The sequence below is a fragment of the Halalkalibacter akibai JCM 9157 genome, assembly GCF_000513135.1.
In the GTDB taxonomy this organism is placed as follows: Bacteria; Bacillota; Bacilli; order Bacillales; family Bacillaceae_D; genus Halalkalibacter; species Halalkalibacter akibai.
The window spans coordinates 1-57,671 of record NZ_BAUV01000019.1 but is presented as its reverse complement, the minus strand read 5'-3'; the positions used below and the strand labels follow the sequence as shown (position 1 = coordinate 57,671).

Below are 57,671 nucleotides of genomic sequence, written 5' to 3'. Positions count from 1 at the left end.
TGTTCCCCCCTATAATAGCTAAGCATAGTAGAACAACTCCAGCACTTAACAAGCGAATAACCGTTAACCACTCGGCATTAAAGGCTTGTTGCTCAAATAAATATTGCCCCACAGTTCCTGATATCCCCCATAGCACTGCTCCCAACAGGACGAGGCAGATTCCAATTAACCTAGCTTTTTTTTGATTTTTTTCTAGATTCATTTATTTTCCCTCACTCATTTGTCAGATACATACATATTACCATGAACAGCATCAGAGACAATTCTCAAACCCCATAAATCAACTTCCAAGACTAAATAATTCATTGCAAAAATAATTATTATAAAACACTATTGATTTTTAATAACTGTTATAATACAATGAAACTAACAAAAGACAATGGAGGGATTTACCAATGACACCTACACCTGAACAATTCAGAAATATCGAACCGAAAATCTGTACTGATTGCGGAAAAAAGATTGTAGAAATGCATGAATCCTATTTAACCCAGTGCGATAAATGTTTAAGTCACGTTGAACACCTCTAAAATAAAATAAACTGTTATAAAACATAAATTCCCTTAAAAAGGCTGATTCTATTAATCTAAATAGAATCAGCCTTTCATCAGTATTTATTTAAACCAGCCTTTTTCCTTGAATCTCGAGATAGCTTCGATTCTGTTGCCAACATCCAGCTTATCTAAAATAACAGATATATAATTTCGCACCGTACCATTTGTCAAGAAAAGTTCTTTTGCGATTTCACTCGTGCTTTTTCCATCTGCGATCAATTCCATTACTTGTTTTTCTCGGTTTGTGAGGGGATTTTTATTTTCAAATGCGAGATCAACTAATTCAGGTGCGTAAATACGCCTTCCGTCCATAATTGTGCGAATTGAATTAGCTAGTTCTTCACTGGGGCTATCCTTTAATAAGTATCCACTTACCTCTGCATCTCGCGCACGTTCAAAATAACCTGCACGAGCAAATGTCGTTAGTATAATAACCTTACAAGGCTCGTTAATTAGTTCCTCTGCAGCCTCAAGTCCACTTTTCACCGGCATTTCAATATCCATAATGCAAACATCCGGCTTGTGTTCATGTACTAGTGCTATTGCTTCTTCACCATTTCTAGCTCTACCGACAACTTCCATATCATCTTCTAAATCAAGTAAAGAACTAAGTGCTCCGAGTAACATGCGCTGATCTTCGGCAATGACAATTCGAATCAAATCAATCCCTCCTTGGCCTTTTGTTTTATAGCATTTGGTACTTTAATAACAACAATAGTTCCATTTGCTTGTGAAATTTCTAAACTCCCGTTTACAAATTCTAATCTTTCTCTAATTCCCCTTAAACCATTTCCTAAAGAAGTGCCTGAAAATCCCACTCCATCATCTTGTACAATAATTCGCAATTCATCAGGTGATTCTTTAATACTCACCTTGCATAATTTAGCTTGACTATGCTTAACAACATTAGTGACCGTCTCTTTTAAACACATACTGACGACATTTTCAACTAATAGTGGAGTACTCTTTAATTGAGCGTTGCCATCGAATTGAAATTCCATTTCGGCAGCTTTTAAAATCTGCTGAATGTGGATCATTTCCTCTTCCAGTTTAGCTCCGCGCATATCAGATACCATCTCACGAACTTCTTTTAAAGCCGTTCTAGCTGTTTGATTTATGTCACTGAGTTCAGCTTTGGCTGAGTCAGGATTTTTTTCAATTAACTTCCTAGCTAAATCACTTTTCAACCCGATCAATGACAATTTTTGGCCAAGTGTATCATGTAAATCACGTGCAATCCGCTGACGTTCTTCAATTACCATTAATTGAGAGATTCGCTTATTCGCATCTTCTAATTGTCCTTCTAATTTTTCACGCTTGTTTCGATTATACGTATTAAAAGGCAAGAGGATAACTCCTATTATGGAAATTATGATAAAAGGGAATTGCGCAAAAAATAATTCGTTTTGCGTAAAAAAGCTCAAACTCACTGCAATAATGGTCGTTAATAAATGAACAATGTACAACGTAAAGAAGCCAATTTTACTTTGAACGTTTCCAATGAAAAACGCTAAGAAAAGTGCAAAATACACATACCCATAAAACAGGGTCATTATAATACTGATGGCCATTTCAACCCTACCCACAGATAAACTGGCCAGCTTTTGGATATGAACGATAACCTGTATGAAAGAAAAAAGAGCAAAATCATTATAATTCCGAATATAATTTCTGTCGAAGACGAAGATCGGAAAATAAAATAAAAAGGTAATAAACAAAAAATTATCCAGACGTAAATACTTAGTCCAGTATTCTTCGGAAAAATGTTATACCAATTTTGCATAGTAGCCTCCTCTCTTTTTTGGGTGTTTGATACTATCATACAATATTTGACATAAAATTGTATGGATTTAAGCAAAGAAAAACCATTCAATGAAACGTTGAACGGTTTTTTCGCTTATTTTTTATTTTCCTTGAAGACTTGCTCTTCTATTCTTTATCTCTAATTTTTCCTTAGCTTTTGGAAGAAGGTGCTTTACTTCTTTGAAGCTTACAAATGTCTTTTTACTTTCATCATAAAGACGAAAGCGAATAGACTCTAAACTAGTACCCATTGTGATTGTCGTAGCTTTTTGTAATGGAATCGTTGTTTCATGAACCTCTTCCAATTTATAATTTGGAACTCTTGGACTTAGATGATGAACATGGTGATAACCAATGTTCCCAGTTACCCATTGCAAAATTTTCGGTAACTTGTAATAAGAACTTCCATCAACAGCCGCTTTTACATAGTCCCACTCTGTTTCATCTTCAAAATAAGAATCTTCAAACTGATGTTGTACATAGAACAACCAAATTCCTAGCATTCCTGACACAAATAAAATTGGTGCTTGAATAAGAAGAAATGCTTGCCAACCAATCATCCAAATGATTAGTGAATAAAGTGCTACAACTGAGATTGTGATTGCATGTGTATTTATTCTTTCCTTTTTTCTTGCGTCACTTCGATTAATTCGATTTGTAATGAAAAACAAGAAAAGCGGTCCAAGTCCAAACATAACAAGTGGATTTCGATACAATCTATACTGTAGTCTTTCTTTAAATGATGCAGCTACATATTCTTCAACAGTCATTACCCAAATATCACCTGTACCACGTTTATCTAAATTGCCGCTTGTTGCATGATGAATGGAATGCTCACGTTTCCATTTTTCAAAAGGAAACATCGTGATTACTCCAGTAATATTACCGAGAATCTGATTAGCCTTCTTATTTTTAAAGAAAGAACCATGACAACAATCATGAAAAATAATAAAGATCCTGACAACAAACCCCGATGCTACCACTGCAAACGCAAACGTTAACCACATCGATACCGCTAAGCTTTGGTAAGCTAAAAACCACAATAAGAAAAACGGTGGAATCGTATTTATAATTTGTTTAATACTCGATTTAACGTCTGATTTTTCAAAAGGGGCAATACTTTTTCTAAGTTGAGCTAATTTCTGTTTTTGTGTACTCATAATTTCCTCCTTGAAAGGAACGATTTGTGTAGTTGGAGATTTCATTAACCTAATCATAAAAGATAAACACGTGACAAAGAAGTCATGAACGTCAACTATGGAGTATGACAAGTGTCATGTATATTATAAAAAAGGTGCCTGACCCCCAGCGCTTTAAAGCGCTGGGGGTCAGGCACCTCGCTCATAGTCATCTTTCAGATTCAAAAAACTCAATCCACTCTCCATCTGGACCATGAAAGAAAAAGTATCTAGCTCCGTTTGGCAGTACTGTTATTACTTTATCAATTAATGGTACTTCAAGCTCCCTAATACGCTTCACTTCCTCATCTAGGTTATTGACCTTAATGGCAAAATGATGGACTTTCCCCTCATTTGGTAGCTCGTCATTATATCCTTGAATTAATTCAAGCTCTGTTTCCCCTTTTTGATTAAATCCTAGAAAAGCCAATTTAATATGACCATTCGTATGTGTAAGAGTGTTTTTTAGTTGCATACCTATTATGTTTTGATAAAAGCTGATTGACTTCTCAATGTCTGTTACCATAACACCTACATGTTCAATTCGTTTTATAGACATATTACACCCCTCTCTACCTGTTTTGTAACATTAGCAATCATAACTTCAATTTCTATGTGGTACAACCTCAAAAAGTGATTGGGCTAAGAAAAAGAGAGCCGACAGCAATTTGTCAGCTCTCCACCTAAATTATTGGAGCTTGTTCTGCGAATTAATAACAGATTGAGCTTTTTGGACCACTTGTTGTGCTTGCTGAACTTGTTGAGCTTCTTGTTGCACTTGTTGTTGTGCTTGCTGCAAGTTTTGTTGTGCTTGTTGAAATTGCTGTGTTTCTTGATTCAATTGCTGTTGAGCTAGTTGAACTAACTGCTGCGCCTGTTGAATTTCTTGTGCATTTCCACTAGCTTGCTTTTGTTGCACAACTTGCATTGCTTGCTGAACGGCTTGCTCAGCACGTTGTATCGCTTGTAATTGGTCCTGTTGATTCATCATAGTAAGCCTCCAATAATTTTTGTAGGGGTTTTTACTCCCCTAAATATTTTGCTTACTATCAAGGGAACTATACAATCACTTCTGAGAATAAATTTTTTTAATTTATTTAGCTTTCAGAATAAATTTAGCAATTGATAAAAATTAAAAAACAAACGTCACCGCTACGTACAACACGGTCGTGATGCCTGCAGCAATTAAGGCAGGTCTTAATTTATACTTTGCATACTCAATTACAGAAAGCCCCAATATTTTTGCTATTGTGTTCGTATCATCACTTAGCGGAGAGGCAAATGCCCCAAATGAACCACTAGCAAATACGGCTCCGACCACTAATGGCAATGACACATCACCTACAGTGGCAAGAGAAATTCCTAAAGGCATTAAGATTCCCCATGTCCCCCAAGCAGAACCGATAAAATACGAAACCGCTGCCCCAAAAACAAAAATCAATGGAGCAATAAACATCTGAGGAATCCATCCTGTATGTGCTGTTACGAAAGCGGAGAAGCTAGGTCATCAGTTATAGATGACAAGCCCCAAACAATTGACAACAGCAAAATGACAGACATTAATTCATTTCCTCCATCAATAAAGCCAGAAATTAATTGTTCGAGCTTAAAACGTTGAATTAAATAAAAACCGATGGAAATCAATACAGTAATTAATAAAGCAACCACCATTGCATCGAGAACATCTGCTTGAATGAATGCTTCAAAGAAGCCAAATCCTTTGACATGCCCATCCCACCATGTTAAAAATAGCGTTAAGCTAATGACCAAAATTAAAGGTAACAATAAATTCATTGGCTTAATTGGGAGTTCTTTAGATACAACTGGATGACAATCATGCCAATCATCTTCCTTCTCGACAGTCTCTTCGTCAATTTGCATAGGTGCATCAGATTTCTCCTTTGAATGATGAAAGAAACTTAAATAGACACCTAATAAGATCGTGACGATTGAAAAGAAATTAAATGGGATGCTCTGGATAAAAAGCGAGTAAGGGTCAACTTCAATACCTTGATTTTCCGTTGCAATTTGAATAATTGAAACCATATATCCTACAAAAGCTGTTGCAACCGGAATTAAAACTATGATTGGTGTTGCTGTTGTCTCAATAACGAAACCAAGTTCTGCTGTCGTCATTCGAACTTTCTTAAGCAATGCTCTCATAATTGGAGCTATTGTAACAAATCGAAACGTTGGCGCAGCAAATGTTCCAATCGTTGAAACATACGTTAAAACTAAAGCTTGTTTTCTTGTTTGAATTCTCTCAGCTGCTTTCTCTACGAATCCTCTTATGCCTCCTGTCATTTTAATCATGCCTACAAGACCTGAAAATGCATACAGAAAGACAATAATCTTAATATTATTCGTATCAATTAGCGCTTGTACGACATAAACAAACATGGCTTGAATTCCACCTAGAATGGTCGGTTCCATCAAATAAGCTCCTACAAGCAAACCAAGAAACAAAGCTGGTAACACTTGTTTTGTATAGATTGCAACCGGTATTACCACAAGAAACGGAATGATTGACAACCAACTAGATTCCATCTAACATCACCTATCTTAGATACTCTTATTAAAATTCTCTATTAGCATGTGATAGCGATGAGATGTTATACAAAAAAACCTGACCTTAGCGCTTTAAAGCACTGGGGGTCAGGCACCAATTATCTTGTACTTTTTACATAATGTTCAAACTCATTAGCTGTTACTGGTTTTAAAAATAAATACCCTTGCCCATAGGTGCAATTGTATTTAGTGATTGCTTGTAATTGGTGTTCGTGTTCTATCCCTTCGGCTACGACTTGAAGATTAAGATTAATCCCCATATCAATAATGCTTTTGACGATTGAACGATCTGCATTGATGGAAATGTCATCAATAAAAGTTTTGTCTATTTTTATCGTGTCTATCGGGAGCTCTTTTAGAATATGAAGAGAAGAGTAGCCTGTACCAAAATCATCAATCGCTACTTTTACTCCCATTAGACGCAATTCTTTCAGTAATTCCACAGATTCATCAATGTTTTGCATAATACTCTCTGTAATTTCTAATTCTAAATATTCAGGAGACAGCTTTATTTCATTCAATGTTTCTTTTACGGTCTTTATAAAGTCACTATTTCTAAACTGATTAACAGACACATTAACAGATATGCACAAACCTGGTAACCCATGATCTTGCCAATCTTTATTTTGCCTAACTGCCGTCTTGAGTACCCATTCCCCAATTGCCACAATTAAGCCTGTATCCTCTGCCACTGGGATAAATTCAACTGGTGAAACAAAGCCAAGTTTTGAATTATTCCAGCGTAACAATGCCTCCATACCAATAACCCTTCTAGTTGCTACATCAACTTTAGGCTGGTAATAAAGAATAAGCTCATTATTTTCGATCGCTAACCTTAGTTCATTTTCAATCAACATTTTTCTTGTCATCATCTGATTTAATTCATCATTATAAAACCTAAATTGATTTCTTCCGCTTGCTTTTGCCTGATACATAGCTGCATCAGCAGCCTTTAATAAAGATTCACTTTCCTCACCATTTGCTGGATATGAACTAATCCCAATACTTGGAGTCACCGTCATTGAATGGCTTGCTATTGAAAAAGGAACAGAAAATGCTTCAATGATCTTATTGGCAGTTTGTATGGATAGCTCTTCAAATTTCAAATCAAGGACAATAATAAATTCATCCCCACCTAACCTGTAAACCGAAGCATTTAATTTAACAGATCGCGTTAACCTTTTAGCAGCTTCTTGTAATAACTCATCTCCAGCTTGATGACCTAATGTATCATTCACTACTTTAAAGCGATCAAGATCTAGTAATAATAAGGCAATAACACGATTGTTCAATTTTGCATTTTTAAGTTTACAAGTTAACTCTTCTTTGAAACTAGCCCTATTTCGAAGTCCCGTTAGTGGATCATGATAAGCAAGTTTTTTGTATTCCTTCATTAAAACTTTGTTTTTTCTTTTTATATAGCGGTTACGACCAAGAATTAATAAAAAAATAACAATAATCCCTACACTAAATGCATTCAATTGCCCCCAATAGCTGTAAGTAACTAAGATCAGAATGACGAACATACTAACATACGGGATATAAGATTCTGCTTTTTCTGCTTCAATGTGTGTAGGCTTCATTACTTTTTCATCAGTAGATTTAGCAAAAAATGCTGCAAAACCTATGAGCAATTTAGAGCCAAACCATATTGGTTCCATTAAACTTCCTGGAATATAACCATTGCTCATTTCTAAATAGATAAAACTCAAATCGGCAAAGACCTGAAAAAAGAACGCAAGTGTGATAAACAGCATCGCCGTCCTTTCCTTGTTTTCCCTTGATAAATAAAATAGGTATATAGTAACAAACAAAATACTTAGGTCAATAATGATATACAATAGAAACAAAATCATTTCTTCTACTCTATAGTTTGCTCTATGTAGTATTGGCTCAATTAAAAAATGACTACAAATAGCTGTCACAACTATCATGAAAATGGCAATATTAAAAAGATAAGGACTCCCCCAAAAAGAAGAACTAAGACGATTTGTTTTATAAATTAGAGCAATAAAATAAAATAAATAGGCAAAGAACCAAAGCATGAAAGAGCTTTCTGGTGTCAGTAGATCCTTCTGAGTTAAAAGCGTAAGAAACCAATTTACATTTCCAAGTAAGTTAAATAAAATCCCAATACTTAACAACAACCAAAAAAACTTACTTTTCCCAACTACTGTTCTATATGCGCGAATAAGCCAACTTAAAATGAAAATACCGCCAACGATTGGAAAAAAATTCCCACCAATTGTCAACATCCATTCATTATCTCTAAAAAAATAAAGCCAACAATAAAACAGGCTAATACTTATTACGATCACTAAGGCGGCTATTTTTTTATTATCGCCCATAACTTTTCCCCTCACATCTCTACCTTGACAAGTCATTATTAAATATTATCTAACTAGGACTTTGTCTTTACATTTAAATCGGATTAAAATGCATTTATATGAATAGGTCTTTTTACATAGTTATATTCTATCACAAAAGTTGTTGAATTGAGTCAATTCCTTTAAAAATTAACATGGCCCCTAAATAAGAATAAATCATTCATTTCAACTAATCCTATAATGAACTTTCTGTTCAGTCTTAAAATCAATCAAATCAAAGGGAGAGGTTCACTTGGCAACTCAAACCAATCAAGAAACACTCACGGTCCAAGAAGCAATCGAGGCCCGACAAAGCATTCGTAAATTCAAAGAAGAGCAAATTCCTAGAACAGTCATTGATCAGTTATTTAAAATGGTTCGCCTTGCTCCAAGTGCATGGAACCTCCAGCCTTGGCGTTATCACGTCATAACTGACCCTGCACTAAAAGTAAAATTACAAGAAGCCGCATATGGACAAACACAAGTAACCTCTGCACCAGCGGTTATTGTGCTAGCTAGCGATATGGAAGATGTCCTTCATCATTTACCAGAAACCATTCATCCTGGAATGACAGAAGAACAGAAACAAACAGAAGTAGCAAATCTATCAGGAATTTTTAATGCGATGACTGTTGAAGAAAGAGGGCAATGGGGACTTACTCAAACGAATATAGCACTTGGGTTTCTCCTTATAGCAATCAAAGGATTAGGGTATTCAAGTGTACCCATGTTAGGATTTGATCAAGCAAAAATTAAAGAATTATTAGGTATTTCAGAACATGCAAAAATTGCAGCAATGATCCCTTTCGGTAAGCAAGACAGTGATGGCTATCCACATCACCGTTTTGAATTAGATAGAATTGTAACGTTCCATTAAAAAGGTGCCTGACCCCCACCGCTTTAAAGCAGTGGGGGTCAGGCACCCAGAATTATATTTTCTTCCTAAACGCCTTTACAATCACACCATCATTTGCAGGTTCAAAATCATACTGAGGCAAGCGTTCAAATCCCATTCTATTATAAAGAGTGATCGCACTTTCCATAAAATCAGCTGTATGTAGGCCAATTGCATCAAGCTTTTTTGCTTTTGTTCGTGCAATACATTCATCTATTAAAGCTCGTGCAACTCCTTTTCCCCGCGCTTCCGGTTTAACTGCAAGTAAGCGTATCTCGGAATAATCTATATCGTCAACAAGTCCTTCGTAAGCATTTGAATGCGGTGGAAATAATGCAACTGACCCAACGATTTCACCATCAATCTCAGCGACAATTCGTTCTACCCCGGCTTGAACATCAGCTTCAGAGGAAATTGCTTTTTTTAATGCAAGCCAGTGTTCATCCGAAATGGCCTGTGCATGCTCACTGTATGCAGCTACTCGCTGCGTACGAATCACTTCTAATTCATGAATTTGCGCATCTCTGATAAGCAAGTTTACCCCTCCCTTAAAAATTTATCGGTCTGCTGACTTAATTTTTCACGACCGTGCTCGCTTTTAAGTTTCTCTAAATCAGGTCCTTTAGGCAAAATTTTCACGTCTCCATTATTTTGGAAAATCGTAATTGACAAATGATAATGCATCTTAATTGCATCAAAATCAGTTGTTTCCCCAAAGCCCTCTGTTTGATATAAATCACGAAGATATCCCCATAAATGAGTGTATTCTCGAATAAGATTTCTATTTGTATTAAAGCCATTATAGTAGGCAACATCAAAGCGAATTAATGTTGCATAAAGGCGTATATCAGAGTCTGTTATAAAATCTCCGAATAAAAATCGCTTCGTTGAAAGCCTTCTTTCAATTTCATCAAGTCTTGCAAATAACGTGTCATATGCTTCTTCATACGCTTCTTGCGACCTGGCAAATCCACATTTATACACGCCATTATTCACTTCATGAAAAATCACATCATTCAATGCATCAATCTCTTCTCTTAAATGTTCTGGATAAAGATTTGGTGCATGATTTTTGTGCAATGGTGCCCACGCAGTCTCTAAATAATTCGTTAATTTGAAATAATCGTTGTTTACTGCTTTTTTCGTCTGAAGATCAACCATTACAGGTACTGTCGGACGTCCTTCATAATTTGGATCTGCATTTAAGTACACTTCACTTATGTATTGAATTCCTAGTATTGAATCAACACCGTCCTGATCCAAGGAGAACTCCCAATCTACCCGGTCAATCTGTGGGCGCATCGGACTTGCAGTTCCTAAACTAATGACATCTTCTAGGCCAAGTATTTTTCTAACAATTACAGAACGGTGAGCCCACGGACAAGCTGGTGACCAGAGTAAACGGTAACGATTTTTTTCAACAGGTAAGTCCCCTAATTGATTTCCAAATGGGGTTGTAAAGCGATTGATTTGACGGTTGAATGAACCATCCTTTTTGAATTCATTCGTCATGTTTGCTGCATTAGAGCCAATGTCACAACTAGCTTGTTGATCTGTCATGATAACACCCTCTTTTTTTGTAATTACGTTGAGTATATATGAATCTCCTTAAGCTGGAAAATAAAAAGCCTCTTGGTTACAGATTCTCCACGCCTGCCTAGTTTTACGATAATCGAGACATTCGCCCACCCGAATCTTCGCTACTTACATAGGTATATGGTGTAGTCAATTAACAAGGAGGAATTCATTATGACTCACGTTACTGGAAACAGCTTCACTTTACTTGTTGTGTTATTTATTTTGCTTATCATTGTAGGATCTGCATATACATTTTAATAGAACGATGGCAAGGGGACCTGGTCTCCTTGCCATCAGTGCTTTTTAAGATCAACAATTTATCAAAGAATCTAAAATTCCGCTCCAAATAATTGAAGCAAATCTGATTAATTTATTGAATTTTCCTTTTTATTCATTACTCTAATTGTCGCAATAATGGACCTACATACTAAAAATTTAATCAACATACCAATAGCTGAATGTTTCCAACTCCAACCTTTTTTCCAAGTAATTAAATCTGTTCGTTTTTCAGCAATCGTCTCAATAATCGTTTGTGGGATTATAAAAGGAAACAGTTTAAAAAATAAACCAATTGGCTTACTATTCAATGTCCATTGGTTATAATAAAGCAAGAGCAACGGATAATGCACGTAGTCAAATGGTAAATGTATGGAAAATCTTTTTGACATAGGTCTAACTTTATATTTCAGATATCCCTTTGAAACAAGATAATGATCTGCCATACTGTTCCCCACACAACTAACTATGTAAACGATAATCCAGTCTTTTAGTGGCCGCTTAATAATAGCAAAAGGAAGTAAAATGGTTGCTACGATCGTAAGTATTCGCAATATAAATCTATCTGATATCCGGTTCAAGAAAAAAGCACCTCCTATATAATATAAGGTGCCATTTTCAATCCTAGCTAATACGCCTAACATAATTCAAGTAGTAGGGAATTACTACCTACATACCTTTACCACTTTTTACTTTGGCCTTCACTTCTTGAATGATCCTCATTTTATTATCCCAGCATCTTTGGCTTAGATCGACTGGATACTCCTCTGGGTTTAACGTACGTTGATATTCTTCCCATAGCAATTTCAGATTCTCCGAAACAAATTGTTGAATCGCAAAAATATCTGGATTCTCATAAACAAGTTTGCCTTCAACAAAAATGTCTGTATGGAGGTCTCTAGCTTCAAAATCAGTTACAACTTTACTAATAAAAGTGTGAGTCGGGTGAAACATTTTTAAACTGTCTTCTTCTTCCGGCTTTTCATTATGAAGAGTGATATAATCACCTTCTGATTTTCCATTTTGTGTATTGATAATGCGGTATAATTTCTTTAAACCTGGTGTAGTTACTTTTTCCGGATTTGATGAGATCTTAATAGTATCAACCATTACCCCGTTTTCGTCCTCAATCGCAACAATCTTATAAACTGCCCCTAATGCTGGCTGATCAAAGGCAGTGATTAGTTTTGTCCCAATGCCCCAAACATCAATTTTTGCTCCTTGCGCCTTTAAACTCAAAATGGTTTCTTCATCTAAATCACTAGAAGCAACAATTTGAGTTGCCTGAAAACCTGCATCATCAAGAAGTTCTCTAGTTTTCTTCGATAAATAAGCCATGTCTCCACCATCTAATCGAACACCTAAGAAGTTTACTTTTCCTTCGAATTCCTTTGCAACCCGAATCGCGGCTGGTACACCTGAGCGAAGGACATCATACGTATCCACAAGCGGGATGAACACTTTATTCTTGCGTCTAACACAACTTTCAGCGTATTTCTTCATGGCGACATAATCACTTTTATACACTTGAATCATCGAATGAGCATGTGTCCCAGAAACAGGGATCCCAAATTTTTTGCCTGCACGAACGTTACTTGTTGAATCAAAACCTGCGATGAAAGCCGCTCGTGTTCCCCAGATCGCGGCATCCATTTCTTGAGCTCGTCTAGTACCAAACTCCAACACCTTTTCATTACCAATTACCTGTTTAATTCGAGATGCTTTTGTAGCAATTAACGTTTGATAATTAACAATATTTAACAATGCCGTCTCAATTAGTTGAGCCTCCGCTAGCGTTGATTCCACTTGAAGAATCGGCTCGTTCCCAAACACTAACTCTCCTTCTCTCATAGAGCGAATTTTTCCGGTAAATTTGATGGAACTTAAGTACTCTAGAAATTCCTCTTCATATCCCATTGCATCACGAAGGTAGTCGATGTCACTTTTAGTAAAACGAAATTCTCTTATAAATTCAATTATGCGTTCCAACCCTGCAAAAACACCATAGCCATTATTAAATGGTAAATTTCTAAAATATAATTCAAACACAGCTTTTTTGTTGTGCATATTGTCATGCCAATACGTTTCCGTCATATTGATCTGGTAAGCATCCGTGTGTAACGTTAAACTGTCATCCTCGTATTCTTTAACCATGATATTTCCTCCCAATCATCGTTCTGTTATTATAAGTATCTCCTTACTTGGTATAATCTAATAAAAATATGATATATGAATGATTCGTAAAAAGAAGGAGATTACCATGAAGAAAGCAAAAACGAATGCGATGCGAATGTTAGATAAAAAACAAGTACCTTATAATATGTTATCCTACAGCTCAGACGACGGCAAGATAGACGGTGTCTCCGTCTCAGCTAAAATCAATAAAGACGTTAAGTTAGTTTATAAAACACTTGTTGCACAAGGAGCAAGCAAAACTCATTACGTTTTTGTCGTTCCAGTTGAAACTGAACTCAACTTAAAAAAAGCTGCAAAAGCAGCAGTTGAAAAGAAGATAGAAATGATTCCTGTCAAAGACATTACAAAAATAACTGGATATATCCGTGGAGGATGTTCTCCGATTGGCATGAAAAAAGCATATGCTACTTTCATTGATCACAGTGCAGAACTTTTAGAGCAAATCATTGTCAGTGGAGGAATGATCGGCATTCAACTTGAACTGAAGTCGCATGATTTAGCGAATGTTACAAACGCCCATTTTGCTGATTTAGTATAGAAAGGTGCCTGACCCCCAGTGCTTTAAAGCAGTGGGGGTCAGGCACCTCATTAATAGAGCTTTCCTTGTCGGTACAAGACCGTACATAATTTCATAACCGAGTGAATGTAACAATTTTGACGCAATGGAAACGGGTCCCCGAAATATTGTGGGAGAATTGTATCCATTGTAGCTTTCATTTTTTCAACTAATAGTTTAAATACTTCATCTTCACTGTAAAATTGCGTTTCACGCCCTTGAAGCCATTCGAAATACGAAACAATTACTCCTCCTGCATTTGCAAGAATATCAGGAATAATAATAACACCCTGCTCACTTAAATACTGATCTGCTTCCCCCGATACTGGCGCATTGGCCCCTTCAACGATTATTTTGGCTTTAATGTCTTTCATGTTCCCTTTATGAATTTGGTCTTCTAAAGCCGCTAACACTAAAACATCAACATCAACATCTAATATACTGTCTCTCTCATGAATCTCTGCTTTAATTCCGGCACTTGCTAACTGTTCGATGGTAGTTGGTAAATCACCCCGATTACTTGCTGTAAAACTGATTAAAGCCGGAACATCTAATCCTTCTTCATGGTACAACATTACATTTCGATCACTGACGGATACGACTTTATTTTGAAGCATTGAACAGCGATGCGCCTCAAGAGCTGCAACCGAGCCAACATTTCCGAATCCTTGCACCGCAATTGTCATCGGTTTATCTTTAAAACTTAAAGCTGTCTTAGCAAATTGATTTTCCGTATTGGATAAAAAGGTATGTTGCTCTTTAAGAAAATCATGTAGCATGTACCGTAACGTAAAGTAAACTCCTTTTCCGGTTGCTTCTCTTCTTCCTAGTGAACCACCGTTGATGACACTTTTACCTGTGAAACTCCCTCTATAAGGTTCACCTGGACGAATGCTTTTATATTCAGCCATCATCCAATCCATCTCACGATCACCCGAACCCATATCGGGTGCAGGAATGTCCTTGTCAGGTCCCAAAATATCACTAAAATAATGAACATATTTCTGACATATCAAATTGATTTCTTTTTCTGACATTTCTCTTGGATTGACAACCACGCCTCCCTTTCCACCACCGAACGGAACATCGTGTAAAGCATTTTTCAGTGTCATTAAGGAAGCTAGATTGATCACTTCTTCCTCATTTACTAATTCGTGAAACCGTATGCCCCCCTTATAAGGACCAAGTGCATTATTATGCTGAACTCTATAAGCAGGAATTCTAACGACTTTGCCATTTTCAAGTGAAATTCGTAAAAAGGCTTTATGTACTTTGTTAGGTGTAGATAAAATAGCAGCTAAAGACGCAAAGGCCTGCTCTCTCGTTTTATTTTGCAACTCTGGTAAGAAACTTGAATCCTCTAATAAAGCATGTAATGATTCTTGAACAATTGCACCAGTTTGACTCGCCATTTCATTAAAACCTCCTAGTTACGTTAAAGATGATAATTACAATAAATGGTTCAACCTCTAACAATCACTTACCCTCTCATTTTAAAAATAAAACTTGAGCGAATTATCATCTATTAACACCCTTTCCTATTTCAGTAAAAAAATAACACTAACTAAAGGACTATCGTACTTTAACACTTTAAACCGCTGGGGGTCAGGCACCCAAAAAGAGACTAGTCCATGAATATTCATTAACTAGATACATAGGCTTAACTCTATAAGCAAAAATCAAGCCAATTGGAGTTGATCATGCCATGCAAAACTTTAAAGTCGCGTTTATAGGCGCTGGAGCATGGCAGAAGCCATTTTTTCAGGTTTTATTAAAAAACAAAAGCTAACACCAGATCAAATTTCAGTGACAAACCGGCAAAATACTAAACGACTTCTTGAACTTAAAGAAAGATATGGAATCAATACTTACTCAAATCATGAAATAGTGTTACAAGATGCAGATGTTGTTATTCTTGCTATGAAACCAACTAGCGTCACTCAGGCGCTCGCGTCGATCCGTCCCTTTACATCGGAAAATCAGCTATTCATTTCTGTGCTTGCAGGAATCACAACCGAATATATCTCTTACATTCTTGGTCACAACGCACCTGTTATTAGGGTAATGCCAAACACTTCGGCTGCAGTTGGGTCCTCCACTACAGTAATAGCGGCCGGTGATCATGCAAACGAAAAACAGCTTAAGTTAACTGAATCACTGTTTCAATCCATTGGGATCGTTAAGCTAGTTAAAGAAATAGATATGGATAGCATTACAGCTATAGCTGGAAGTGGGCCTGCTTTTATCTATTATTTAGTTGAAGCTATGACAGATTCATTGGAAGAACTTGAGCTTGATCCTCAGTTAGGAGAAGAGTTAATTCTACAGATGATTCAAGGTTCGGTTGACCTCTTAAAAACAACAAATCTGCCACCGCGGGAGTTATATGAACAAGTTAAGAGTCCTGGAGGAACAACAGAAGCCGGATTACATGTTTTAGCAAATCACGATGTTCAGAGAAGTATAATGAACTGCTTAGAAAAAGCCGCCAATCGCTCAAAACAGATTTCAAAGGAGATGTCTACCATACCCGAGGATACAATTAGATAAATAGAAAATTAGGGGTGGAACGATGGGAAATCTTCAAGAAAAAAAACGTATTGTTGTAAAAATAGGAAGCAGTTCATTAACGAGTAGAAACGGTGAGATAAGTTATCGAAAACTCGTTCGTCTAGTAGATGAAATTGCAGTCATAAAAGATGAAGGTCATGAACTCATTTTGGTCTCTTCTGGAGCAGTTTCAGCTGGCTACCGAAAGCTTGGATGCATTAAACGTCCAGATAATCTTTCTGAAAAGCAAGCTGCCGCTTCAATTGGTCAATGTTTGTTAATGGAAGCTTATTCAGAAAGATTTGGTTCCCACGGGTATATCGCTTCTCAAATCTTAATTACTCGCAGCGATTTCTCTGATCAAAAGCGATATATGAATGCTCGTAATACGCTACAAGTACTGTTAGAGAGAGGCGTTGTTCCGATTGTAAACGAAAATGACACCATCACAATCAATCAACTTAAATTTGGTGACAATGACACATTATCCGCAAAAGTTGCTGGTCTAGTCGAAGCAGACCAACTAGTCATTCTCTCAGATATTGAAGGGCTCTATGACGATAATCCAAAGTCAAATCCCGAAGCTAAGCTTTTGGAGGTTATTCATGATATAACCCCAGAGATTGAAGCTGCCGCTGGTGATTCTAATAGTGAGGTTGGAACCGGGGGGATGACTTCTAAAATGAAGCAGTCAAAATTTCACTCGCTGCCGGCATTGAAACTTTTATCGGGGATGCTAACAAACCAAATATCCTCTTTGATGTCGTCAGTCACCAAGCACGAGGTACCTATTTCAAACCTAATACGGAACAAGATGACCTCGATGTCAAACAGCACTGGATTGCTTTTAACTCCGGTTCTAACGGAGAAGTGGTCATTGACGATGGAGCGCGGATTGCCATTACAAAAGAACATAGTCACTTGCTACCCCAAGGTGTCTGGGAAGTAACTGGTACATTCAATTCAGGTGATGTTGTCGTGATCAAGCATTTAAATGGAGATGAAGTCGGCCGAGGGCTTATTAATTACTCTTCAGACCAACTTCGTGAAATAAAAAGACTTAAACTGCACGACATTCCTGATCATATAAAAGTGACAAAATTTGAAGCCATCATCCAAGACGATTTTGTCCCACATGAAATCACAACACATTAATAAATGAATAAATGGGGTCTGTCCCCCACTACATTAAAGCGTCTAAGCACTGGGGGTCAGACCCCACAAAAAAAGGAGAGATTCGTTGAATACACAACCTCAACTTAAAACAAATGTCAAAAAACAAGCTAAATGCGCCCAACAAGCAAGTAAGTTATTAGGTCTCTTATCCGCAACAGAAAAAAATGAGGCTCTACACTTGATCGCAGATAGATTAAAAGAGGAGTATGCTTTTATTTTAAACGAAAACAAAAAGGACTTACTAAAAGGTCAAGAAAAAAACTATACTAGCGCCTTTATGGATCGACTCCGCTTAACGGAAGAACGAGTCAACCATTTTGCTGATGGTTTAATAGAAATTACTAAATTAAAAGATCCCGTTGGTAATGTTGAATCAGAATGGACATTAGAAAACGGTTTGAATGTTAAAACTATACGTGTCCCACTTGGGGTCATTGGCATGATTTATGAAGCTAGACCAAACGTAACTGTTGATGCAACAGGACTAGCTCTAAAATCAGGAAATGCCATCATACTAAAAGGTGGATCCTCTGCCCTTCATTCAAATATGGCTATTATTTCAGTTATCCATCGAGCTCTAAAACAGACTAAAATTCCTGTGGCAGCAGTTCAATTCATAGCAGATACCGATCGTGCAGTTACTGAGCAATTATTTACATTAAAAAAATATATTGATGTCCTTATCCCAAGAGGTGGCAGCTCACTAATTGAAACCGTCATACAGAAATCAACCATACCAGTACTTGAAACTGGAGTCGGGAATGTCCATATGTATATTGATAAACATGCAAATGTTCAAAAAGCTCTATCCATTCTTGTTAATGCCAAGACTGATCGTCCTGCAGTCTGTAATGCATTAGAAACCGTGCTGATCCATAGAGAATGGTTCACAAAAAATAAAGACGTTTTAACTTCGACGTTTAAAAAACATAACATTAACATTCATGGCGATTCAGAGGTTGTACAAAATATACCAGGTGCGGTTCAAGCCGAAGAGGTAGACTGGTCAGAAGAATACTTAAGCCTAGATCTAGCTATAAAAATAGTAGATCATACCGATGAAGCTATTTATCATATAGAAAACTATGGAACTAAACATTCAGAGGCTATTATTACAGAAGATGAGCAAACAGCACAGCTATTTTTACAAACAGTCGATGCAGCTGCTGTGTACCACAATGCTTCTACCCGTTTTACAGACGGAAGTGTACTAGGATTCGGTGCTGAAATTGGAATCTCCACTCAAAAGCTCCATGCCCGGGGTCCTATGGGCTTGCCAGCTTTGACAACGACAAAACTTTGCCTTAGCGGAGCTGGTCAGATCAGGTGACTCTGTTTCCATCTTAGCCTTAAACATTTTTTAAAAGAACGAGACGACTTGAAATGACTACGTTCACTAGTCGCCTAGAGAGGGAGGAACTATCCTATTCTCTCTAGGCTTTAAGAGATTCAGCAACTATTAAACTTTCTCTGAAGGATTGAGGAGCTATTTTTATGGTATATCCCGATTCTATAAAGTAGTTGTTACATACTAAATCAACAAGTAAAATTGTCAACAGTAATTAGAACAAGTGAATGTTCCTAAAATCGTCCCAATCTTATCTTCAAATACATGATAAAATAGAAGGTATACGATAAAAGGAGGGACAAGATGGGTAAACGATTACTGTTTTTAATTTTAACAAATATTTTAGTTATGACTACGATTGGTATAGTCTGGTCACTAATTACTACATTTACTGGCGTCAACGGTTCTTTTGAGACAGGTGGTCCTGGACTTGGGATTAACTATACATCGCTTATGGTCTTCAGCTTACTAGTAGGTTTTGCAGGTTCCTTTATTTCATTAGCTATGTCTAGATGGATGGCTAAAAAAATGATGAAGGTAAAAGTTCTTAAGCCAGAAAGTCCATTAACCGCTCAGGAACGAGCAGTTGTTGAGAAGGTTCATCGCCTATCTCGTGCAGCTGGATTAACTCATATGCCTGAAGTTGGTATTTATCAGTCTGCTGAAGTCAACGCTTTTGCAACAGGTCCTTCAAAGAAAAGATCTTTAGTTGCCGTTTCAAGCGGATTGTTAAATTCGATGGATGATGCTGCTGTTGAAGGTGTTATTGCTCACGAAGTTGCCCACGTAGCCAATGGTGATATGGTTACGATGACTCTTCTACAAGGTGTTGTAAATACATTCGTTGTATTTTTCTCAAGAATTGCTGCGATTCTCGTCGCTCGCTTAGTACGTGCAGAACTGCAAGGAATTGTTCGTTTTGCAGCCATTATTATTTTCCAAATTTTATTTTCAATCCTTGGAAGCTTAGTTGTTATGGCTTATTCTCGCCACCGTGAGTTTCATGCCGACCAAGGCGGTGCGGATCTAGCTGGTCGTGATAAAATGGCCCATGCATTACGTTCTTTAAAACAACATGTAAATCGAGCGAAGGTAGACGACCGTACTGATGATTCAGCTATTCAAACGATGAAGATTAACGGAAAAGGCGGCGTCATGCAACTTTTCTCTTCTCACCCAGATTTAGATGAAAGGATTGCCCGATTAGAACAACGATAATAACGAAGGTGCCTGACCCCATCGCTTTAAAGCAGTGGGGGTCAGGCACCTTTTATATATCCTACGATTCAATAGCCTTTATACTTCCTCTGCACGGTCAGTCGCAAGAGGAGGTGCGGAAGATAGACTCGATATCTCATCACGCCATTCTTTAGTCATATTTAGCTTTAGTGCAGCAAGAGCTGGCTCTAATTGTTCTAAATTTCTCGCACCTATAATGGGAGCTGTAACAGCTGGATGTGCCATGGCCCATGCAACCGCTAGAGTGGCTGGATGAACTTCTTTTTCTTTTGCATATGCAGTAAACTTTTCTGCGACCTCAAAGTTTTTTTCATCAGCGTAGCGCTTCGTATACATCTGTTCTTCCACTAACCTTCCTTGAGAAGGTTTTTTATTCGCTCCGTATTTTCCAGACAATAACCCTCCGCCAAGAGGGCTGTATGTAATAACCCCTACTTGTTCAGATTCAGCAAAAGGCAAGATTTCCACTTCTGCTTGACGTTTAGCTAAGTTGTACATCGGTTGCATTAACTCAAAGCGCGCAAGGCTTTCTTTTTCTGAAATGCCAAGTGCTTTCGCCATTTGCCAAGCTGCCCAGTTACTGACGGCAGGGTATAAAATCTTTCCTTGAGATTTAAGGTCATCCAAGGCTCTTAACGTCTCTTCAATCGGGGTTTCCGGATCAAACTTATGCACAAAATAAAAATCAATTCGATCCGTTTTTAGACGTCTTAAACTGTTTTCCACTTCAAGCATGATGTGGCGACGTGAAAGTCCTCTAGCATTAATGTCGTCACTCATTGGATTATATACCTTTGTCGTTAAGACAATTTCATCGCGGCAATCAGCTATGCATTCTCCTAAAATTTCTTCAGCTGCTCCTCTACTGTATGCATTAGCACAATCATAAAAGTTAATTCCTACCTCACGTGTACGCTGAAACATTTTCTTCGATGTCTCTTTATCCGCATTCCCACCAAAAGACATCGTTCCAAAACACAAGCTAGAAACCTTTACTCCTGTTTTCCCAACCGTACGGTACTCCATCCCTTCAAATCCCTCCTTAGTAAGAACAGTTTCTACTTCGCTATCAAACTATATTTGTCCTGCTTCTCTTTCAACACAAAAAAAGCCCACTATCCGCTTATATTGAACTTCATTTTACGATTTAATTTACCTCAAACTCCAACAACTCAGAAACTGTAACAAATATATAGCCTTGTTCTTGTAAAGAAGCAATAATACCTCTAATTGAATTCATAGACTCGGTTCTGCTTTCATACATAACATGTAATAGGATGATTGAACCAGGTTCGATTTTTTCAATTACATGTTCCACGATCTTATTAGCATCATTTGCTACTTCAGGATATGTTTCCGGCTCAATATTCCATAAAATTGTCTTTCTTTCTTCTTTATTTAGAAAATACGGAAGCAAAAACAATCTCTTTCCATAAGGTGGACGGAAGTGAATATCGCCCTCATAGCCTGTTTGTCGAATTAGTTCATCTGTTCTCTCAAGCTCTTCTTTTATAAAAGTCGATGATTTAAGCACCATTCGTTGATGCGAGTAAGAGTGATTACCAATTTCATGTCCCTCTTCAACAATCTGAACGGCGTCTTCAAAGTTTGTTTCAAGTTCCTTTCCAGTAAGATAAAACGTTCCTTTTACCCCTTCATCTCTTAAAATAGCAAGGATTTCCTCTGTTTTTTCAGTTGGGCCATCATCAAATGTCAGAGCCACAACTTTTTCTTGTGTCTCAACCTTCCCTACTAAACCACCCCAGAATTGAAACGTTCTTGAACCTGAAATTTCAAATAAAACATAACCCACAACTAATAATAAAATGACAACTACACTCGCTTTTACAAAAAAATGCCTCATACGTCCTCCCATAAATCCCTGTCTATCTCTATCAAATAACAAAAAATACTAAATGACAATGTTTATTTTTATTCGTTAGAGGTTATGTAAAAAGTAGATCACATTAAAGGAGGAGATCATTATCTTATACAAATCTACTTTACTAGAGTCTTGTAACGTTCGTGCAACAGACGGAGAATTAGGAAAGGTGAAAGATTTATACTTTGATAGTGACAAATGGGCAATACGTTATTTAGTAGTTGATACTCAAAAATGGTTGCCCGGACGGAAGGTGGTAGTTTCTCCTGTTTCATTTGACTATGTTGATCTTGTTGAAAATAAGGTTTCTCTTTTCGCTTCAAAACAACAAATTGAAAATAGTCCCACTGCTTCGGAACAGCACCCCCTTTCGCGTTCATTAGAACTAGACATTCACAGCTATTACGGATGGTCACCGTACTGGGTTGGTGAAGGTTTATGGGGTGTTAGTGAAGTCCCGACTCACACTAACCAAATTCAAGCAAACGATTTTCATTCAATTGAGGAAAATGAATCCCATCTTAGAAGTATGAATGAGCTAAAAGGACAATTATCAGGCTACACTGTCAAAGCTAAAGATCAGACTATTGGGAAAGTAGTTGACTTCATTATCGATGATCATTCTTGGAAAATTCATTATGTGATGATCGATACAGGTGATTTACTGCCAGGACGTAAAATTGCAATTGAAACCAACTTAATTTCTTCAATAGATTGGGTTAATAACGAAATCAAAACCAATTTAACTTCTGATGATCTAGATAGAGAAACGGATTCAGTGTTAGAAGTCGATGCCATCTCAAGACAAGCTCTTAGAGAAACATCTTTTAAATAGAAAAAAGAGGTGATCTTATGTCTAAGAAACAAGTAAAAAACATGAATCATCCTGAGCAGTATCCTACAGACAAGAAAAGCTTATTCGATCAATTTGAAAGCCAACAATTTGTTGACCCTATTCCAATGGAAGACTTAAAACAAGAACTGCGGGAAGAAAAACAAAAACATACAACAAAAACGACTTCATCGAGTGAAAAGAAATATAAATAACACTTTAACGGCTACTAAGCTTTTTAGTAGCCGTTATTTTTTTCAGTTCCCAAACCTTTATATGGTTTTTAGGAAGAATGAGAATCCAGGTAACCTCCCACTAGCAAACCTTCAGACTCTTTAACGATCAATCATACTTTTTGCTAACGCTTTTCCTGCAGCTATCCCAGACAAAACAGCTGATTCCACTCTAGTACTTTTAGCAGAATCATTCACCTGTAAAAAAGCTTCACCTGCAATTAACATGTTACGATCAGCTATTAAAAACGGAGCAGATACTGGATTAGTAGCTTCTGAATACTTCCACCTTTTTAGTTGGACATCCACAATTGTCCCAGTCAAATATGGTTTAATTTTGTTAAGCATTTTATGAAGAATTTCTTCGTTTGGAAGGTGAAACTGTTTTTTTGCCCAAGTCCCGGTTGAATAAATACTTAACGACGTCGTTTTCGATATTCCCTTTTTCTGATGGTCTACAATTCTATCAATTTCTTCAGGCAAGCCACTAGCTAGAAACCCAGAATCAGGTAAAGAGGAAGGAGTATCTAATGTAACAATTAAAACAAAGCAAGGATTATAACTGATTTGCTCTAGCTGTTTTTTCACCTGTTCTTGTAACTCTACCTGCTGTAATAATTGCAAAGCTTGCGGGACAGGAGTTGTTATTAGAACAGCTTCCGCTTCCCATTGTTCATTTAAACTAGTTGTTAGTTTATAGTAAGGTCTAGATACAGACTCGATTTGGTTTACCTCTGATTGAAGTTTAATTGGTAGCTTCTCAGATAGCCTTTTTACTAAATCATTCATGCCATCAATACTTTTATAGCGTATATGATTATTTCCGAACCAACCACTCACCCAACCAGCCTGCTCCCACTCATTAACAATTGCTTGAAAATGTTTGGTTCGCACCGTAAAAAACTGAGCACCATGATCTACCCTACCGTTACCCACTCTCCTTGTTGCCATTCTTCCTCCAACACTTTTCCCTTTATCTACAATCAGTACATTACTAATGCCTTGATCTCTCAAAGTTCGTGCTGCCATCACACCCGTTATGCCTCCACCTATAATAATTATTGGTTTATTCATGGCCTTCTCTCCTTTTTGGGGGTTGTATGCTTCAGTTTTCTTATTCCTTATTATATGAATCATGAATCTATGAATAAATTTTATATAATGTTTGTATTAAAAATAATTATTGAATGCTAGACTTTTATATTTCAAATATAAAAAATACTTTTTCTCTGATTCCAACTAAAAAAGACCCATTCGATCTATGAATAGGTCTACACACACATACTTTACAATTATTTCAAATCCGAGGAGTCATCATAATCATAACGTAACCCGTCAGTCTGAGCGTTTTTGTTACCTTGCTCTTCTCCTTGTCGCTCAGTGTTTAATTGCACTTCTTCTGTTGATTGCATTGGCTCTTGATTTTGATTTTTTTTCATACTGGCCTCCATTAAGTCGTAGTACCAGTATTATGTATGGAAACCTGCATCATTATGCTTATCAAAATATTTCTTTTACATCAAAATCTCCTCGTAATATTTGAGCAAGATAGTGGTGGGGAGTTGTCTCCACTTGTCCATATTCTTTAAGTGTGTATAAATGGGTTGCATTGGGTAACTCTCTTTTTAGCTTTCTTCGCAGGTTTTCTCCACTTTCATCAGCATCTACTAATATATAGACATCCTTATCTTCAATTGGCAAAATGATCGTCTCAAGTTTCTCCTCACTTAAGGTTCCATATGTACAAATGACATCTACGTCTTCATCTAGAACTTGTTTCACTCGTTTGCGATCACTTTTCCCCTCAACAATTAGCACTTTTTCTTGCATTGTTTATCAATCCTTTTCCCAACAGTTAACCTTATTACTATTATTAACAAAGTTTAAGCTCTGATATCACTTTATATACTAAATAAGCCTGCTTTAGCCTAGGATAGTTTCCTTCAATAGGCTCATACTATAGTTCATAAAGAAAGGGGCGGTTCAAATGAACTTTGATTTAACAACTATCTATAACGATATTCCCGATTTTAAAAATCACGATGAAGCTAGTTCTTGGTTTAAGAATCGTTTCGGTGATCAATTTGTCCTAAAGAACTATGATACAATTGAAGGGGAAAAAGTCTATTACTACCACGTTATTAAGAATGAGGAAGTATACCATGAATATATGGAGAGCCTTGCAAGCCCTGAGCACACAGATATCACTAGCCCAGAGCCGTTTGAAAGCTACTCCACAGTCGAAATTACAGAAGACGGCGGGATCAGTTTAACGATTTAACCATTTTTAAGGGGTCTGACCCCCGCCGCTTTAACGCTTTACTGTACTGGGGGTCAGACCCCTCCAACAGCACCCTCAATTAAAAACACGCGTGCTGGAGCCGCTTCTGTTTTAACCATTTTTAGAGGTGCGCACACCATGGTGTATTTCCCTTCTTTCACTTCTTTCAAATCAAGACCTTCCACTATAATAATATCATTTGTGAATAATCCCTTATGAGTTGGGTGGTTATCTTGACTTCTTTCAATCCCTAGCGTGTCAATACCTACACCTTGTATTCCTTTTTCAATGAGAAATTGTGCGCCATCTTCTGCTAAAAAGATAAACTCCATCGCTGATGTTTCACCAAATGAGTTCTTCGTTTTCAGTAAAATAAAGTCATCTTGCTCGATCGGTAAGTCTTTTAGATCTTCCGCTTTAATGCGATCATTTACGCTAGTGAGATCAAATACCTTACAAGGTCGAACCAGCCTTTCTAGCCCAATTGTTTCAATTGTCTCGCCATCGTTTATCATGTGTAATGGTGCATCTACATGTGTCCCTGTGTGAATATTTAATTGAATATTTGTATCTGTTATATATCCGTGTGTCTTTGTACTGATTTTTGGTTTATTACCTTGATTGTCCATGTATGTGGGCATATTTTCGTGGATTGGTATACTAATATCAATAATTTTCACTTTTAAATCTCTCCCTTAAATTGGTCTAATTCATTTAATTAACAGCGGTCCTACATGTTGTTCATAAAGCCTCTTAAATATATCTATTGTTCGGTAAAAGCTCGTATCATAGCTCCCATCAACATCTACCGTCCAAGCAGTAGATAAAACAGAATAACAATATCCCCATAAAAGTAAACGTTCCATATTAAGAGAAAGCTCTTTCGTAAAAATTTCCACTCGCTTTTCCATGACATCATAAACACCCTGCTCAGGTAACTTATTCATCATATATTGAATAAGATCAGATTCCATTTCCCCAATTAACCCTTTAGGGTCAATTGCAGTCCACTCATCTTCTCCCGATGCCAAAATGTTAAAAGGATGAAAGTCACCATGTAGAATAAAGATTTCACTTGTTGTTTCATTCATATAAGTGAAAATACGTAATGCGTCCTTAAGCACTTTCATTGAAAAAGGTCCGAATCCTTTCGGGTAATCGTATATAAGCTTCCGCAGACTTTCTTCTCTTTCTTTCATCGTTGGAAGTTTTGGTAGGTGCCCACACACTGGTACAATTATCTTCCTAAAAACATCAGCAGCAATTACGCACGCTTTTTCATCATCAGCTAATTCTACTAGCAGGGTACCTGGTGATAATTTTTGTAAAAGAATAACTCGGTGCTGTTCATCAGAATCAAGCACTTGAACAACACCTTTTTTTCCAAGAAGCTTTAAGGCTCTTAATTCATTTGTAAAATCTTCCTCTGCTATACAGATCTTCACAACGACTTCCTGCTTTTCATCCAAAATAGCAGGTGCGACATAATTAATTGACAGAGAGAAAGGCTCCTTCATCTTAAGCGACCATTTCTGCTCACAATACTCTATGATGTTTGGTAGCCGCTTTAACCAAGCGTCCCCCTCTTCCCTAAAGTAGAGCCGTACCGAACGAATAAATGGTTCCTGAAATTTCACACTTAATTTCCTTTCTACTAAGGATTACACATTTGACAAAATGCCGGATCTGCCTGTTTCTGTCCATTTGGATAAAACAATTCCTCTTTATGCTGACATTTTTTGCACTCATATAAATGAGAGAGTATTAATCCCGTAGGAAGTCGACATGAACAACAAGGTAGCCCTTTCTTACTTTCAACAACCTCAAACCCTCTCGCATCACATTTAGGGCATAAAGAATTTAATTTCTTAACTAAATCAAGAGTTGCAAGTTCAATATTTTTCATTCTAGTTGGGTTGAACATCGCCCTCATGTCTGTTTCAACCCATACTTTTTTTGACAATTTCACCGCTTCTCTCAACTGCTTCTCAGTTGTAATTCCTTTATAAACCTCCAACTTATCACCGGCACTAACAATAAGACCATGTTCAGGAAAACCGACTGACAAACCAAAGTCAAAAGCTTCATCAAAACTTGTGACCTCTTTCCGTGCAAAATTAGTCTCGCTGTTTGCCACATAACCGGTGATTTCAAGATCTTCATCTTGATCTATAAACAACACCAGCTCACGATTGTAAGCAAGATAAGGGAAAGACGGATGTGGACCAAATGAGCCCTCACTTGAGACCGCCAGCTTTAAGCCTGTTTGTTTCATCGCTTGCTCTGCTTTTTTTCTTGCTGCTTCAAGCTGATCACCAGTTCTTTCAACTTCCTTTGTAAAAGTTCCAAATAGATCTGAATTGAAATTTTCAGGAACCACAACTTCTAATCCAAATTCACAGTTTAAAATTGGGGCAATAACCTGCTCCTTTTTATGCATAGTCGCTAACGCATACTTTTGCCCTTGTAAATAGGCCATAGTTAACTCCTTATTGTCCTCAAGTAAGGATAAAACCTCGTATTTACGAGGTTTTTAACTCTTACTTTGCTAATTGATAAATCTTGTACACATCTTCTTGATCTAATTTTATAAAATTGCCTAACGGTCCTCTTTCTGTGCCTTTTTGAGCCATTTCTTCAAAGTGTTCGTCATTAATATTTACTTCTTCAAGAGTAATAGGCATGCCAATTGAGCTAAAAAATTGCTCGGTTTTCTTTATACCTGCTAAAGCCGTTTTTTCTAAATTATTTAAATCAATCTCGACATCCCAAACTCGGTTTGCAAACTGAGCAAAACGGTTTACATCATGTTTATACACATATTTCATCCACGCAGGGAAAATGATCGCAAGACCAGCACCATGAGCAATGTCATAAATTCCACTTATCTCATGCTCAATATCATGACTTCCCCAATCTCCAATTCTACCAGTACCAAGTAAATCATTATGAGCAAGCGTACCAGCCCACATGATTTCAGCTCTTGCATCATAATTAGTTGGGTCTTCAATAACCGTATGTGCATTATTGATGATCGCTTTTAATGTTGATTCACAAAGACGATCCGTAAGATCTACATTTTTTTCATTTGTAAAATATCTTTCTAAAATATGCGCCATCATATCTGTAATTCCACAAGCAGTTTGATAAGTTGGCAATGTATATGTAAGAACAGGATTCAAGATAGCAAATTTAGGTCTCATCATCTCATGGCCCACTGCACGCTTGTATAATCCCTCTTCGTTCGTGATGACACTTCCACCACTACTTTCACTTCCAGCAGCTGGAATTGTTAACACCACTCCAAGTGGCAAGCAATTTTCTATTGATGCTTTACCTGTAAAGAAATCCCATACATCCCCTTCATAGAAGGCACCAATCGCTATCGCTTTCGCGGAATCAATCACACTTCCTCCTCCGACAGCAAGAATTAAGTCAATGTTATTCTCCTTACAAAGCATAACCCCTTCTCGAACAAGGCTCACTCTTGGATTTGGCTTACGCCACCTAATTCAAATATTTCAACGTTCTGTTGCTGAAGCGATTCGACCACTCGATCATACAAACCACTATCCTTGATGCTACCTCCACCGTAATGCAAAAGAACTTTATGCCCATAAGCAATTGTTTCTTGTCCTACAACTTGTTCTGTATCCTTACCGAAAATTATTTTCGTTCCATTTTGAAAAGTAAAATTTTGCATGATATCTCCTCCTGTTTCTATTTTAATTTTTCAGAACCATAATAGCAATCGCTTACAACAATTATTGAAATTTAGGAGCAAGATCAACCGCCATATAAATCGCTTCAAGAAGTGAACGTTCATCAGCTCTTTTTTTCCCAGCAATATCAAACGCAGTACCGTGGTCAACTGATGTACGAATTACTCCTTTTTTCAGCCCCACTGTGATATTTACACCCGTTTCTAAGCCAAGCACTTTTATCGGTCCATGACCTTGATCATGATAACAGGCCACAACCATATCAAATTCCCCTTTTCTCCCGCGGTAAAAAAGTGTGTCTGCTGGATAAGGTCCTGTCACTTCAATTCCTTCAGCTTGCGCTTGCTTAATACCCGGTACTAGTTTTTCCTCTTCCTCCCCGTTACCAAAAAGACCATTTTCACCAGCATGAGGATTAATGCCACAAACGGCAATTTTAGGTTTTGCGTAGCCTGCTCGCACTAACGTTTCATGTGCTAGTTTAACCACTTTATATGTCCTCTCAGGATTAATCCGGTTAATTGCTTCAATAATGCCAACATGAGTCGTTAAATGAATGACCTTCAAATTTGTTGCTGTTAACATCATGGAGTAATCTTCCGTTTGCGTTAAATCAGCTAATATCTCGGTATGCCCAGGATAGAGATGTCCTCCTTTATGGAGAGCTTCTTTATTTAAGGGCGCTGTACAGATCCCATTGATTCGCTCGTCCAAAGCGAGTTTCACTGCTTTTTCTATAAAACAATATGCAGCATGCCCCGCCTTAGCTGAAACTTGCCCATAAGGAAGATCCTCTGGCACTAAATCTAAATCGATGACATCAACTGTACCTTGCTGATACATCCCGTCATCCGGATCTTCAATTACACGTAAATTAAGTTCTATCCCCAGATGTCTAACTTCCCTTTTTAAAATTTTCACATCGCCAATTACTAACGGACGAGCCATCTCGTATACTTTTTTAGATTGTAGAGCTTTTATGATAATTTCAGGACCAACACCACTGGCATCTCCCATCGTTATCGCAATAATCGGCTTCATACCTTCTCTCCCCTCAAGATCTGTAATGAATGAACCATAGTATCTACAGAGCCAAACGCCCCAGCTTTTGTTATCGCCTTGATTTCACTGCCCTTAAATACTAAATTGCAAATTGGCATCCCTGGCTCAACCTCCTCTAGTAGTTGAACCTGTAGTATTCCCAATGAAATACAAACGGCTCTCGCCGTATCACCACCTGTTAGAAAAAGTCGTTTAATCTGAAATCTCTCTATAGCTTCGGCCGCTACTTCACCTAACATCTTTGAAATTTGTTGACTGACCATATCAGCTGAAAGACCCCTCTTACTTCCCGTCTTAATGGCAAGCTCTATGTCCTTTTTCGTACCTTCCGTATAAAGAACAACACTTTCATTATTGTCGAAGGCACACTTCATTTCTTCCAAAATACGATCTACTTCCTCTCTAACCCTTTGTGTGTCACTAGCAATTAATCCAGACTTCAGTTTAATTCCTCTCACATTTACTAGCTTCAACACTTTTTCTAGCTGTTTTCGTGAATGGTGATTAACTGTTCCTACAACCATTAACACAGCTTTTTCAGCATTCAAAACCATAGTTTGAACCAAAGTAACATTAGGAGTTAAGTAGTTTGCAAGTCCAGCAGAACCCGACCAAATCACATTAAACTTGGATTTTAGAACATAGGAGACAATATCCTCAAGATCCTTTTCATCAGCAGAATCAAATGCAATATAAGGAATGTTTCTTTTATAGGATTGTTGTAGTTTTTCTTCAACGAAACTAAAACCTTTTGCAAGTTCTTTATTAGTAATTAAAGTTACTTCATTTCTTGAAGTCTGTTTCAATAGATCTGGTAAGTATGAATGCATAACAGGTGTTCTAGGATCTGAGGATATTTCAGTTTCATGTAACAGTTTGTCCGAAACAAACAAATGACCATCTATAACCTTTCGATTATTTTTTGGATAAGCTGGGGTAATTACTATAAAATCTGGTTGCCACACATCATAAATGGCATCTAATTCTGCCCCTATATGACCTCTTAACGTTGAATCTATTTTCTTATAGATAAGGTCATACACGCTTTTTTCTTTTAGAAATTCTGCGAATTCCTTCACCTTCCTGTAAGCTTCTTGACTTGAAACGGAACGACTATCCGTGTCAACTACAACACAATCTAATTGATTCAAAACCTGCTCTCTACTTTCTAACAATACAGCTGTTTTTAAACTACTTCTAGCAAATTGCACTCCTGTATCGTTTGCACCAGTTAAGTCATCGGCTATTACAGCTACTTTCAAATGGTCACCTCATTTTGATTTTCGGCTAGTTCTTTATTAGTTACGATAGTGATGAGGATTTCCCTTCTTTTTACCGAATACTTTTGGATTCCTCAGCCCAAAACTCCCCCGTGTTAGAGAAGGCCACTGAAAAAGGTGTGTACTTCACCTTTTCTCAGTGGCCTTTAAGCAACGTGTGGAACCATTGTAGCTTCCTTGAGTAAACTTTCAAGGGGTTTTTCAGTGATCTTGTGTTAGAGTGAGAGTTTTTATTAGATTAAAAATATACAGCTTTTCCTGTTTTGGCCGACTCATAAATGGCTTCTAAAATCTGAGTCACAACATAAGCTTGCTCAGGTTTAACCACTGGTGTCGTATCATGAATAATATTATCTATCCACATTCTCGCTTCTAAGTCTGCATCAGACTCCTTTTTCCCGTCATAAAAGGCCACTCCACCCGCATCTAACTCCACATTGGTCGTATACAATTTCCCGAAATTTTCTCCATGAATGCGCAGGCCGTCTTTCATATCAGCACCGCCTTCTGTTCCACTTAACGAACATTTCGCTTCATCAACGTCTAATGAATTGAGTGCCCAACTAGCTTCAAGCATGATTGTAGCCCCGTTTTCCATCGTTATAAAACCAAAGGCTGAATCTTCGACTGTAAACTTTTCCGGATCCCATGGTCCCCACGCATTAGCCGCGTTTTTCTTTTTACTCAGCTTATAGTGTACGGATCCCATGACAGATTTCGGCTTGTAGTTGTTCATCATCCATAGCGTTAAATCTAAAGCATGAGTCCCGATATCAATAAGTGGTCCCCCTCCTTGCTTTTCTCCATCGAGGAAAACTCCCCATGTCGGAACTGCACGTCTGCGGATCGCGTGCGCTTTCGCAAAATACACTTCCCCAAGATCTCCACGCTCACAAACTTGTTGTAAATACTGACTATCTGAACGAAAACGATTATTATAGCCAATCGTTAATTTTTTTCCTGAACGATTGGCTGCGGCCATCATTTTTCGCGCTTCCTCAGTTGTTTTGGCCATCGGCTTTTCACACATTACATGTTTGCCGGCATTAAGTGCAGCAACAGAAATTTCAGCATGACTATCATTTGGCGTAAGGACATGGATGACCTCAATAGATTCATCCATGAGTAGCACCTTATAATCAGCGTAAACTTTAGCTTCTGCAGTCCCATATTCTTCAGCTGCTTTCTCTGCTCTTTCTATTAAAACATCTGAAAAAGCCACTAGTTCAACATGTTCAAGCTTTGATAAACTTGGCATATGCTTGCCATTTGCTATCCCGCCACATCCAATAATTCCCACTTTTACGGTTCTAGACATGTTTCATCCTCCTGCTTCCAAAAGATTTATTACAATCACTATTCGTGAACAAAGTGAGTTAGTCCTTTAACAACATGTACTTCCCCTAAAAATATAACCTATATTCTAAATGCATCTTTTGTGTCAAATTATCTCACCAAAACACTTTGAAATAATCAAAACCTGCTATAGTTAAATTATCAAATAGTTCAAACAGTTCAAGGGGGTATTCATTATGACACGATCCAAAATGAAAAATCCAGGAATCCTTACTATGCTAGTTTTGACATTTACGGTATTTTTCCAATGAAAAAAGAACGCCTCCCAAAAGATGGGGGCGTTCATTCTAATTAATGTTTCCTAATAATGAATCCATTGTATAGAGCCTCAATACTGTCTAACTCACTATTTTCGCTTGCAAGCTCCGTGATTTTTGAAAGAATATTTTCCTCGATCATTGAAGCCACATAAAGCGTTTCAACACTTTTTTCAGGATCTTCTACTTTTTCAGTTGATTGCAAGTCGTAATATTGGATTGCTTTTCTCACAATATCCTTTATATGCTGATCATTGTTAGGGTCAAATTCTTTCAGGCTCTGCTTAGTCTCTTTAACGAACTCTGTAAATGATTTCCTTGATTGCACGATTGTTAAGCTCCTTTTTCTTGAGCAGCTCTTGTGTTTAACTGCTCAGCCCTCGTATATCTGCTAATTTTTTATTTTATCTACTGATTTTTTAATATATCTACTAATTTTGAAATATATCTACTATTTTACTGTTTTATCTACTAATTCTCAATTTTATCGTCTAATAAGAATCATTCTAACTAAATTCTCGCCAAGAACAAAGCCCTCCACTCTCACATTTAAAAATTAAGCGTCTGTAGTTGCTTTAAGAGAGCAGGGGTTATCTCTTCAGCTTCCTCTTTATCAGGTAAGTGAATAGTAAACCTTACTAACTGACCATTTATTTCTTTAATTACAATACTTTGCCGTACAGTTGAGTTGGAACTAGTGAAATACACTTTTGCTCCTTGATAAAAATCGTGTAGATTTTTTACTTCTTTTACTTCTTTAACATTCCCCAATGATTTTAAATATACTTCAGCTTGTTTTTTTAATTCTATTAATTTTTATGATGTCCTAGAGGTTCTATTCGAACATAAAAATGGCCATCTCTTTCAGAAAACAATTGGTATTTGCCTGGCTCCTCTTTTACAAACCGGTAGCCTTTTTCGGTAACTATCTTAATTTCATTAGATTCTGGTTTTTCGGTGAAGTGAACTATTAATTTTTGACTAGGATAAATCGTTTCAGAAGTTAATTGATTTAATTCCTTAACTTGGGCTACTTCCATATTGAACTTTTTCGAGATGCTGTAAAGGGTATCTCCTTTTTCCACCTCGTAATGTGTTACCAATATTTGTACCTTTAGTGATTGTCCTAAAAAAATAGTGTTATTTGTAAGACCGTTTAGCTCCTTTAATTCAGCAACCGACATCTGAAAATTTTTTGATATGCTGTAAAGAGTATCGCCTTTTTTCACTTGATAAGTTGACGAATATAGTGCATTTACGTTCAGCTTTTGACCTGGATATATAATAGTTGATTTTAACGCGTTTAGTTGCATTAGATTAGTAACAGTCATTTGATGAGTACGCGCAATACTGTACAAAGTATCTCCTTTTTTGACTTCATAAGTTGGTGCCTCTCTATTAGTAAGCTGAATAGTCTGCCCCGGAAAAATAAGTGTACTTCTCAAATGATTTAGTTGCTTTAATTGATCCATTGTAAGCTGATTTTCTTGAGCTATTTTATACAACGTGTCACCAGTTTTCACTTCGTATGTGGACGCATCAGTTGTATAGGCAAATCCTAACATCGTTGTTACTCCTAATGTCAAAGCAGCTAGTGTCATTTTCTTTTTTGAATTAAACATGTCAAATCGCACCTCTCTTTAGTGAATAATTCTTGTTGTCATTTATGTAACGAAACGAGAAATACAGTAGTTGCAAGTGAACAAGCCCATTTATCCTCCCCCAAAAATTAAAAGAAGCGAACAGCATCAAATGCACTGTTCGCTTCTTTTATTAAAATTTAATTGTTTGTAGCTGTTTTAGTAACGTTGGAGTGATATCTTCAGCTTCTTCTTTATCAAGTAAATGAAGAGTAAATTTAACTAGTTGACCGTTTACTTTCTTTACAACAACGCTTTGCTTTACTTTAGAGTTTGAGCTAAGAAGGTAGAATTCAGACCCTTTATAAAAAGGATGAACATTATTTAGATCTTTTACTTCCTGTACTGTTCCTGTTGTTTTCAAGTAATCTTGAGCATTTTTCTTTAAATCTGCCGTTTTGGCTTTGCTGTCGATTAATTCAACTCGAACGAAAAAGCCTTTGTCTCTTTCTGAGAATAACTGATATTTCCCTGGCTCTTCTTTCACAAACTGATAGCCTTTTTGAACAGTTAATTTAATTTCTTTAGCCATCGTTTGCTTTGATTGATCAACGACTGGAGATCCTTTTACAATTAATTTTTGACCTGTGTAAATCCGATCTGACTTTAATTGATTAAACTTTTTAAGGTCAGCTACCTTCATGTTATGCTTTGTCGCAATGCTATAAAGGGTATCGCCCTTTTTCACTTGGTAAGAAATAGTAGCCGCATCGTTCACTTGAATTTTCTGACCTGGTAAAATAATGTTTCCTTTTAGGTTGTTCATTTGTTTGAGTTCATTCACTGTCATTTTATTGCTTGCTGCAATTCGGTATAAAGTATCACCTTTTTTCACTTCATAGGTTGCTGCACTTGCACCTTGAGCCAATCCTAACATTGCTGTTACCCCTACTGTTAAAGCCATCATTTTGATTGCATTCTTCTTTGTAAACATTTGATATCCACCCTCTTATTTGTTTTTGATTGCTTTGTTATTGAATCCGTACATATAACGGAGGGGAGAGAATGTTAGTTTCAAAAAAGACAAGCCTAAAACAGAAAAATTCCCCCAAAAAAAGCGATACCATTTTTATTTGGTATCACTTCCGGTTTTAGTTAATTCCTTCTTTAACAGCCTCTACTTCATACATATTAACGGTTGTACTTATGACATATTCCGGTGGAGTTTTCCCTCGATTCTGCCTATGCCCCTGAATATGGACATCACTCTTCTCCCAATTTTTCCAGTCTTCAACTGAGCGCCAGCGGATCATTACCATTACTTCTTCATGTTCTTGTTTTTTTCTATTAATCATGACTGTTTTATCAATAAGTCCAGCCATTGAATCCATTGGACTTTCCCCTGTAAAACGATCAACAACCTTGTTGCTATGGCCTTTTTCCACAACAATTGTTCTTGTTTGAATTAACATATGGCATCTCTCCCACTCATTTTTTCCTTTATATTCCTATTATCCATTATAATTGATATTGATAACCATTGTCAATTAAAAGAGAGACATATATCCTTTGAATATACGTCTCCGATCTTGTTATAACCGATAAACTAGAAATCTCTCATTTGCATTTGTCGGAAAAACCTCTGTTAACGATATTTCTTTAACCAATTCAAATGCCGTGTATTTCTCTAAATAGAAAATATAATCTTCTGATGGATAGTACAAAACAATCTTAATCTCCCGCTTAAACTTCTCAACTGAACGAAGAATATTATTTATAACCTGCATAAATACTTTGCTTGAAAAAGGATTAAAAAAATAGAAACGATTATCTAACCGATGCACTTTATATTTTTGTGCTAAACAACAGCGAAATTGAATAGTCTCTTCTTCTCCTCTATGTTTCAGAAAATAATTTTGCTTATTCCAAAGGGCTTTATTATAAAGTGATTCATTCATCTCAATACCAAGTACAGTAGCTTGATGAAAATAAGAGATGTAAAACATTAACCTGCCTTTCCCACAACCAAAATCGACAATACGGTCACTGCTGTTAACTTCATATTGTTTAAAGAAGAGTTCCAGTGCCCGATATGGTGTTGGCTCATAGCGATGGTAATGGAGGGAATTTGGATGCCCCTCTTCTTCCCTTTCAGTATTTATTTGTAGCATGTCATCATATTGATGTTCATTCATCGCTTTACTCCTCAGTTTCGTTCGTTTTAGATGTTATTATTATATCATCCAATAGCTCCACTAAAAAAGCATCTATCCTTTTGAAGATAGATGCCTAATGTAAAGCATATTTTGTTTAATTAATTGGTAAGATCATGGTTACCTCTGTCCCTATATTGACAGTGCTAGCGAATGACAGCGTCCCTCGATGTTCTTCGATAATTTTTCTAGATACCATCAAACCTAGACCTGTTCCTTTTTCTTTTGTTGTATAAAACGGTTCTCCTAGTCGCACTAACCGCTCTTTAGGAATTCCCTTGCCTTCATCACGAATAATTGTTTTGACAAGTGTTTCTTCTTGCCGAACAGTTATCCATACGTTGCCACCATCTGGCATAATCTCGATAGCATTTTTTACAATATTAATTAAAACTTGTTTAATTTGATTGCTTTCACAATAAATCAAGGGTATTTCATTACAATCAATGTGGATTTGAACGTTTTTTAAAATAGCTTGTGTATTTAAAAGCATGACAACTTCATTTATAAGAACGAGTAAATCTTGTTTCTTTACATGTGGGATTTCTGGTTTAGCTAAATATAGAAACTCATTTACAATCTCGTTGATACGCTCAACTTCTGACATAATAATGTCGTAGTATTGAGCATTTTCACTCGTCGTTGCTTTGAGGAGCTGAATAAAGCCTTTTATACCAGTAAGAGGATTTCTAATCTCATGCGCAACACCAGCCGCTAGTTGTCCTGCTACCGATAGTTTCTCAGAGTTATTTATTAGATCTTCTATTTGTTTTCGATATGTAATATCGCGAACCATTATCTGAGTTGCTGCTTCTCCCTTGTAAGAAAGTGAGTTTTCAATTGTTTCGATACTAAGAGATGTGCCATCTGCTTTCATTAGTTTCTTTTCAGATACGTGGATAGGAGGGTGTTCACAAGCTAATTTCTGATTTTCCGAGATATTAGACTCTTCACCTGGCAATAAAATATCTGAAATCAGTTCTCCAATTAAGTTATCTTCTAGTGACTTTCCGTAGAGTTCTGCCGTTGCCGGGTTGGCGTAAATGAGCTTTCCTTCTTTCTCAACCATAATGCCATCAGGTGACTTCTCGACAATTTGACGATAGAGGTTCTCAGCGTTCTCTAACTCAATAAAATAAGCAAGAAAAGAAGCCATCGACTGGAGCAATAAAATATCCTTTTCTTGAAAAGTATACAAGGATGTATCAATAGCACAAAGAGTTCCGTATATTTCACCTGTTTTTAAAATAATGGGCACACCTAAGAAGCTTTTAATATTAAGTAAATTTGTTACTTCTAACTTTGAGGCAACGGTATGAGCCGAAGTATCATTTATGACAACAGGATCCCGTCCTGCTGCAATAATAATGCTTCAGTAAGCATCTAGAAAGTTCAATTGTGTATTCGGATCAAATAAATGCTCATTACGATGAAAGGCACTAAATATTAAACTCGTTGTTCTATCATTGCTTGCCACACAAAATGTATTGACGTTAATTTGTTTACTAACGACCGCGAGAACATGGTCAGATGCCTCTTTTAAACTATCATAAAACTGGTTAAACTGATAGGATTCTGTCACTACACTAACACCTCCTTTACCTTTCAAATTATAGTTAACAACATCATTATACTAGAAACTATTAAATTAAACTAAATAAATAAGAAATTCATGTGCACTCATTCATCTTTTTATTCAAAAGATGAACTACGCTTTCTCTTTTTGCTTTTTCTATTTTACCGTATTGATCCCCGATACTAAGCTCAAAATAACAATGTCGTTCATCTATTTCTTTTAAGTTAGATGTGATCCCAATTCCTGTCTCCTTCATAATATCAACTAAGATCTCTTCAACCTTCGACTTTTCAGCTGCAATATGAACGTGAAACATATTAGAAACTGGTTCTTCTGGTTTTGTTGAAATCTGAGTACATTGGTTAAACAACCATGCAAGTTCTTTTGCCTGTTGATAGTACTCTTTCATCTTTCCTTCTCGCCTCGTAAAATAATAATCAGAGCTAACGATATACGGATACAAACTTATTAAGTCCCCACCATGTCTTCTTTTCCAAATTTTTGATTTTTTAATAAACTCTTTATCTCCTGCTAGAATTGCACCTGCAACCCCACCGATTCCTTTATAAAGCGAAACATAAACACTATCAAACAAATTGGAAATTTCGACTGCTGTTTTATTATAGTAAGGAAGAATTTCAAACAGTCTAGCTCCGTCTAAATGAAGTTTAATCCCTTTCTCCTTACAGAAGGCTGCAATTGATTTTAATGTTTCATAATCTGGCAACTGTCCTCCAATCTCTCTTTGCGGTAATTCGAGTAGTAAACTAGCAACATCTTCTTTCATATTCATAACATCTTCCAAACTAATGACCCTATCCCGCTCTGCTAATAAGATAGTTTTAATTTGATGAAGTTCCTTTAAACCGTCTTCCTCATGAATTTCTAAATGCGATAATGGATGATAGGCTACCTTTTTTATTTCTTTCTCATCACACCATATTCGAAGAGCAATCTGCTGTGCCATTGTCCCACTTGGGAAAAATACAGCTGCTTCCTTCCCCAAATACTTAGCCATTTTCGCTTGAAAGTCATCAATCCACTTGCCTTGTCCATATATATCACTTTCATCAAAATCACTTATATTGGCAAACGCTTCTTTCAGAACACCAACATTTCGATTTCCATGTCCGCTTAATTGCATGTTCGTTTGTTTAAAAACTATTAATAACTGATTTGGTTCCATTAGGACGCATCCCTTTCTAAAAAAAGTCTTTTATGTAACAGTACACTTCTACTTATGATATTTCCATCATTCTGCTCTCTATATATAGTTTATTAAGTTGTAGATTACAAGATTGATAAATGCAAACAATTATCTTTAATACCTAAAAAATAACAACTTATATAATAACAAAAAAAGGCGCCCAAAAGGCGCCTTCACTTTAGTTAATTAACGTACAAACGCTGTTCCAACGATGATTAATAAGATGAATAGAACAACGATTAACGCGAAACCAGACCCAGCACCGTGTCCATAACCAACACCTGCAACTGGTGCACCGTATCCATAACCGTACATGAGATCCCCTCCTTTCAGAAGCAGATAATATAAACTATGTCGTGACCTTCCAACATGTGTAGGTTACTATCTCAGAACTTCTTAAAAAGGCATTCTCATTTTTTATATTTTTTTGTTACCCATGTTCCAGCTAAGCTATCCCATATAATTTAAAGCATTGATGACCTGAACGACATTTCCATTCCATATTCATAGGGAGAAGATTCTCTAACAAATTGTTCCATCTTATTAACAATGGGAAGATAATCATCAGAATCATTTATGTTTTCATTTACCTTCAATTCATCAACAAATTCTTCGAGACTCAATACTCCCCCTTTGTAAGAAGGGACATAACTAAAGGAACCCGCTTCGTATTTCAGAACAGTATCGGTTGGACAGGCTTTTACATAGTATACTTTCATTCAACTCTTCTCCTCTAAATTTAATTTTAGGTGTTTCAAAGGAATAGCTAGGTTAATCTCCTAATATAAGCATTGTATTTACTCCGCTCTTTTTGGTTCCTATATCTTAATAAAAGCTATCGTTAATAGGCAAAAACCCAATTTTCAAACGTACCTCCACCTTTTCACATACAGTATATGAAGGAGGTCTTTATTTTGAATGTCCTTAATAAGATGGTTCAATTCCCCTTAATATTCGCTCAGTCAGCCATACTAAAACTAGAGAAGTATCAGTACGAAACTTCCATTCTAAGAAAGTGGGAACAAGTTTCTGTTGATCCAGCGATAATAGAAAAGATCAAATCAGCTGATAAAGCACACTCTAACAAACAACCTGTTTCATCTTTACCGTCTACTGAGCAACAAATAATTAACCAAATCAAACAAAAAAAGAAGCTTAGTAACGTTAATAACATAACGAGAACAAAAGCTTATTTAGATTTTTACGAGAAACACCCTGAAATTCACTGGGCGCTCTTAGCTCACCTCGTGTCAAGGAATGGTGGGTGGAACACGACAGATTTAAAAGGGGAGCTGTCAGAGGTTTTACACCAAACTAAAAAAATAGATTTCTTTATGTTTTTAGAAACGGCGAATGCACTTATTTTTCATGATGCATACCCACAGCTTTTATTATATGAAGAAAGTAAAAAACAAGGACAGAACTTGTTTCACCTCCTTCCTTACTTTCATGTTTCGTCGTTTATGCTGCCTATTTGGAATCATTTTTTCGAATACAAAGATTCCAAACTTTTAACGATTTCATTAATTATTAATGAACAACATTACATTGAGGAAAGAGTCATTAAGAATTCTATATTTCAAGAAAAAGTGCTGAATACAATCCTATTCCAGGCACAAGAGTTTTTACAAATAACACAAGTTATATTTCCTTTCGAGTGGAATGAAAATAATCGAATGACAGGATTGTCTATCTCGAATTTTTCATCTGTTTCTAACCGCATAGAAATCGGAAAGAAGTTGTATGCACTCCTGTTTGGAGTAAGTCCTTTATTTGAAGACATCAGTACCTTTGTCAGAAACACTCCACATACAGCTCACGCCAAGATTATTGGCCCAATTATTACAGCACAAAAAAGCAAAAGGATACAAGAAAGAAAATATGGAGTCCATTATTAGAAATGGCATGGCCTAACATCAATCATTCGTTTACAGATAGTAGAGATTGGTTTCATCATAAGGATCAAAAAGTATACTTGTTTTATAAGCCAGTAGATCTTCCTCCTACTATTGATATAACTGTTGAGAACTATAGAAAAATTCAAAAAATTCACCTAGCTATCTTGACGTATAAAAATGCCAAACAGCTTTTGTAATGAAAAAAGGGATTATCCGAAGAGGTTTCTATAGCAACCTCTTCGGATAATCCCGAGTTAATATGACTCCCGTAACAGCTTTACTTATAGAGCAGTCTCATTCATCACTGACTACTAGCATTAACGGCATTTGATTGTATATTTTCTTCAACTGGCTTGTTGTATTTAATAAAGAAAGAAAGAATTAAAGCTAGTAAAGTTAATACAGCTACGACGATAAACGCCATATTTGCACCTAAAATATCAGGATAAAGCACTTCAGGTCGTTGTTCGGCATACATGGTAGTGGTCGTCATAACTGTCACAAGAATCGCTGTACCTACTGACGCCCCAATCATCCGCATGGTATTGTCCATAGCCGCTCCATGTGGAATGAGACGTTTGGGTAGTTGGTTTAGAGCAGCCGTTTGAATTGGCATCATCACCATCACGAGACCTAACATCCGAATGCTATACATGACCGTTATATACGTAAAAGTTGTTTCTGGTCCAAGATTAATAAATGAAAAGGATGAAAGTGTTAAAATCAAAAGACCAATCAACACAAGCCAACGTGCCCCAATCTTATCAAAAATCCTTCCGATAATAGGAGCTAATATTCCCGTAACAAGAGCTCCCGGTAATAAGGCAAGACCTGCTTCAAACGCTGTAAACTCTCTCATGTTCTGCATGAATAGCGGTATTAACGTCTCCACTCCAATTAAACCCATGAAAGAAACCATCCCTATCACTACCGCAAAAGGAATATAGAATATTTGAAAACACGGAATTCAAGCATAGGGTGTTTTAATTTTAATTGCCTGAAAATAAATAATATAAGGGAAACCGCCCCAACTATTAACGTGATGATCGTTATAAGATTAGACCAACCAAGGTTACCTGCACTAGTAAATCCGTAGAGAAGACCACCAAACCCAAAGGATGAAAGGATAATTGAGAGACATCAACTTTTGGTTTCGTTACTTCTGTTACATTCTTTAAAGCAAAGATTGCAATGATAATATCAATTAAAGCGATCGGCAAAATAATAAAAAACAACAGTCTCCAAGAGTAATTCGCAGTTATCCACCCAGACAAAGCTGGCCCAATTGCTGGGGCAAAAGATATAACAAGCCCTATTAACCCCATTACTGTTCCACGTTTATTTACAGGGAAAATCATTAAAAATACAGTTGTCATCAGTGGTAGCATGACACCAGCACCCGTGGATTGTATAACTCTGCCTAAAAGTAACACTTCAAAATTAGGAGCAACTCCAGCAACGAGCGTTCCTAATGCAAAGATACTCATTGCAGATATAAATAATTGTCTCGTCGTAAATCTTTCTAATAAGAACGCACTAATGGGAATCATGATCCCATTAACAAGCATAAAGATCGTTGTTAACCACTGTGCACTATTTGCCGTTACGTTCATTTCCACCATAATTGGTGGAATCGCGGTTATCATTAACGTTTGATTTAAAATTGCAATAAACGAGCCTGCTAATAAAAGCGCGACAATTGTTTTTTTATTGTATTCCATCTCTCTCCCTCTCTCTATCTAACTACAAATTGTTGTTTAAACAATTAAATACTTATACAGATTAATGCATTCCATGAAAATAAGCTATATTTTTTCTATTAACTGCTTGTAGCAAATTCTGTCTTTTTACAAACAAGATCTTAAAGAGAAACAGTTAATTCAGCTTTTATCTATGTAACTAAATGAAGAGATAAGCTACTCACTGCCAATAGCCTATTACTTCATTTATATCTTTTCATCTATTTTAATAACAACGCTTATCACCACCTTTTTAAATATTATAGACCGTCTGCTTCTATTAACTCTCTAGTTGCCACTACTGCATTAAAATTTGAACCGATTGCTTGCAAAATAGCCCCTAACGTTATGAGTGGCTGACCTTCTCTTTCTCTCAATTCATACACTTCACCTGTCGCTTCTAAGATTCCTCCTAGTCCTTGTAGTCCATTACCAAAAGCAAAAGCATGTTCTCCTATAAGGTGATCAGCTAGTGCACTAATGGAAGCACCCATTGCCTGTAACGAGTCACCAAGGATTTCAAGACGCAACAAATCCTCCTCACCGATTGTATTATGTTCAACATCCTGCAAGTATGCTGCAATTGAAGACGTTGCAGCACCTGCACCATCTATCCAGTTACCTGCAAAGTTAAGAGGATCATCGGTTGTAACGGTTCCTACTAACATCGTTCCAACTGCTTGCAATCCTTCTCCGACTGCAACAAGTTGGTTATTAATTTGATCGATACCTTGAAACGCTCTTATTTCAGCAATAGCAGAAAGAATGGTTCCAATGGCATCAAGCCACGCACCTGTTACTAACTTATAATCATCTATCACCCCGACCCCACCTTTTTTCAGCTATTACAATAATGTAATCAAGTCCAGATGAAATGGTGAAAACACGACTAGAAAATGGATTCTTAGAGAGTTGAATAAAATAAATGAACCAACTACTTGCCTAACATTACAGCTACAAATAAACGAAAGCATGACTACTTTTTCAAAAAGTAGTCATGCTCCCTTATTCACTAAATATTCCGACCCTATTCTTCAATTTTTCTAATAATTCTTCTAACGTTCCATGATCATCTATTTGATAGCTCACTTCACCACGATCTATGACATAGCCATCCACTAAAAATGTTCTCATTCCTAGAGAACCAGCAACCATATCTTCCTGTTTATCATTCCCAATCATGATACAATCGTTTGGTTCGACTTCTAGTTTCTGTAAAATTTCTTGATAATATTGCTTGTGTGGTTTCGTAAAAGAAGCCTCTTCATAGACTGTCACAAGTTCAAATGGTATGTCATCAATCCCTGCCCATTTCAAACGATGTGTAATCGCAGCTTTTGGGAACACAGGGTTTGTTGCTACAGCAACATTGTACCCTTGTTTAATCGCTTCCTCTACAACTTGCTTGGCCACTGCGCTCGGACTTGATAAATAAGAAAAAGTAGGAAAAACCGTTTCATAAAACTGATCCAACGTTGGCCAGATTTTCTCTTTTTCAATTGCCGCCAGTCTTAAAAAGGTTTCTTCAAACACTTTTTCATTTGTTCGCTCTGGGTCAGTATTTTTGATCATCGCTTCTGTTCCGCCCCAAAGAGCTTGAACGAACAATTTTGGATCCATTATATGAGCAACTCTCAGTGCTAATTCTTTTATGTAAGTTTGGACAAATTGATCTGTATCCATTGGGAGGAGCGTACCATCCAAATCAAATAAAATAACTTTTTTCATTTTTTCCACCTCTCACATCTAGTCTCCTTTAAGCTAACAAAACCAAATTATACCATATTTAAGGTAACTCTTAAACTTAAACCGAGTTTTTTACACACCTGCCTGGTACCACTAATGAGTTCTTTTAATAAAGAAGATGACTAACGGAATGATTGACTATGTGTTTTTCTACTCATTTGATTGTTATGATAGTATTGCGATTCGAAACTAATTCTAAAAAATAAAATATTTATCCAACACTTCCTCCTTCTCAAACGTTATCTTATTGAACAGAGCAAAACAGACAAAGTGAGTGATTGAAATGGAAACGAGTGAATTATATGAGCGATTAAAGCAAGACATACACCGGTTTGCTCGTTCAATCGCAAGACATGAACAAGAAGCAAATGACCTAGTTCAAGAAGCTCTAATCAAGTCTTTGAAAGACGGTCGGCTTTTAGACCTCCCCGAACATAAACAACGTGCATGGTTTTTTAAAGTCATGAAAAATCAAATGATTGATGAACGCAGAAAAGAAAAACGTCATGATGTATGGGAAGAAGATCTCGATTTTCCTGTTCAATCGATTGCTTCTAATCATATTGAGATGACAGAGCTCTTATCGAAATTATCAAGAGATTTAAGTGATCTTGTTTTCAAACGTTACTGGTTAGGTTTCAATAGTCAGGAAATCGCAAAACAGTTAGACATCCCAGCGTCAACAGTCCGGTATAAGCTTCATTTAGCCATGAAACAATTACGCCAACAATTAGAGGAGGATTTAAGATGAAACAAAAAATTGGAAATGTAGGTTTATTAGATTTACGTCACGCAACAGAGGAGAGTATCAAAGGAATTGAGAGTATTAACAATGTTGGAGTCGTGTTTTACCACAAAGAAAATGCTCATCTACTTTCGTCACTCAGTATAGGAAATATCGGAAAAAGTATTGAACTTCCAGAAGGGTGTTTATTTGTAAATGGTTCTCTTAAGATCGACGATGCTTCTTACAATCATTAAAGGAGGAAAGAATGTATTTTGTTAATGGTGCAGTCATTATTTCGAAAGATGTTACCGTAGAGTCTTTAAGTCATTCTTCACTTTCTATCCAAGTTAATGGCGCCATATACTGCCCTACTCATCTATCAGGTGTAGCTACGGGCCTTGTAACTGGTGAAATGGTCACATATGAAAACGATCTCCCTCGTTTTGAAGCCGGTGATTTTTCATTAACCAATGCTTTCCTTCAATCATTGGATCAACCACAACAGTTTGTCATCTTAGGAGTGTTACGGTTCCCTGAAGATTTAAACATGGAGCTATTTATGGAAAAAATCACTAAACTCGAAGTCAAGGGAGTGGTTTCACTTCACGAACAACAAGAGTCGTTCTTTCATAAAAAAGTATCCTCTTTATTAGGCTGTGTCATGGAAGTCATTCCTGCTGGGTATCAGACATTAAAAAAAACACTTCGTCTAAATGGAAGATCTATCCGTCGCTTTAAATGCGCGAAGCTTTATACAAAAAAACCAATCATACTTGATCATTCCATTACAAGAGAAGCTTTTTCCGAAGCGATTGATAAAATTCACACAAAATCTATCATCATTTGCCCAGAACACCTTGAAGATCTTATCTACGAAACATGTAATGTGTTAGATACCGAAGTAATACCTTTCGTAGAAAGCTTCCTTTTCATAGAAGGAGAAGAACATTGGTCTGAGGAACAAATTTCAGCACTAGATAAGCCGATCAATTTAATCGTCAAAGGATTAGTTACCTTCTCAGATGATGTTACAACTGAAACTCTAAAGGAAAGAATCGCTGAAATTAACCTCTTCGGTGAAATCAGAGCTACAAATAAAAAAATACTCGGTGCGCTACAAAGTTTACTTGTCATTAATCATGGCGAAATTAAAGAGACAGGGGAAAAGGAACAAGTCACGTATCTTGATAACATCGGAGAGCTATCTCTATAGAAAGGAGTAAATAAGTATGTTTAACTGGAATGACGTTTATGTTAACAGCTGTGTCAATCAACGTGTGACAGAACTCCAGAAAGATATTAATCAACATAAGAAACGCTTTGTTTTTCCATTAAGGAAGGGCTCAACTAAGAGGAAGGAAAAAGTTTAATTAATGAATCTATCACGTTTTCATGGGTGTTTCAGAAAACCGAAACACCCTATTTAATTCATACTCACGAATAGGATAAATAATAAATTACGATAAATCCAATTCCACAAAACAATTACTAGGTTCTAAACTTAGATTCTAGCTTATCAAGCACTACTCAAATGACGGTTTCGTTAACGGGCATTGCTCAGCTTGTGGTCCAAGCTCTGGTGCGTACATACTTAATTTTCGAATAAAATAGCAGCTTTCAGGAAAATGATGTTCTAGAAATCGTAGAGTCGTTCGATTGAGAACTTCGGTGTTCATATACATTTTCACAACATCGATTATAAAATTATACATATTAATCGTTGTTTGCCCAACTTCGCGTGAGAACCGGGTTTGTCTGGCAATCCCTGGAGGTGAAAAACGTAAATATCCTTTCATTTGTTCATTTTGAACTATAAAAGATTGAAATTGTTGGATATATACATCCGTTTGTGCGGTGATTTTCATCTCAATTGGATCAAGAATATTACGTAAAAGAGCAGCATGGCCTAATTGATCTTCTAGCCATAAATCCAGTAAGTCCACTAACGGCTGAGGAGGGTAATTTTGACCTTTCATATAATAAGATAGTATTCGCAAATACTCTTCATTTTCACTTAACGTTCCATTTAAATAAGTAGGCGACAAATTTAGATTCACTTGATTTTGAATTCTTAAGGCCTGCATTTTCCCCTCAAATTGATAGTAGCCTTCTGCAACCGGAAAGACCTCTTTCGCAAAATCAATCATGATTTGATCAGCAATACCCAAGTTCGGGTTTAAATTTCTTAATCTTAATCGAAGTTGTTCAAAAGCCTCGACATATTGCTGTGCAACCCCCACATATTGCTGTTCACTTACCGATAAATGATCGCGAACAAAATAAGCATGATCTTGCAATATTTCTAACCAGAATGAATGCTCTTCCCAAGGCGTAATGTCACTCGCTACAGTCATCATTTCATTCTCCTCTCACGTCATATTCCTCTCTAGACAACTTATGTGGTAATTTAGATTCCTATTCTTAACTTATATCAACGAATGAATTATTAATTAAAATTACGAAAAAACCTGTTCTGGTTGCTAAAAAATTAAGGTGTCATCGCATCGTTGACACCCCTTACAATGGTGTTATAAGATAACCCACACTATTGCAATGGCATTGGTTTGACGAGCCAAATGTTTTGATGGCGTTCTAGTTGAAATGTAAAACGTTCTTCTTCATTGAATGTAAAGAGGACAGTGGCTGCTCTCTCCTTCGTAATCACTTCAAACTCCCTTACTTCATTAAATTTACTCATGAATTCACGTTGATTCACTGTATTGACGCCGCTTCTTCCCTCTTCAACAAACTGCTCTTTAGATATGTCAACTGAACCTTCTGGGTAATACTTATACATTGTGCCGTAGTCCTCTCCAGCTTGTGTGTACATATACATTTGAAAAACTTCGAAAGGCTGATACCCACTTAATACGGAATTTTCATCTGCTTCAATCAGATGAGTGGAAATATCTATTAACTCCTGATCCAACTCTAGTGGAGATCTCTCTAATAGAATGTGTTCACGTTCATACAAAAAGCTTTCAATCATTTTATCTTCTATCTCAGTTTCAGTATAAATGAAGCTGATTTCTTCTTCCTCAGAAAGATCAAGCAACTGTTCCTTAGCAAAATCTGTTAATTGGAAGTTAGACTGTTCCGACTCAATTGTTACTTCTATTAAATCAGGATGTACCTTGCTGATAACACCTTCACCTTTGTTGTATATTGAAGATTTTATCGTTATCTGTTCAGAAGTCTCTCCTGCTCGTTCTGGTACATTTAAATAAACGTGGAGTGTGTATGTTCCGTTTATAAGTTGATCGATAATAATTTCTTCTTCATATATCTCTCCTTTTTTCAAAGAGAGCTCTTCCAATGCTTGAGTTGATAATACTTCGTCCGAGTATTGTCTAACTAGAACGCCATTTTCATCATAAATCTCCATATCTACCTTTAATCCACTCGTAAATTGAACAACTTGGTCTTGTTCTGTCTCGTTCCATACTTGATACAATACTCTCAAGGCACCGTTTTCCTGCTCCAACGTCTCAAGTTTGCTAGTAAGTGGTCCTGTAACTTGTTCTTCTTCGTTCACTTCTTTGTCATTTACAGTTCCCACCGTTACTGGTTGTGTTACATTTAAAGAACCACAACCAGTTATCATACATACAGCAACTATTAAAGTTAGTAGAAACTCAAAGTTTCTTTTTTCTCTTATCATCTAATACACCCCATCATATTTTCATTTTTTTCCATTGATTAAACGTCTGATCTAGCTTTATAGTTCCATCGTTTCTTCGTATTTCCGCTCAAAAATTAGATAGGCATACCCAAAATTCTCCAATATAATAATTGTAACCAAATAAGAACGGAGGAATGGGAATGGCCAAGTACTCATGGTTAATTACTTTGCTGCTTCTTTATGTTGTATTCTTTAGTTATTCAACTTTTTTTCTTGCTAAAGAAGCTAACCAATTTCCTGAAGATAAATGGATTTCCGATGTAAGTGGACTTATGCCAGTTAAAATTAAAGAAATAAAAAAAGGAAAGGAAGAAGAATCTTTTGTTTCTATTATTCAAGAAGCAAACGATCAAGATATCCCTATTTCAATTGCAGGCAAGAGACATAGCATGGGGGGGCACACCTACTATCATGATGCCATCATTTTAGATATGACTAGCTATAATCAAATTCTTGAATTTGATCCAGCTAAAAAAAGGATTCGGGTGCAGAGTGGTGCAACGTGGGATGACATACAACGTTTTATTAATCCGTACGGCCTTGCCGTTAAAGTAATGCAATCTCAAAATATATTTACAATTGGCGGATCACTTAGTGTTAATGCACATGGTCGCGATATTCGATACGGTTCCTTAATTGATACCGTTCATTCATTTCGTTTATTAACAGCAGACGGCGAGATTTTAACAGTTAGTCGTAATGAGAATGCAGAGTTATTTCCACTCGTCATCGGAGGCTATGGGTTATTCGGCGTTATATTAGACGTTGAACTTATCTTAACCCAGGACGAGCTTTATTTAATGAGAAATCACTCTCTTCAATATGATGGTTATGCAGAGTATTTTATAAACGAAGTTAAAAACAATCCAGATGTCCGTATGCATTTAGCTCGAATCTCAACAGCAACTGATACCTTTTTAACAGATATGTATGTGACTGATTACACAATTCCCTATACTGATGCATCACTAGTAGACTTTCAAGAATTAAAAGAAGAACGATTTACATGGCTTACTAAATTCTCTCTTGGTCTGTCACGGCATTTTGAATGGGGAAGAACCTTGTTTTGGAATGCACAAAAGAATTTCTTTCTTTCTCAGAACGAGACGTTAATTACTCGGAACAACGTAATGCGCTCAGAATCTAAATTTCTGGAATATGAAAGTGAGAGTAACACAGATGTGCTCCAAGAGTACTTTATTCCAGTTGAGAATTTTACTTCTTATATTGATGACCTACGAGAGCTACTCTCAAAAGAAGAATTAAACCTTGTTAATATTACCATCCGCTACGTATCGAAAAATGAAGATGCCGTACTTTCTTATGCCAAGGAAGATATGTTTGCTTTAGTGCTCCTAATTAACCAAGGATTTTCTAATGCCGAAGTTGAAGAAACACAAGCTGTTATCAGAAAAATGATTGATTTAACACTTGATCATGACGGTAGCTATTACTTACCTTACATGCCCTACCCAACAAAAAAGCAAATGCTACGTGCTTACCCTAGAGCCGAAGAATTTTTTAAAAAGAAGCAGGAGTATGATCCGAGCACAAGGTTTATTAACTTCTTCTATGAAAGGTATGGAATAGATGAACCGTCTTAATATTCGTTTGCTTGTTTTCTCGCAAAGCACCGTTTTTTTCGCCAGCAGTTTAATTTTTCCTTTTTATATTTTATTTATAAAAAACATCGGTGTAAGCTTCACTCAGTTTGGCTTTGCCTATGGTCTATTCGGTCTTAGTAGCGCACTTGTTCATCCTTTAATTAGTCGCCTTTCACCCAAAATAGGAAACCAATTGTTGCTCAGCATCCACTCATTCGGTATGGCTTTTGTGCTATTAGCATTTCCACATATTCAGTTTGTTGGCCAAGTTTACATCATTCAAGTGTTATTAGGAATTTTAGGAGCGTTACAAAAGCACGGTGAGAAAACATTACTTGCCGAGTTTACAACAAAAGAAACGCGTGATTCCAAAATTGGAATTTATCATTTTTGGACAGGGGTCTTTTCAGCAGGAGCTATTATGATTAGCGGATTTCTTGCAGACTTCTTTACGATTCATTTAATCTTTTATATAAGCTCCCTCTTTTACTTGATTAGTGGTTTGTTAATTCAAAAAATGAAAAGGACAATTACTCCTTTGCTGCCTGAAGGTGAATAGAAAACTTTACAGATCATCAGCTTTCAAATTGGGAGAAACTATAGTAAATCAATGTATCAGTTTCCTCCCTATCTAAAAAAAGAGACAAAAATCAATATGATTTTTGCCTCAAGGCACATGCGTAGCTTTTTAGTAATTAAGTTAAACAACTGCTTTTTCTCCAAGCTCAACTTTTTTCTGAACAATTTGGAGCCTCACATAAAAGCCAATAGCTGCACAGGTCAAGCCAATAATAATTCCGATCCAATAACCAAAAGGACCAAAAACTGTATAAGCGGCTAATAAATATCCCACTGGAATTCCGATTAACCAATAAGAGATAAAAGCAGTTATAAAAGGGATCTTTACATCTTTATAACCTCGTAACACCCCTTGCAACCCAGCTTGCGCTGCATCTGAAATTTGATAAATGATAGCAAGAATAAAAAACTGCCCTGCCAGTAAGACGACTTCTGGATCATTTGTATAAAGATAGGCAATTGGTTCCCTTAAAAAATAAAGAAAAATCGAACCTATCGACAAAATGCCAATTCCACCCAACACACCTAGTTTACTGTACTGTTTTGCCTCTTCAAACTTCCTTCCCCCTACTGAAAAACCAACGACTATCGTTAATGCCATTGAAATGCTTAATGGAATCATGAAGATAAGAGTCGTAAAATTCAAAGCAACTTGATGAGCTGCAACGGTTATTGTAGAGAACATCATTCCTATTAATAAGGTAACAACAGCAAAAATACTCGCCTCAAAAAAAATCGACAATCCAATCGGGATCCCAATCGAAAGCTGTTCTTTCATTGCCTTCCAAGACGGAACAGCCCAAGTTTTAAATAGCCGATACTGTCTAATGACTTCTACCTTAAAGGTCATCCAAACACTAAAAAGGAAAATAATCCAATAGGTTATTGCTGTCGCATACCCAGCTCCTATCCCCCCAAGTGCTGGTAAGCCTAACTTACCAAAGATAAGCCCATAATTTAATAGGATATTAAATGGAACAGCTAGAATTGTAATTATCATTGTAATCCTGGTGTATCCTTGCGCATCAAAAAAGTAACGAAGAACGTTCGCAGCAAATAAAGGGATAATACCAAAAGATAAACCGATTAAATAATGAAAAGCAATATAATGAACATCTTGTTCTAGATTCATGACTACTAATAAAGGTTCAAGAAAAAAGAATCCTCCAATAACGACAAGTACAGCGAGTAGTACCGATAAGTATAGTCCTTGAATGACTGAAGCAGTAATTGTCTCTTTCTTACCACTGCCTATTAAGTGTGCTACGATTGGCGTTACAGCTAACAAGATCCCATTTATGCCTGAAAAAACAGGCATCCATAAACTCGAACCAATTGCAACACCAGCCAAATCTTCTGTTCCTACACGACCCGACATCATCGTGTCGATCAAGTTCATTGCAAATAAACTTACTTGAGTAACCATAATAGGCCATAAAATGGCTAGTAATAAAGTGATTTTTTCTTTCCATGTCTCTGCATGATACATTGGTTTTCCCCCGACTAACATCTTTAAAGTAAACGAACATAAGCATCATTATAATATACACTCCCTGCCAGAAAACGTCCAATCAAAAAAAGAATACACAAGTATATTGTGTATTCCACACGAATCTAAAATTTAATAAAGTGTTTTTTCTGTTGTTACATCCTTCAGTTCCGTACTCAATTTATCAATCATTTGTTTCATCTGAGTGGAGTTCTCCGTTGATTCAGCTTTTAATTGAATAAGTTGCGTATAAAGATCTAAATGCATTTTTTCTTGGTCACGATGTTGTAGAATGAGAGAAGCTGTTTTTTCAATTAAATCCTCTAATTGAAGTTGAAGTTGTTTTTGCTCCTCCTCATTTTCTTTGACTTTAGCAAGTAGATCCTCATGATCTATCGCTTGCAAGTTAACTTTTTGCAAGAGCTCAATATGGTCTTCTTCCACGTGATTAACTTGTTGAAGCAATTCATCATGGTCTTCAGCTTGAAGGCTAACTTGTTTTACAAGTTCATCATGTAAACCTTTTTGTTCCTCTTGGTCTTTTTTCAGTTTTAACAGATGTTGATTTTGTTCCTTCACCTGGTTTCCCTGTTTATTAAATTCTGTTATTAATGTATTTTTTTCTTTTTCTAAAAAGATGATTTGTTTAGAGATTTGCTTTTTCTCTTTTTCAAGTCGTTCAAACTGTGTTTGTAATGCTACAATTTCATCCTCAGAAAGTTGAACTCGCTGTAATAATTGTTGCTGGATCTCGCTTCTTTGTTCCACGATGTCCGCTAAAGATTCATACCTCGTTTGCAGTTGTTCTGTTGCTTCATCCTGCGATTTTATTTGTGTTGAAAAAGCATTATGAACTTGTTTGTGCGTTGAAAGAGTTTGTTGAATGCTTTCGAACTTTAAGTCCACTCTTTCTTTCCTTGAATTTCTATAAAAGAATGTTGATTTACCTCAAGTGAATGCGATTTTTCAAATACTTTTGGTTCCACTTGGTTTGCATCATTCATGCCCATACTTTCACTCCTTCCCAATCATGTTATCGTTAGTTTATGATATTCTAGTTTAGTAGGTGAATGTAGGAAAAATGAGCAAGAATAAAAAAAGAATAGCGACCTCATACCCACTTGGATAAAAGGTCGCTATCCTATTGATGCTTCATTCATGAACTTGTTAATTCCTTTCAAACTGATGTATTTTTCGTTTTATCCCCGTGTATCATCTGATACACTTCGCTAACGCTACGTCATTGGAATCAGTCCTTTCCATGGTCTTATTTATGGTGATGCACCCGATAAGAAGAACTGCTTCATTGTTTCTAACTCCTTTCTTTAAGATGGTGTTGCATATATGTAGTATACGAAAAAGAAAGACTTTTGTAAATATTCAGATTAGTTAATTTTCTTGGGTTTTCAAGATAAATTCTACTCTTTTCTCATTATTTCTTTTGATATCTAATTATTTCGTTAGGCTCTTGCCTATACTTTTTATTATTAAAAAGCGGTCCCTATAAACCTGATATTCTATTTTTTTTAGGTACAGAAAAACATCAGACCTACGTCTGATGTTTTGTGCATTAATTGAATTTGGCAAAGGATACCAATTCTCCTTTATCACATGAGGCAAACCCATGTTTCTCATAAAAACGTCTTACATCTGGGGCATCATTGGTTAGTAAAATCTTCTGACGAACGTCGTCGTATGTTAGAAGTACCATCTTTAATAACTCGGAACCCACTCCTTGCCGCTGATAATTATCAATTACTAAGATATCTTGAATGTAAATGATCGTTTGACCATCACCAACTACTCTAATTAACCCCACTAACTCATTATCATTCCACGCAGTAATAACGGTTAGAGATTGATTTATTGCTTTTAACAATCTAGGCATATCTTTAGTGTACGCCGTCCAATTTACGCTATCATATAACCTTTTTAAATCAACTTCGCTACACTCTTTATTCTGTTGGTAAATAATTGTCATCATAATCTCTCCTTTATAAGTTCAAATCCCTATCGAATGATTGAAAGAACTTATTCCTAGACCCGTATAAAATAAAGACACCTAATATAGCCGAGATCATTAGCATCATTACACTGCCCATAAATACGGCAAGTTGAATTGAAATCAAATGAGCCATGGCACCAAATAGGACTGTACTCCCTATAACTAGGATTGCCTGAATAAACCCATACAGGCTTCCTACTCTTCCCATCACTTCAACTGGAATGCTGTTTTGGTAAAAGGTATGAAACCCAGTGTTAGCGAATGCAAGAAAAAACGCAAGTACAAAAAAACCAATGGCTGCTATCAAAAATGAAGTAGAAAGAGCGTAAATCAGGTAACCACTTGAAACTGCGATTGTTCCAAATCCAATTAGTAAGGAAGTTTTTGTTTTATTAACTACTAACGTATTAACAAAAGCTCCGATTACAATCCCAGACCCTGCTATGCTTACTAAAAATCCATAATCACTGTTTGATAACTGAAGTACCTCTTTTGAAAATGCGGCTTCGAGAGAATCAACAGCTGATGTCATGACTATTACACTACTAAATAAAAAATAAATTAGCATAGTAAAACGATTTCTCTGACTAAAATGCACAACAGCGTACCAATCTTTCTTCAACACATTGATAGAAAGTTTAGGATCATTCGTTTTTGTAATCGAGTTTTTTTCAAGGTTGGGTATGAATAACGTTACAAGCCCTGATAACAGTAATGCGATTCCATTTATATAAATGGCGAATTCAGGAGAACCCGAAATAAAAAGTAAACCAGCAATAGCTGGCCCTAATAAAAAAGCGCCGGAATCAATTAAACTTCGAATTGAATTAAATCGTTTCCTTTGTTTTTTGGGAATAAGCTTTGTTACGTAAACCATGGACGTTGGACTAAAGATAGAATTTGCCATGTTAATGAAAAAAACAACAACATACATTAACCAGATAGATGTAAATAAAATTAAAGGTAGTAACAAAATGCTAGCTGCTCGAATTAAATCAAGGATCACCATTAAGTTGCGTTTGTTTAAACGATCTATTAAACTCCCTGCCCACAGGTTAGTAACAATTGTAGCGATAGGAATTAATATATAAAGAATCGACACAGCTAGTGGCGACCCCGTGCGCTCTAATATAATTAAATTAAGAGCAATTAGATACACCCAAGCACCAACATTAGAAATACCAATAGTAAATAATAACATAGCTGGAATCTTCCAAAACTCAAACATGCTTTTGATTTTCATAGACAGCCTCCACGTTACTTGCTTGAAACAAAAAAATCCCACCCCCAAGACATTGTCTTAGGGACGAGATTATTATCCGTGTTGCCACCCCAGTTTATTAATATGTCACCATATTAACCTTATCGGGTACTTCATATTCATGTTAATACCCTAGCTCTATAACGGGAGCTCCCGTTACACAATCCCCCAAAACAGGTTCCTATGTAACACTCAGAGGCTTGTTTCAATAAGTTCGTTCTTACTCCTTTTCAGCTGACGGAGCTCTCTGTATAGAATGGTCTTATCTACTCTTCTCTTCATCGCATTTTCCATTTTGTAAATAATTTCTAGTATTATATCACCGTCTTCTACTCATGCATACCCTTTTTAAAAGAAAAATTGCAGCTTATTAGAATGACCATATCTACGTCATCGAATAACCTTGATAAAGTAGGGTCTGGGCGTGACTCATAAAAGGCATCGCCTCAGAAATGAGCGCTCTTACTCTGTCGGTATCACCAGTTTCTAATCTATCTAAGGCTTCAGCAAATAAAGCATGAAACTGTTCTACTGCATTAGATCCTTCGATAAAACTAGCGTGCGCAGCTTCAAATCTTTTCGGAACATTCTCAAAGTCCTGTAATTGTCCCGCAAATTGTAAGATTGTGTTATTTTCATCTCTAGCCTCTTCAATCCAGTTGGGGTTCCCTTCTAAGTTTGCGATATGGCCTTCTAAACGTCCTAATGACAAATTCATATAGTATGTAATTTGATCTATTTCTGCAAGATAAGCATCGACAATTCCGTCTTGCACTTCAAGCACTTCAATTGAAGGCAATTGATTGTTCGTTGCTTGAATACCTAGTCGATTCACGTCCGCTGCTTCTTCCGTAAAAGGACCAAATACCATTGATGCTATGAATAGTAATGCTAGTCCATATCCTAACGTTGCAAGTCCCATCTTCCATCCTTTTCCACTTCTAAATCCTGGTATTTTCATTGTTACCACCTTTATATTTTTTAGATCTTATTCTTTGGTAGTATTTCACAACTTGTCCAAAAAATACTTAACGTTCTAATGATGTTAGTCGTTAGAATGTTAAGTATTTTATAGATTTTGTTGTTTTAAGTTAGCTTCACTAAACTGCTCCGCTCCATTCCACAATAGTTCTGGCACTTCAATAACAACAATCTCCACGAACACATCCATATAAAA

The 57,671-nt window shown here is 36.6% G+C and carries 61 protein-coding genes, 5 pseudogenes and 1 other annotated feature (1 of these 67 running past the window's edge); of the genes and pseudogenes, 19 read left to right on the top strand and 47 right to left on the bottom strand.

Annotated elements, in window-relative coordinates; all coding sequences use genetic code 11:
• Positions 1-202, bottom strand: the 5' portion of a protein-coding gene (locus tag JCM9157_RS11965) for an EamA family transporter (protein WP_035665000.1). 752 nt of this gene lie to the left of the window's left edge; the window shows 202 of its 954 coding nt (coding positions 1-202); its start codon is at positions 200-202; the stop codon falls past the left edge of the window.
• Between the two features lie 193 nt (positions 203-395).
• Between JCM9157_RS11965 and yhfH the strand changes: the two genes are divergently transcribed.
• Positions 396-530: a protein YhfH gene (gene yhfH, locus JCM9157_RS23995; RefSeq protein ID WP_081734156.1), complete on the top strand. Its 135-nt coding sequence runs from the start codon at positions 396-398 to the stop codon at positions 528-530.
• An 84-nt stretch (positions 531-614) separates the two neighbouring features.
• On the opposite strand, the gene JCM9157_RS11960 is transcribed toward yhfH, so the two are convergent.
• The 7 genes and pseudogenes from JCM9157_RS11960 to JCM9157_RS11930 all read right to left on the bottom strand — a co-directional run bounded on the left by JCM9157_RS11960 (position 615) and on the right by JCM9157_RS11930 (position 8,451).
• Positions 615-1,214 (bottom strand): response regulator transcription factor, encoded by a 600-nt coding sequence (locus tag JCM9157_RS11960; protein ID WP_035664999.1) that lies wholly within the window; start codon positions 1,212-1,214, stop codon positions 615-617.
• Positions 1,211-2,337 (bottom strand): annotated as a pseudogene (locus JCM9157_RS11955) (sensor histidine kinase). The gene JCM9157_RS11960 and the pseudogene JCM9157_RS11955 overlap by 4 nt, the downstream one beginning before the upstream one ends.
• Before the next feature lie 121 nt (positions 2,338-2,458).
• Positions 2,459-3,517 (bottom strand): Delta(5) desaturase DesA, encoded by a 1,059-nt coding sequence (gene desA, locus JCM9157_RS11950; protein ID WP_035664998.1) that lies wholly within the window; start codon positions 3,515-3,517, stop codon positions 2,459-2,461.
• Positions 3,518-3,704: 187 nt separating this feature from the next.
• The gene (locus tag JCM9157_RS11945) at positions 3,705-4,094 is read right to left on the bottom strand and encodes a VOC family protein (RefSeq protein WP_035664997.1); all 390 of its coding nucleotides are present in this window, start codon (positions 4,092-4,094) and stop codon (positions 3,705-3,707) included.
• Positions 4,095-4,223: 129 nt separating this feature from the next.
• Positions 4,224-4,526 (bottom strand): hypothetical protein, encoded by a 303-nt coding sequence (locus tag JCM9157_RS11940; protein ID WP_052013113.1) that lies wholly within the window; start codon positions 4,524-4,526, stop codon positions 4,224-4,226.
• Positions 4,527-4,667: 141 nt separating this feature from the next.
• Positions 4,668-6,082: pseudogene (locus JCM9157_RS11935) on the bottom strand (Na+/H+ antiporter NhaC family protein).
• Between the two features lie 119 nt (positions 6,083-6,201).
• On the bottom strand, positions 6,202-8,451 hold the full coding sequence (locus JCM9157_RS11930) for a putative bifunctional diguanylate cyclase/phosphodiesterase (RefSeq protein ID WP_052013112.1): 2,250 nt from the start codon (positions 8,449-8,451) through the stop codon (positions 6,202-6,204).
• A 271-nt stretch (positions 8,452-8,722) separates the two neighbouring features.
• Between JCM9157_RS11930 and JCM9157_RS11925 the strand changes: the two genes are divergently transcribed.
• Complete coding sequence (locus tag JCM9157_RS11925; protein WP_035664996.1) at positions 8,723-9,346, top strand: nitroreductase family protein; 624 nt, start codon at positions 8,723-8,725, stop codon at positions 9,344-9,346.
• 52 nt (positions 9,347-9,398) lie between these two features.
• Here the strand turns inward: JCM9157_RS11925 and JCM9157_RS11920 are convergent, their stop codons facing one another.
• Together JCM9157_RS11920 and JCM9157_RS11915 are read right to left on the bottom strand one after the other, a co-directional pair.
• The gene (locus JCM9157_RS11920; RefSeq protein ID WP_035664994.1) at positions 9,399-9,899 is read right to left on the bottom strand and encodes a GNAT family N-acetyltransferase; all 501 of its coding nucleotides are present in this window, start codon (positions 9,897-9,899) and stop codon (positions 9,399-9,401) included.
• Between the two features lie 2 nt (positions 9,900-9,901).
• Positions 9,902-10,924, bottom strand: a complete 1,023-nt coding sequence (locus JCM9157_RS11915; RefSeq protein ID WP_201768898.1) for a glutathione S-transferase family protein — start codon at positions 10,922-10,924, stop codon at positions 9,902-9,904.
• A gap of 189 nt (positions 10,925-11,113) precedes the next feature.
• On the opposite strand from JCM9157_RS11915, the gene JCM9157_RS23990 reads away from it, so the two are divergent.
• A complete protein-coding gene (locus JCM9157_RS23990; RefSeq protein ID WP_081734154.1) occupies positions 11,114-11,200 on the top strand; it encodes a YjcZ family sporulation protein in 87 nt (28 codons plus the stop codon).
• A 107-nt stretch (positions 11,201-11,307) separates the two neighbouring features.
• On the opposite strand, the gene JCM9157_RS11910 is transcribed toward JCM9157_RS23990, so the two are convergent.
• Together JCM9157_RS11910 and JCM9157_RS11905 are read right to left on the bottom strand one after the other, a co-directional pair.
• A complete protein-coding gene (locus JCM9157_RS11910) occupies positions 11,308-11,799 on the bottom strand; it encodes a CBO0543 family protein (protein WP_035664992.1) in 492 nt (163 codons plus the stop codon).
• Between the two features lie 88 nt (positions 11,800-11,887).
• Positions 11,888-13,372, bottom strand: coding sequence for a nicotinate phosphoribosyltransferase (locus JCM9157_RS11905; protein WP_035664990.1), 1,485 nt, complete (start codon positions 13,370-13,372; stop codon positions 11,888-11,890).
• Between the two features lie 106 nt (positions 13,373-13,478).
• Here JCM9157_RS11905 and ybaK point away from each other — a divergent pair, with 106 nt between their 5' ends.
• A complete protein-coding gene (ybaK, locus tag JCM9157_RS11900; RefSeq protein WP_035664988.1) occupies positions 13,479-13,952 on the top strand; it encodes a Cys-tRNA(Pro) deacylase in 474 nt (157 codons plus the stop codon).
• A 50-nt stretch (positions 13,953-14,002) separates the two neighbouring features.
• Here the strand turns inward: ybaK and JCM9157_RS11895 are convergent, their stop codons facing one another.
• On the bottom strand, positions 14,003-15,382 hold the full coding sequence (locus JCM9157_RS11895) for a Glu/Leu/Phe/Val family dehydrogenase (protein WP_035664986.1): 1,380 nt from the start codon (positions 15,380-15,382) through the stop codon (positions 14,003-14,005).
• A gap of 331 nt (positions 15,383-15,713) precedes the next feature.
• Between JCM9157_RS11895 and proC the strand changes: the two genes are divergently transcribed.
• The 4 genes and pseudogenes from proC (at position 15,714) to htpX (ending at position 20,262) form a co-directional block, all read left to right on the top strand.
• Complete coding sequence (proC, locus tag JCM9157_RS11890) at positions 15,714-16,520, top strand: pyrroline-5-carboxylate reductase (protein ID WP_052013111.1); 807 nt, start codon at positions 15,714-15,716, stop codon at positions 16,518-16,520.
• A gap of 22 nt (positions 16,521-16,542) precedes the next feature.
• Positions 16,543-17,675: pseudogene (proB, locus tag JCM9157_RS11885) on the top strand (glutamate 5-kinase).
• 85 nt (positions 17,676-17,760) lie between these two features.
• A complete protein-coding gene (locus JCM9157_RS11880) occupies positions 17,761-19,026 on the top strand; it encodes a glutamate-5-semialdehyde dehydrogenase (protein WP_035664984.1) in 1,266 nt (421 codons plus the stop codon).
• A gap of 321 nt (positions 19,027-19,347) precedes the next feature.
• The gene (htpX, locus tag JCM9157_RS11875; RefSeq protein ID WP_035664983.1) at positions 19,348-20,262 is read left to right on the top strand and encodes a protease HtpX; all 915 of its coding nucleotides are present in this window, start codon (positions 19,348-19,350) and stop codon (positions 20,260-20,262) included.
• Between the two features lie 78 nt (positions 20,263-20,340).
• Here the strand turns inward: htpX and JCM9157_RS11870 are convergent, their stop codons facing one another.
• Both JCM9157_RS11870 and JCM9157_RS11865 read right to left on the bottom strand, forming a co-directional pair.
• Positions 20,341-21,309, bottom strand: coding sequence for an aldo/keto reductase (locus JCM9157_RS11870; RefSeq protein WP_035664982.1), 969 nt, complete (start codon positions 21,307-21,309; stop codon positions 20,341-20,343).
• A gap of 121 nt (positions 21,310-21,430) precedes the next feature.
• Positions 21,431-22,147 carry a polysaccharide deacetylase family protein gene (locus tag JCM9157_RS11865; RefSeq protein ID WP_035664981.1) on the bottom strand — a complete coding sequence of 239 codons (717 nt, stop codon included), beginning with the start codon at positions 22,145-22,147 and terminating at the stop codon, positions 21,431-21,433.
• 97 nt (positions 22,148-22,244) lie between these two features.
• Here JCM9157_RS11865 and JCM9157_RS11860 point away from each other — a divergent pair, with 97 nt between their 5' ends.
• Both JCM9157_RS11860 and JCM9157_RS11855 read left to right on the top strand, forming a co-directional pair.
• Entirely contained in the window at positions 22,245-23,000 is a 756-nt protein-coding gene (locus JCM9157_RS11860; protein WP_081734153.1) for a PRC-barrel domain-containing protein, read from the top strand.
• Positions 23,001-23,017: 17 nt separating this feature from the next.
• Positions 23,018-23,212, top strand: a complete 195-nt coding sequence (locus JCM9157_RS11855; protein WP_035664979.1) for a YczO family protein — start codon at positions 23,018-23,020, stop codon at positions 23,210-23,212.
• Positions 23,213-23,332: 120 nt separating this feature from the next.
• Here the strand turns inward: JCM9157_RS11855 and JCM9157_RS11850 are convergent, their stop codons facing one another.
• The 3 genes from JCM9157_RS11850 to JCM9157_RS11845 form a co-directional block, all read right to left on the bottom strand.
• Complete coding sequence (locus JCM9157_RS11850) at positions 23,333-24,304, bottom strand: NAD(P)/FAD-dependent oxidoreductase (RefSeq protein WP_035664978.1); 972 nt, start codon at positions 24,302-24,304, stop codon at positions 23,333-23,335.
• Positions 24,305-24,522: 218 nt separating this feature from the next.
• Positions 24,523-24,669: a hypothetical protein gene (locus JCM9157_RS24655; RefSeq protein WP_156321492.1), complete on the bottom strand. Its 147-nt coding sequence runs from the start codon at positions 24,667-24,669 to the stop codon at positions 24,523-24,525.
• Positions 24,670-24,730: 61 nt separating this feature from the next.
• Positions 24,731-25,060, bottom strand: coding sequence for a toprim domain-containing protein (locus tag JCM9157_RS11845; protein ID WP_035664977.1), 330 nt, complete (start codon positions 25,058-25,060; stop codon positions 24,731-24,733).
• 157 nt (positions 25,061-25,217) lie between these two features.
• On the opposite strand from JCM9157_RS11845, the gene JCM9157_RS11840 reads away from it, so the two are divergent.
• Positions 25,218-25,511 (top strand): hypothetical protein, encoded by a 294-nt coding sequence (locus JCM9157_RS11840; RefSeq protein ID WP_035664976.1) that lies wholly within the window; start codon positions 25,218-25,220, stop codon positions 25,509-25,511.
• A 53-nt stretch (positions 25,512-25,564) separates the two neighbouring features.
• Here the strand turns inward: JCM9157_RS11840 and JCM9157_RS11835 are convergent, their stop codons facing one another.
• From JCM9157_RS11835 to JCM9157_RS11755, 19 genes and pseudogenes are all read right to left on the bottom strand, one after another.
• Positions 25,565-26,191 carry a cyclase family protein gene (locus JCM9157_RS11835; RefSeq protein WP_035664974.1) on the bottom strand — a complete coding sequence of 209 codons (627 nt, stop codon included), beginning with the start codon at positions 26,189-26,191 and terminating at the stop codon, positions 25,565-25,567.
• 30 nt (positions 26,192-26,221) lie between these two features.
• Positions 26,222-27,148 (bottom strand): aminoglycoside phosphotransferase family protein, encoded by a 927-nt coding sequence (locus JCM9157_RS11830; RefSeq protein ID WP_052013109.1) that lies wholly within the window; start codon positions 27,146-27,148, stop codon positions 26,222-26,224.
• Between the two features lie 17 nt (positions 27,149-27,165).
• Positions 27,166-27,990 carry a DUF6671 family protein gene (locus tag JCM9157_RS11825; RefSeq protein ID WP_035664973.1) on the bottom strand — a complete coding sequence of 275 codons (825 nt, stop codon included), beginning with the start codon at positions 27,988-27,990 and terminating at the stop codon, positions 27,166-27,168.
• Positions 27,991-28,051: 61 nt separating this feature from the next.
• The gene (locus JCM9157_RS26225; RefSeq protein ID WP_439644345.1) at positions 28,052-28,630 is read right to left on the bottom strand and encodes a hypothetical protein; all 579 of its coding nucleotides are present in this window, start codon (positions 28,628-28,630) and stop codon (positions 28,052-28,054) included.
• Positions 28,631-28,744: 114 nt separating this feature from the next.
• Positions 28,745-29,214, bottom strand: a pseudogene (locus JCM9157_RS26220) (iron-containing alcohol dehydrogenase); the annotation flags it as partial.
• 61 nt (positions 29,215-29,275) lie between these two features.
• A complete protein-coding gene (gene pdxA / locus JCM9157_RS11815; protein WP_035664972.1) occupies positions 29,276-30,274 on the bottom strand; it encodes a 4-hydroxythreonine-4-phosphate dehydrogenase PdxA in 999 nt (332 codons plus the stop codon).
• The gene (locus JCM9157_RS11810) at positions 30,271-31,557 is read right to left on the bottom strand and encodes a four-carbon acid sugar kinase family protein (protein WP_035664971.1); all 1,287 of its coding nucleotides are present in this window, start codon (positions 31,555-31,557) and stop codon (positions 30,271-30,273) included. The genes pdxA and JCM9157_RS11810 overlap by 4 nt, the downstream gene beginning before the upstream one ends.
• A 256-nt stretch (positions 31,558-31,813) precedes the next feature.
• On the bottom strand, positions 31,814-32,893 hold the full coding sequence (locus JCM9157_RS11805; protein ID WP_035664969.1) for a Gfo/Idh/MocA family protein: 1,080 nt from the start codon (positions 32,891-32,893) through the stop codon (positions 31,814-31,816).
• Between the two features lie 329 nt (positions 32,894-33,222).
• Positions 33,223-33,516 carry a DUF6407 family protein gene (locus JCM9157_RS11800; protein ID WP_035664967.1) on the bottom strand — a complete coding sequence of 98 codons (294 nt, stop codon included), beginning with the start codon at positions 33,514-33,516 and terminating at the stop codon, positions 33,223-33,225.
• A 221-nt stretch (positions 33,517-33,737) separates the two neighbouring features.
• The gene (locus JCM9157_RS11795; RefSeq protein WP_035664964.1) at positions 33,738-33,959 is read right to left on the bottom strand and encodes a DUF8580 domain-containing lipoprotein; all 222 of its coding nucleotides are present in this window, start codon (positions 33,957-33,959) and stop codon (positions 33,738-33,740) included.
• Between the two features lie 38 nt (positions 33,960-33,997).
• Positions 33,998-34,810 (bottom strand): LysM peptidoglycan-binding domain-containing protein, encoded by an 813-nt coding sequence (locus tag JCM9157_RS11790; protein WP_035664962.1) that lies wholly within the window; start codon positions 34,808-34,810, stop codon positions 33,998-34,000.
• 151 nt (positions 34,811-34,961) lie between these two features.
• A complete protein-coding gene (locus tag JCM9157_RS23415; protein WP_052013108.1) occupies positions 34,962-35,762 on the bottom strand; it encodes a LysM peptidoglycan-binding domain-containing protein in 801 nt (266 codons plus the stop codon).
• A gap of 157 nt (positions 35,763-35,919) precedes the next feature.
• The gene (locus tag JCM9157_RS11780; protein WP_035664960.1) at positions 35,920-36,240 is read right to left on the bottom strand and encodes an antibiotic biosynthesis monooxygenase; all 321 of its coding nucleotides are present in this window, start codon (positions 36,238-36,240) and stop codon (positions 35,920-35,922) included.
• A gap of 120 nt (positions 36,241-36,360) precedes the next feature.
• Positions 36,361-36,963, bottom strand: coding sequence for a methyltransferase (locus JCM9157_RS11775; protein WP_035664959.1), 603 nt, complete (start codon positions 36,961-36,963; stop codon positions 36,361-36,363).
• Positions 36,964-37,078: 115 nt separating this feature from the next.
• A complete protein-coding gene (locus JCM9157_RS11770) occupies positions 37,079-38,344 on the bottom strand; it encodes an ATP-binding protein (RefSeq protein WP_268870945.1) in 1,266 nt (421 codons plus the stop codon).
• A 9-nt stretch (positions 38,345-38,353) separates the two neighbouring features.
• Complete coding sequence (locus JCM9157_RS11765; RefSeq protein ID WP_035664957.1) at positions 38,354-38,563, bottom strand: hypothetical protein; 210 nt, start codon at positions 38,561-38,563, stop codon at positions 38,354-38,356.
• Positions 38,564-38,651: 88 nt separating this feature from the next.
• On the bottom strand, positions 38,652-39,743 hold the full coding sequence (locus tag JCM9157_RS11760) for a threonine aldolase family protein (RefSeq protein WP_035664956.1): 1,092 nt from the start codon (positions 39,741-39,743) through the stop codon (positions 38,652-38,654).
• 207 nt (positions 39,744-39,950) lie between these two features.
• On the bottom strand, positions 39,951-40,079 hold the full coding sequence (locus JCM9157_RS23985) for a YjcZ family sporulation protein (protein WP_081734151.1): 129 nt from the start codon (positions 40,077-40,079) through the stop codon (positions 39,951-39,953).
• Between the two features lie 149 nt (positions 40,080-40,228).
• The gene (locus JCM9157_RS11755) at positions 40,229-40,483 is read right to left on the bottom strand and encodes a hypothetical protein (protein WP_035664954.1); all 255 of its coding nucleotides are present in this window, start codon (positions 40,481-40,483) and stop codon (positions 40,229-40,231) included.
• 195 nt (positions 40,484-40,678) lie between these two features.
• Here JCM9157_RS11755 and JCM9157_RS11750 point away from each other — a divergent pair, with 195 nt between their 5' ends.
• Both JCM9157_RS11750 and JCM9157_RS26215 read left to right on the top strand, forming a co-directional pair.
• Entirely contained in the window at positions 40,679-41,662 is a 984-nt protein-coding gene (locus JCM9157_RS11750) for a DUF2515 family protein (protein ID WP_052013106.1), read from the top strand.
• Between the two features lie 2 nt (positions 41,663-41,664).
• A complete protein-coding gene (locus JCM9157_RS26215) occupies positions 41,665-41,859 on the top strand; it encodes a hypothetical protein (RefSeq protein ID WP_052013105.1) in 195 nt (64 codons plus the stop codon).
• Positions 41,860-41,963: 104 nt separating this feature from the next.
• Here JCM9157_RS26215 and JCM9157_RS11745 read toward each other — a convergent pair.
• From JCM9157_RS11745 to JCM9157_RS11735, 3 genes and pseudogenes are all read right to left on the bottom strand, one after another.
• Positions 41,964-43,383 (bottom strand): annotated as a pseudogene (locus JCM9157_RS11745) (DHA2 family efflux MFS transporter permease subunit).
• Between the two features lie 278 nt (positions 43,384-43,661).
• A complete protein-coding gene (locus JCM9157_RS11740) occupies positions 43,662-44,222 on the bottom strand; it encodes a DUF6944 family repetitive protein (RefSeq protein WP_035664951.1) in 561 nt (186 codons plus the stop codon).
• A 184-nt stretch (positions 44,223-44,406) separates the two neighbouring features.
• Entirely contained in the window at positions 44,407-45,129 is a 723-nt protein-coding gene (locus tag JCM9157_RS11735) for an HAD family hydrolase (protein WP_035664949.1), read from the bottom strand.
• 301 nt (positions 45,130-45,430) lie between these two features.
• Here JCM9157_RS11735 and JCM9157_RS11730 point away from each other — a divergent pair, with 301 nt between their 5' ends.
• Genes JCM9157_RS11730 through JCM9157_RS24650 form a run of 4 tightly spaced genes read left to right on the top strand, consistent with a single transcriptional unit; the run spans position 45,431 to position 47,244 of the window.
• Positions 45,431-45,898 carry an RNA polymerase sigma factor gene (locus JCM9157_RS11730; protein ID WP_035664948.1) on the top strand — a complete coding sequence of 156 codons (468 nt, stop codon included), beginning with the start codon at positions 45,431-45,433 and terminating at the stop codon, positions 45,896-45,898.
• The gene (locus JCM9157_RS23405; protein ID WP_052013104.1) at positions 45,895-46,128 is read left to right on the top strand and encodes a hypothetical protein; all 234 of its coding nucleotides are present in this window, start codon (positions 45,895-45,897) and stop codon (positions 46,126-46,128) included. Before JCM9157_RS11730 ends, JCM9157_RS23405 begins: the two co-directional genes overlap by 4 nt.
• Before the next feature lie 11 nt (positions 46,129-46,139).
• A complete protein-coding gene (locus JCM9157_RS11725) occupies positions 46,140-47,087 on the top strand; it encodes a hypothetical protein (RefSeq protein WP_052013103.1) in 948 nt (315 codons plus the stop codon).
• Positions 47,088-47,103: 16 nt separating this feature from the next.
• Positions 47,104-47,244, top strand: coding sequence for a hypothetical protein (locus JCM9157_RS24650; RefSeq protein WP_156321491.1), 141 nt, complete (start codon positions 47,104-47,106; stop codon positions 47,242-47,244).
• 153 nt (positions 47,245-47,397) lie between these two features.
• Here JCM9157_RS24650 and JCM9157_RS11720 read toward each other — a convergent pair whose 3' ends face one another.
• Positions 47,398-48,228: a DUF2935 domain-containing protein gene (locus tag JCM9157_RS11720; protein WP_035664946.1), complete on the bottom strand. Its 831-nt coding sequence runs from the start codon at positions 48,226-48,228 to the stop codon at positions 47,398-47,400.
• A 191-nt stretch (positions 48,229-48,419) separates the two neighbouring features.
• Positions 48,420-49,535, bottom strand: coding sequence for a BsuPI-related putative proteinase inhibitor (locus JCM9157_RS23400; protein WP_052013102.1), 1,116 nt, complete (start codon positions 49,533-49,535; stop codon positions 48,420-48,422).
• Between the two features lie 161 nt (positions 49,536-49,696).
• Between JCM9157_RS23400 and JCM9157_RS11710 the strand changes: the two genes are divergently transcribed.
• Complete coding sequence (locus tag JCM9157_RS11710) at positions 49,697-51,160, top strand: FAD-binding oxidoreductase (protein ID WP_035664945.1); 1,464 nt, start codon at positions 49,697-49,699, stop codon at positions 51,158-51,160.
• Complete coding sequence (locus JCM9157_RS11705; RefSeq protein ID WP_035664944.1) at positions 51,147-51,719, top strand: MFS transporter; 573 nt, start codon at positions 51,147-51,149, stop codon at positions 51,717-51,719. Before JCM9157_RS11710 ends, JCM9157_RS11705 begins: the two co-directional genes overlap by 14 nt.
• A gap of 141 nt (positions 51,720-51,860) precedes the next feature.
• Here JCM9157_RS11705 and JCM9157_RS11700 read toward each other — a convergent pair whose 3' ends face one another.
• From JCM9157_RS11700 to JCM9157_RS11680, 5 genes are all read right to left on the bottom strand, one after another.
• Positions 51,861-53,228: an MATE family efflux transporter gene (locus JCM9157_RS11700; protein ID WP_035664943.1), complete on the bottom strand. Its 1,368-nt coding sequence runs from the start codon at positions 53,226-53,228 to the stop codon at positions 51,861-51,863.
• Positions 53,229-53,360: 132 nt separating this feature from the next.
• On the bottom strand, positions 53,361-54,134 hold the full coding sequence (locus tag JCM9157_RS11695) for a coiled-coil domain-containing protein (RefSeq protein ID WP_035664941.1): 774 nt from the start codon (positions 54,132-54,134) through the stop codon (positions 53,361-53,363).
• Positions 54,135-54,798: 664 nt separating this feature from the next.
• Entirely contained in the window at positions 54,799-55,209 is a 411-nt protein-coding gene (locus JCM9157_RS11690; RefSeq protein ID WP_035664940.1) for a GNAT family N-acetyltransferase, read from the bottom strand.
• Between the two features lie 13 nt (positions 55,210-55,222).
• Entirely contained in the window at positions 55,223-56,470 is a 1,248-nt protein-coding gene (locus tag JCM9157_RS11685) for an MFS transporter (protein ID WP_035665019.1), read from the bottom strand.
• Positions 56,471-56,532: 62 nt separating this feature from the next.
• Positions 56,533-56,785 (bottom strand) — a binding site (T-box leader).
• 94 nt (positions 56,786-56,879) lie between these two features.
• A complete protein-coding gene (locus tag JCM9157_RS11680) occupies positions 56,880-57,455 on the bottom strand; it encodes a hypothetical protein (RefSeq protein WP_035664938.1) in 576 nt (191 codons plus the stop codon).
• Positions 57,456-57,671: the final 216 nt, after the last annotated feature.

Bases quoted from the DNA above. Each gene is read 5' to 3' on its own strand.
- JCM9157_RS11840 (WP_035664976.1), top strand. From the start codon at position 25,218: ATGAACTTTGATTTAACAACTATCTATAACGATATTCCCGATTTTAAA.
- JCM9157_RS11700 (WP_035664943.1), bottom strand. From the start codon at position 53,228: ATGTATCATGCAGAGACATGGAAAGAAAAAATCACTTTATTACTAGCC.
- JCM9157_RS11915 (WP_201768898.1), bottom strand. From the start codon at position 10,924: ATGACAGATCAACAAGCTAGTTGTGACATTGGCTCTAATGCAGCAAAC.
- JCM9157_RS23400 (WP_052013102.1), bottom strand. From the start codon at position 49,535: ATGATAAGAGAAAAAAGAAACTTTGAGTTTCTACTAACTTTAATAGTT.
- JCM9157_RS23405 (WP_052013104.1), top strand. From the start codon at position 45,895: ATGAAACAAAAAATTGGAAATGTAGGTTTATTAGATTTACGTCACGCA.
- JCM9157_RS11710 (WP_035664945.1), top strand. From the start codon at position 49,697: ATGGCCAAGTACTCATGGTTAATTACTTTGCTGCTTCTTTATGTTGTA.
- JCM9157_RS11755 (WP_035664954.1), bottom strand. From the start codon at position 40,483: ATGAAAGTATACTATGTAAAAGCCTGTCCAACCGATACTGTTCTGAAA.
- htpX (WP_035664983.1), top strand. From the start codon at position 19,348: ATGGGTAAACGATTACTGTTTTTAATTTTAACAAATATTTTAGTTATG.
- JCM9157_RS26215 (WP_052013105.1), top strand. From the start codon at position 41,665: ATGGCATGGCCTAACATCAATCATTCGTTTACAGATAGTAGAGATTGG.
- JCM9157_RS11805 (WP_035664969.1), bottom strand. From the start codon at position 32,893: ATGTCTAGAACCGTAAAAGTGGGAATTATTGGATGTGGCGGGATAGCA.
- JCM9157_RS11775 (WP_035664959.1), bottom strand. From the start codon at position 36,963: ATGAATGAACATCAATATGATGACATGCTACAAATAAATACTGAAAGG.
- JCM9157_RS23990 (WP_081734154.1), top strand. From the start codon at position 11,114: ATGACTCACGTTACTGGAAACAGCTTCACTTTACTTGTTGTGTTATTT.
- pdxA (WP_035664972.1), bottom strand. From the start codon at position 30,274: ATGAAGCCGATTATTGCGATAACGATGGGAGATGCCAGTGGTGTTGGT.
- JCM9157_RS24655 (WP_156321492.1), bottom strand. From the start codon at position 24,669: ATGAAAAAAAATCAAAATCAAGAGCCAATGCAATCAACAGAAGAAGTG.
- ybaK (WP_035664988.1), top strand. From the start codon at position 13,479: ATGAAGAAAGCAAAAACGAATGCGATGCGAATGTTAGATAAAAAACAA.
- JCM9157_RS11780 (WP_035664960.1), bottom strand. From the start codon at position 36,240: ATGTTAATTCAAACAAGAACAATTGTTGTGGAAAAAGGCCATAGCAAC.
- JCM9157_RS11690 (WP_035664940.1), bottom strand. From the start codon at position 55,209: ATGACAATTATTTACCAACAGAATAAAGAGTGTAGCGAAGTTGATTTA.
- JCM9157_RS11855 (WP_035664979.1), top strand. From the start codon at position 23,018: ATGTCTAAGAAACAAGTAAAAAACATGAATCATCCTGAGCAGTATCCT.
- JCM9157_RS26225 (WP_439644345.1), bottom strand. From the start codon at position 28,630: ATGGCGCATATTTTAGAAAGATATTTTACAAATGAAAAAAATGTAGAT.
- desA (WP_035664998.1), bottom strand. From the start codon at position 3,517: ATGAGTACACAAAAACAGAAATTAGCTCAACTTAGAAAAAGTATTGCC.
- JCM9157_RS11905 (WP_035664990.1), bottom strand. From the start codon at position 13,372: ATGGTTAAAGAATACGAGGATGACAGTTTAACGTTACACACGGATGCT.
- JCM9157_RS11845 (WP_035664977.1), bottom strand. From the start codon at position 25,060: ATGCAAGAAAAAGTGCTAATTGTTGAGGGGAAAAGTGATCGCAAACGA.
- JCM9157_RS11940 (WP_052013113.1), bottom strand. From the start codon at position 4,526: ATGATGAATCAACAGGACCAATTACAAGCGATACAACGTGCTGAGCAA.
- JCM9157_RS11870 (WP_035664982.1), bottom strand. From the start codon at position 21,309: ATGGAGTACCGTACGGTTGGGAAAACAGGAGTAAAGGTTTCTAGCTTG.
- JCM9157_RS23415 (WP_052013108.1), bottom strand. From the start codon at position 35,762: ATGTTTACAAAGAAGAATGCAATCAAAATGATGGCTTTAACAGTAGGG.
- JCM9157_RS11850 (WP_035664978.1), bottom strand. From the start codon at position 24,304: ATGAATAAACCAATAATTATTATAGGTGGAGGCATAACGGGTGTGATG.
- JCM9157_RS11865 (WP_035664981.1), bottom strand. From the start codon at position 22,147: ATGAGGCATTTTTTTGTAAAAGCGAGTGTAGTTGTCATTTTATTATTA.
- JCM9157_RS11945 (WP_035664997.1), bottom strand. From the start codon at position 4,094: ATGTCTATAAAACGAATTGAACATGTAGGTGTTATGGTAACAGACATT.
- JCM9157_RS11725 (WP_052013103.1), top strand. From the start codon at position 46,140: ATGTATTTTGTTAATGGTGCAGTCATTATTTCGAAAGATGTTACCGTA.
- proC (WP_052013111.1), top strand. From the start codon at position 15,714: ATGGCAGAAGCCATTTTTTCAGGTTTTATTAAAAAACAAAAGCTAACA.
- JCM9157_RS11730 (WP_035664948.1), top strand. From the start codon at position 45,431: ATGGAAACGAGTGAATTATATGAGCGATTAAAGCAAGACATACACCGG.
- JCM9157_RS11895 (WP_035664986.1), bottom strand. From the start codon at position 15,382: ATGGCGAGTCAAACTGGTGCAATTGTTCAAGAATCATTACATGCTTTA.
- JCM9157_RS11825 (WP_035664973.1), bottom strand. From the start codon at position 27,990: ATGGCCTATTTACAAGGGCAAAAGTATGCGTTAGCGACTATGCATAAA.
- yhfH (WP_081734156.1), top strand. From the start codon at position 396: ATGACACCTACACCTGAACAATTCAGAAATATCGAACCGAAAATCTGT.
- JCM9157_RS23985 (WP_081734151.1), bottom strand. From the start codon at position 40,079: ATGTACGGTTATGGATACGGTGCACCAGTTGCAGGTGTTGGTTATGGA.
- JCM9157_RS11720 (WP_035664946.1), bottom strand. From the start codon at position 48,228: ATGACTGTAGCGAGTGACATTACGCCTTGGGAAGAGCATTCATTCTGG.
- JCM9157_RS11930 (WP_052013112.1), bottom strand. From the start codon at position 8,451: ATGGGCGATAATAAAAAAATAGCCGCCTTAGTGATCGTAATAAGTATT.
- JCM9157_RS24650 (WP_156321491.1), top strand. From the start codon at position 47,104: ATGTTTAACTGGAATGACGTTTATGTTAACAGCTGTGTCAATCAACGT.
- JCM9157_RS11735 (WP_035664949.1), bottom strand. From the start codon at position 45,129: ATGAAAAAAGTTATTTTATTTGATTTGGATGGTACGCTCCTCCCAATG.
- JCM9157_RS11680 (WP_035664938.1), bottom strand. From the start codon at position 57,455: ATGAAAATACCAGGATTTAGAAGTGGAAAAGGATGGAAGATGGGACTT.
- JCM9157_RS11790 (WP_035664962.1), bottom strand. From the start codon at position 34,810: ATGTTTAATTCAAAAAAGAAAATGACACTAGCTGCTTTGACATTAGGA.
- JCM9157_RS11705 (WP_035664944.1), top strand. From the start codon at position 51,147: ATGAACCGTCTTAATATTCGTTTGCTTGTTTTCTCGCAAAGCACCGTT.
- JCM9157_RS11760 (WP_035664956.1), bottom strand. From the start codon at position 39,743: ATGGAACCAAATCAGTTATTAATAGTTTTTAAACAAACGAACATGCAA.